The sequence below is a fragment of the Pseudomonas sp. PDM30 genome, from assembly GCF_019218985.1.
GTDB classification, from domain to species: Bacteria; Pseudomonadota; Gammaproteobacteria; order Pseudomonadales; family Pseudomonadaceae; genus Aquipseudomonas; species Aquipseudomonas jessenii.
In genome coordinates this window covers 113,329-170,999 of record NZ_JAHUWM010000009.1, presented here as the reverse complement: position 1 = coordinate 170,999, position 57,671 = coordinate 113,329, and the positions used below count along the sequence as shown (strand labels likewise).

At 61.0% G+C, this 57,671-nt stretch carries 45 protein-coding genes and 1 pseudogene (2 of these 46 only partly in view); 16 read left to right on the top strand and 30 right to left on the bottom strand.

The window, feature by feature from the left end; all coding sequences use genetic code 11:
* Positions 1-813: the 5' portion of an NAD(P)-dependent alcohol dehydrogenase gene (locus tag KW840_RS21225; protein WP_218497591.1), read on the bottom strand. Its footprint begins 219 nt before the window's first position; 813 of the gene's 1,032 nt are visible here — the first part of the coding sequence; its start codon is at positions 811-813; its stop codon lies off the left edge, out of view.
* A 199-nt stretch (positions 814-1,012) separates the two neighbouring features.
* Here KW840_RS21225 and KW840_RS21220 point away from each other — a divergent pair, with 199 nt between their 5' ends.
* Complete coding sequence (locus tag KW840_RS21220; protein WP_090456099.1) at positions 1,013-1,213, top strand: YbdD/YjiX family protein; 201 nt, start codon at positions 1,013-1,015, stop codon at positions 1,211-1,213.
* 64 nt (positions 1,214-1,277) lie between these two features.
* On the opposite strand, the gene KW840_RS21215 is transcribed toward KW840_RS21220, so the two are convergent.
* Both KW840_RS21215 and KW840_RS21210 read right to left on the bottom strand, forming a co-directional pair.
* The gene (locus tag KW840_RS21215; RefSeq protein ID WP_256353530.1) at positions 1,278-2,576 is read right to left on the bottom strand and encodes an MFS transporter; all 1,299 of its coding nucleotides are present in this window, start codon (positions 2,574-2,576) and stop codon (positions 1,278-1,280) included.
* Between the two features lie 38 nt (positions 2,577-2,614).
* Complete coding sequence (locus tag KW840_RS21210; protein ID WP_154908537.1) at positions 2,615-3,793, bottom strand: M20 aminoacylase family protein; 1,179 nt, start codon at positions 3,791-3,793, stop codon at positions 2,615-2,617.
* Between the two features lie 143 nt (positions 3,794-3,936).
* On the opposite strand from KW840_RS21210, the pseudogene KW840_RS21205 reads away from it, so the two are divergent.
* Positions 3,937-4,890: pseudogene (locus KW840_RS21205) on the top strand (LysR family transcriptional regulator).
* Positions 4,891-4,898: 8 nt separating this feature from the next.
* Here KW840_RS21205 and KW840_RS21200 read toward each other — a convergent pair.
* The 3 genes from KW840_RS21200 to KW840_RS21190 form a co-directional block, all read right to left on the bottom strand.
* Positions 4,899-5,666 carry a metallophosphoesterase gene (locus KW840_RS21200; RefSeq protein ID WP_218497589.1) on the bottom strand — a complete coding sequence of 256 codons (768 nt, stop codon included), beginning with the start codon at positions 5,664-5,666 and terminating at the stop codon, positions 4,899-4,901.
* Positions 5,667-5,865: 199 nt separating this feature from the next.
* Positions 5,866-7,038 carry a DUF1624 domain-containing protein gene (locus tag KW840_RS21195; protein ID WP_218497587.1) on the bottom strand — a complete coding sequence of 391 codons (1,173 nt, stop codon included), beginning with the start codon at positions 7,036-7,038 and terminating at the stop codon, positions 5,866-5,868.
* A gap of 332 nt (positions 7,039-7,370) precedes the next feature.
* The gene (locus KW840_RS21190) at positions 7,371-7,769 is read right to left on the bottom strand and encodes a hypothetical protein (RefSeq protein ID WP_218497584.1); all 399 of its coding nucleotides are present in this window, start codon (positions 7,767-7,769) and stop codon (positions 7,371-7,373) included.
* Positions 7,770-8,250: 481 nt separating this feature from the next.
* Here KW840_RS21190 and KW840_RS21185 point away from each other — a divergent pair, with 481 nt between their 5' ends.
* Complete coding sequence (locus tag KW840_RS21185; RefSeq protein ID WP_090456087.1) at positions 8,251-9,153, top strand: universal stress protein; 903 nt, start codon at positions 8,251-8,253, stop codon at positions 9,151-9,153.
* 245 nt (positions 9,154-9,398) lie between these two features.
* Here KW840_RS21185 and KW840_RS21180 read toward each other — a convergent pair whose 3' ends face one another.
* From KW840_RS21180 to KW840_RS21160, 5 genes are all read right to left on the bottom strand, one after another.
* Entirely contained in the window at positions 9,399-10,826 is a 1,428-nt protein-coding gene (locus KW840_RS21180) for a GGDEF domain-containing protein (RefSeq protein ID WP_090456086.1), read from the bottom strand.
* A gap of 24 nt (positions 10,827-10,850) precedes the next feature.
* Entirely contained in the window at positions 10,851-11,810 is a 960-nt protein-coding gene (locus KW840_RS21175; protein ID WP_218497583.1) for an alpha/beta fold hydrolase, read from the bottom strand.
* Between the two features lie 16 nt (positions 11,811-11,826).
* Positions 11,827-13,239 (bottom strand): FAD/NAD(P)-binding protein, encoded by a 1,413-nt coding sequence (locus KW840_RS21170; protein WP_218497581.1) that lies wholly within the window; start codon positions 13,237-13,239, stop codon positions 11,827-11,829.
* A 266-nt stretch (positions 13,240-13,505) separates the two neighbouring features.
* Positions 13,506-13,940, bottom strand: coding sequence for a GFA family protein (locus KW840_RS21165; RefSeq protein ID WP_218497579.1), 435 nt, complete (start codon positions 13,938-13,940; stop codon positions 13,506-13,508).
* A 71-nt stretch (positions 13,941-14,011) separates the two neighbouring features.
* Positions 14,012-14,953, bottom strand: coding sequence for a carbon-nitrogen hydrolase family protein (locus tag KW840_RS21160; protein ID WP_218497577.1), 942 nt, complete (start codon positions 14,951-14,953; stop codon positions 14,012-14,014).
* Between the two features lie 103 nt (positions 14,954-15,056).
* Between KW840_RS21160 and KW840_RS21155 the strand changes: the two genes are divergently transcribed.
* The 6 genes from KW840_RS21155 to KW840_RS21130 all read left to right on the top strand — a co-directional run bounded on the left by KW840_RS21155 (position 15,057) and on the right by KW840_RS21130 (position 22,399).
* A complete protein-coding gene (locus KW840_RS21155) occupies positions 15,057-15,752 on the top strand; it encodes a helix-turn-helix domain-containing protein (protein WP_218497575.1) in 696 nt (231 codons plus the stop codon).
* 631 nt (positions 15,753-16,383) lie between these two features.
* Entirely contained in the window at positions 16,384-17,634 is a 1,251-nt protein-coding gene (locus KW840_RS21150; RefSeq protein ID WP_159390165.1) for an OprD family outer membrane porin, read from the top strand.
* 148 nt (positions 17,635-17,782) lie between these two features.
* Positions 17,783-19,138 carry an MFS transporter gene (locus tag KW840_RS21145; protein ID WP_218497573.1) on the top strand — a complete coding sequence of 452 codons (1,356 nt, stop codon included), beginning with the start codon at positions 17,783-17,785 and terminating at the stop codon, positions 19,136-19,138.
* An 85-nt stretch (positions 19,139-19,223) separates the two neighbouring features.
* Positions 19,224-20,198: an AraC family transcriptional regulator gene (locus tag KW840_RS21140; RefSeq protein WP_154908522.1), complete on the top strand. Its 975-nt coding sequence runs from the start codon at positions 19,224-19,226 to the stop codon at positions 20,196-20,198.
* Positions 20,199-20,294: 96 nt separating this feature from the next.
* On the top strand, positions 20,295-21,401 hold the full coding sequence (locus KW840_RS21135; protein ID WP_218497571.1) for an NAD/NADP-dependent octopine/nopaline dehydrogenase family protein: 1,107 nt from the start codon (positions 20,295-20,297) through the stop codon (positions 21,399-21,401).
* Positions 21,401-22,399, top strand: coding sequence for a 3-hydroxybutyryl-CoA dehydrogenase (locus tag KW840_RS21130; RefSeq protein WP_218497568.1), 999 nt, complete (start codon positions 21,401-21,403; stop codon positions 22,397-22,399). Before KW840_RS21135 ends, KW840_RS21130 begins: the two co-directional genes overlap by 1 nt.
* A gap of 50 nt (positions 22,400-22,449) precedes the next feature.
* Here KW840_RS21130 and KW840_RS21125 read toward each other — a convergent pair whose 3' ends face one another.
* On the bottom strand, positions 22,450-23,151 hold the full coding sequence (locus KW840_RS21125) for an EthD domain-containing protein (RefSeq protein ID WP_218497566.1): 702 nt from the start codon (positions 23,149-23,151) through the stop codon (positions 22,450-22,452).
* Between the two features lie 281 nt (positions 23,152-23,432).
* Between KW840_RS21125 and KW840_RS21120 the strand changes: the two genes are divergently transcribed.
* Positions 23,433-24,590, top strand: a complete 1,158-nt coding sequence (locus tag KW840_RS21120) for an HD-GYP domain-containing protein (RefSeq protein WP_218497564.1) — start codon at positions 23,433-23,435, stop codon at positions 24,588-24,590.
* Between the two features lie 51 nt (positions 24,591-24,641).
* Positions 24,642-29,051: a response regulator gene (locus KW840_RS21115; RefSeq protein ID WP_218497562.1), complete on the top strand. Its 4,410-nt coding sequence runs from the start codon at positions 24,642-24,644 to the stop codon at positions 29,049-29,051.
* Positions 29,052-29,055: 4 nt separating this feature from the next.
* On the opposite strand, the gene KW840_RS21110 is transcribed toward KW840_RS21115, so the two are convergent.
* Entirely contained in the window at positions 29,056-29,691 is a 636-nt protein-coding gene (locus tag KW840_RS21110; RefSeq protein ID WP_218497561.1) for a response regulator transcription factor, read from the bottom strand.
* A gap of 10 nt (positions 29,692-29,701) precedes the next feature.
* Positions 29,702-31,972 (bottom strand): PAS domain-containing sensor histidine kinase, encoded by a 2,271-nt coding sequence (locus KW840_RS21105; RefSeq protein ID WP_218497549.1) that lies wholly within the window; start codon positions 31,970-31,972, stop codon positions 29,702-29,704.
* A 230-nt stretch (positions 31,973-32,202) separates the two neighbouring features.
* On the opposite strand from KW840_RS21105, the gene KW840_RS21100 reads away from it, so the two are divergent.
* The 4 genes from KW840_RS21100 (at position 32,203) to KW840_RS21085 (ending at position 37,842) form a co-directional block, all read left to right on the top strand.
* Positions 32,203-33,825 (top strand): acyl-CoA synthetase, encoded by a 1,623-nt coding sequence (locus tag KW840_RS21100; protein WP_154908512.1) that lies wholly within the window; start codon positions 32,203-32,205, stop codon positions 33,823-33,825.
* Positions 33,826-33,943: 118 nt separating this feature from the next.
* Positions 33,944-35,716, top strand: a complete 1,773-nt coding sequence (locus tag KW840_RS21095; protein WP_218497546.1) for an acyl-CoA dehydrogenase C-terminal domain-containing protein — start codon at positions 33,944-33,946, stop codon at positions 35,714-35,716.
* Positions 35,717-35,802: 86 nt separating this feature from the next.
* On the top strand, positions 35,803-36,759 hold the full coding sequence (locus tag KW840_RS21090; RefSeq protein WP_090456048.1) for a LysR family transcriptional regulator: 957 nt from the start codon (positions 35,803-35,805) through the stop codon (positions 36,757-36,759).
* Positions 36,760-36,813: 54 nt separating this feature from the next.
* Positions 36,814-37,842, top strand: coding sequence for a helix-turn-helix transcriptional regulator (locus KW840_RS21085; RefSeq protein ID WP_090456047.1), 1,029 nt, complete (start codon positions 36,814-36,816; stop codon positions 37,840-37,842).
* A gap of 67 nt (positions 37,843-37,909) precedes the next feature.
* On the opposite strand, the gene KW840_RS21080 is transcribed toward KW840_RS21085, so the two are convergent.
* From KW840_RS21080 to KW840_RS21025, 12 genes are all read right to left on the bottom strand, one after another.
* Positions 37,910-38,833 carry a transporter gene (locus tag KW840_RS21080; RefSeq protein ID WP_154908504.1) on the bottom strand — a complete coding sequence of 308 codons (924 nt, stop codon included), beginning with the start codon at positions 38,831-38,833 and terminating at the stop codon, positions 37,910-37,912.
* Between the two features lie 107 nt (positions 38,834-38,940).
* Positions 38,941-40,125, bottom strand: coding sequence for a serine hydrolase (locus KW840_RS21075; RefSeq protein ID WP_218497537.1), 1,185 nt, complete (start codon positions 40,123-40,125; stop codon positions 38,941-38,943).
* A 177-nt stretch (positions 40,126-40,302) separates the two neighbouring features.
* Entirely contained in the window at positions 40,303-40,983 is a 681-nt protein-coding gene (locus tag KW840_RS21070; protein WP_218497536.1) for a TetR/AcrR family transcriptional regulator, read from the bottom strand.
* Positions 40,980-42,608, bottom strand: coding sequence for a methyl-accepting chemotaxis protein (locus KW840_RS21065; protein ID WP_218497535.1), 1,629 nt, complete (start codon positions 42,606-42,608; stop codon positions 40,980-40,982). Before KW840_RS21065 ends, KW840_RS21070 begins: the two co-directional genes overlap by 4 nt.
* 66 nt (positions 42,609-42,674) lie before the next feature.
* Entirely contained in the window at positions 42,675-43,826 is a 1,152-nt protein-coding gene (locus KW840_RS21060; RefSeq protein WP_154861920.1) for an acyl-CoA dehydrogenase family protein, read from the bottom strand.
* A gap of 18 nt (positions 43,827-43,844) precedes the next feature.
* Positions 43,845-44,933, bottom strand: coding sequence for an enoyl-CoA hydratase/isomerase family protein (locus tag KW840_RS21055; protein WP_218497533.1), 1,089 nt, complete (start codon positions 44,931-44,933; stop codon positions 43,845-43,847).
* A gap of 2 nt (positions 44,934-44,935) precedes the next feature.
* Positions 44,936-45,826 (bottom strand): 3-hydroxyisobutyrate dehydrogenase, encoded by an 891-nt coding sequence (gene mmsB, locus KW840_RS21050; RefSeq protein WP_218497531.1) that lies wholly within the window; start codon positions 45,824-45,826, stop codon positions 44,936-44,938.
* 89 nt (positions 45,827-45,915) lie between these two features.
* Positions 45,916-47,424, bottom strand: coding sequence for a CoA-acylating methylmalonate-semialdehyde dehydrogenase (locus KW840_RS21045; RefSeq protein WP_150813951.1), 1,509 nt, complete (start codon positions 47,422-47,424; stop codon positions 45,916-45,918).
* A gap of 101 nt (positions 47,425-47,525) precedes the next feature.
* Positions 47,526-49,229 (bottom strand): AMP-binding protein, encoded by a 1,704-nt coding sequence (locus KW840_RS21040; RefSeq protein ID WP_218497529.1) that lies wholly within the window; start codon positions 49,227-49,229, stop codon positions 47,526-47,528.
* 288 nt (positions 49,230-49,517) lie between these two features.
* Complete coding sequence (locus tag KW840_RS21035; RefSeq protein ID WP_218497526.1) at positions 49,518-50,768, bottom strand: OprD family porin; 1,251 nt, start codon at positions 50,766-50,768, stop codon at positions 49,518-49,520.
* A gap of 173 nt (positions 50,769-50,941) precedes the next feature.
* Entirely contained in the window at positions 50,942-52,591 is a 1,650-nt protein-coding gene (locus KW840_RS21030; RefSeq protein WP_090456028.1) for a cation acetate symporter, read from the bottom strand.
* On the bottom strand, positions 52,588-52,917 hold the full coding sequence (locus KW840_RS21025; RefSeq protein WP_090456027.1) for a DUF485 domain-containing protein: 330 nt from the start codon (positions 52,915-52,917) through the stop codon (positions 52,588-52,590). Before KW840_RS21025 ends, KW840_RS21030 begins: the two co-directional genes overlap by 4 nt.
* A 394-nt stretch (positions 52,918-53,311) precedes the next feature.
* Here KW840_RS21025 and KW840_RS21020 point away from each other — a divergent pair, with 394 nt between their 5' ends.
* A complete protein-coding gene (locus KW840_RS21020; RefSeq protein ID WP_090456025.1) occupies positions 53,312-54,289 on the top strand; it encodes a LysR family transcriptional regulator in 978 nt (325 codons plus the stop codon).
* A 104-nt stretch (positions 54,290-54,393) separates the two neighbouring features.
* Here KW840_RS21020 and KW840_RS21015 read toward each other — a convergent pair whose 3' ends face one another.
* The 4 genes from KW840_RS21015 to KW840_RS21000 all read right to left on the bottom strand — a co-directional run.
* Entirely contained in the window at positions 54,394-54,879 is a 486-nt protein-coding gene (locus KW840_RS21015) for a DUF6130 family protein (RefSeq protein WP_218497524.1), read from the bottom strand.
* Positions 54,880-55,003: 124 nt separating this feature from the next.
* Entirely contained in the window at positions 55,004-55,897 is an 894-nt protein-coding gene (locus KW840_RS21010; RefSeq protein WP_218497522.1) for a LysR family transcriptional regulator, read from the bottom strand.
* Between the two features lie 80 nt (positions 55,898-55,977).
* Complete coding sequence (locus KW840_RS21005) at positions 55,978-57,033, bottom strand: alpha/beta hydrolase (RefSeq protein WP_218497520.1); 1,056 nt, start codon at positions 57,031-57,033, stop codon at positions 55,978-55,980.
* 48 nt (positions 57,034-57,081) lie between these two features.
* On the bottom strand, positions 57,082-57,671 hold the 3' portion of the coding sequence (locus KW840_RS21000; RefSeq protein WP_218497519.1) for an alpha/beta fold hydrolase. Its footprint extends 481 nt past the window's final position; only the last 590 of its 1,071 coding nucleotides appear in the window; the start codon falls outside the window, past its right edge; it ends in the stop codon at positions 57,082-57,084.

Here is a 57,671-nt window from a genome sequence, read left to right as displayed (position 1 = left end):
GGCATCGGGCACGACGCCGACAAAGTGCAGGCGACCCTTGCCGCGCAGGGTGGCGAGCATGGCGCTCCAGTCGAGGTTGGCGTTGGCGGTGACCAGCAGAAAATCCAGGGTGCCGGCAATGGCATTGAGCGCATTGGTATCGGTCGAGGCGACCACCTTGTGTGCGCCCAGGCGCCTGGCTTCGTCCTGCTTGCTAAGCGATGAGGTGAACGCCGTGACTTCGCAGCCCCAGGCGTTGAGAAAACGTAGCGCCAGGTGACCGAGACCGCCAATACCCACCACGCCGACCCGGTCAGTGGGCTTGATGCCGAATTCCAACAGCGGGTTGAACACGGTCGAACCGGCACAGAACAGCGGCCCGGCCATAGCCGGATCGAGTCCGGTCGGGATCGGCAGGGCCCAGGCCCAGTGCGAACGAATGCGGTCGGCAAAGCCGCCGTTGCTGCCGATGATGGTCGGTTGCACGGTGCGGCACAGGTTATGGGAACCTTCGATGCACGACGTGCAATGCATGCAACTGCCCTTGTACCAACCGATGCCCACCCGTTGCCCCATTTCCAGACCGCGAACCTGATCGCCCAGCCGCACGATACGGCCGACCACCTCATGGCCGGGGATAAACGGGTAGTGGCTGATACCCCAATCGTTGTCGATCAACGACTGGTCGGAGTGGCAGACGCCGCAATATTCCACGGCGGCTTCCACCTCGTCGTTGCCCAACGGACCGGGATCGTAGCTGTAGCGTTCCAGTGGCGCGCCCGCTGCGGTGGCGGCCCAGCCGGTAAAGGTGGTGAGTTCGCTGCTGTCGCTCATGGGATACCTCCAGATCAGAAGTCAGGGGTCTTGACCGCTTTGGTGCCGCGGCGGAGCGAGGAAAGTGTAGCGGGTTGCCGGCGTTCCATCGGGTGCGAGCCTGGATACATGAAAATACAAAGGCGCCCGATGTGGACACAGTGCAGATACATGAACGCGGTTTCATGGGCCAGGTCCCACGCATACAGAGAGATCAGTCATGTTCAGCAAACTGCAGCAGATCGCCAGATTGTTCAGCCAGAGCGCCCGATTGATGGTGGGCGTTCCCGAGTACGACAACTACGTGGCACAAATGGCCCGCAACCGTCCGGGCGAGCCAGTCATGAGCTATGAGATGTTTTTCCGCGAACGCCAGGAAGCGCGTTTTGGCCGGGGCAAATGCAATACGCGGTGTTGTTGAAGGCGTTGGGCGTATACGCGGTTTGAAAGAATCCGACGCATACGCCCGTCATGGTCACAACGGCCTAATCGAGTGGCTTGCCGGCCGTTTCCTTGACCATCGCCAGCCCGATCAAGGTCAGGCACAGGCACGCCATGACATACAGCGCCGGGGCGTTGTTATTGCCGGTCAGGCCGATCAAACCGGTGGCGAAAAACTGCGCGAAGCCGCCGAACACCGAGACACCCAGGCAATAGATGATCGATAACCCGGTGGCGCGAATCGCCCTTGGGAACAGTTCAGTGACCAACACCAGGGTCGGCACGGTGATCAACACCAGCAACAGGGTGGTGACCAACGAGACGGCCAGCAGCATGCCGAGCGTCGGGAACTGGTTCATCAGCATGAACGCCGGATAGATCAGCAACAGCATCGGGATACTGCCCAGAGCGATGGTGCGGCGCCGGCCGATACGGTCGCTGAGCCGGCCGGCCCAGATCGACAGGCTGATCTGCACCAGCGCGCCGAGGCAGGCGGCGGTGGTGCCCATGGTCATCGGCAGGTGCAGCACCGTGACCGTGTAGTTGGTCATGTAATCGAGCACGATGTAGCTGGACGCGGTGCTACCGATCACCAACAGCACCCCGGTCACGATCAGGCGACGGTAGCCGGTGAAGATCACCCGCACGCTGGAGAACGCTTCATGACCTTGTTCGGCGGCGGTTTCCTTGAGGTGACGACGGATATAAATGCCGACCGGGATCACCAGCATCCCGAGGGCAAACGGCACCCGCCAACCCCAGCTCTCCAGCGCCTCGGGCGGCAGGGACGAGCTCAGTGCCAGGGCCACCAGTGCGCCGAGCAGAAAGCTCAAGCCCTGGCTGAACAGCTGCCAACTGCCGTAGAACCCGCGGCTTCTGTCATCGGCGTGTTCCATCAGCATTGCCGTAGAGGCTCCGACCTCACCGCCGATGGCGAAGCCCTGGATCAGGCGTGCCAGCACAATGATCAACGGTGCGAAGGCGCCGATCTGCGCATAGGTGGGGGCGATGGTGAACAACAGAGAACCCAGCGCCATCAGCCACAGGGTGAGCATCATCGCCGGTTTGCGCCCGACCCGGTCGGCATAGGCGCCGAGTACCAGGCCACCGATGGGGCGCATGCCGAAACCGACACCAAAGGTCGCCAGGGACAGCAGCAATTGCCCGAGCGTGCTCTCGACCGGGAAAAACTGGCGACCGATCAGTGTGGCGAAGAAGCTGTAGACGGAAAAATCGTAGAACTCGAGACCGGAGCCGATGGTGATGGCGGCGATGGCTTTCGCACCAATCGGCTGCCGGGTCGCAGCGGTATCAGGCATGGCGGTAGAGACGGGAGTGGACATTTGACGAACTCCAGAAGACGAGGGCGATAGGGATGAGGTCAGGCCAGGAAGGTCTCGACCAGCCGCACCCAGTAGCTCGCACCTGTCGGCAGGCAGTCATCGTTGAAGTCGTAGCCGGGGTTATGCACCATGCAGCCGCCTTCGCCATCACCGTTGCCGATCAGCAAATAACAACCGGGGCAACGCTCCAGCATCACGGCGAAATCCTCACTCCCGGTCAGCGGTTGCATGTTCGCGATCAAGCCGTCTTCGCCCACCCAATCAAGCGCTACTTGCCGGGCGAACTCGGTGCTTTCGGGATGATTCAACAGAGCCGGGAAGCGTTGCGCCTCGTCGACCGTCACCGTGGCGCGGGCGCCGAAACTCGTAGCCTGGGCCTCGGCCACGGCGGTGATCCGTACAATCAGCTCGTCACGCACCTGCGCCTTGAGCGCACGCACGCTCAACTGCAACTCGGCGTGATCGGGAATCACGTTGGCGGCAATCCCGGCGTGGAACGCGCCGACGGTCACAACCGCTGTGTCGAGCGGCGCGACATTGCGCGAGACAATGCTTTGTAGTGCCATGACGATGGCCGAGCCGGCCAGTACCGGGTCAACGGCCTTGTGCGGCATGGCGCCGTGACCGCCAACGCCGTCGACCCGAATGGTCACGGTGTCGGTCGAGGCCATGAACGGGCCAGCGAGGAAGCCCAGTTTGCCCACCGGCAGTCCTGGCATGTTGTGCATCGCGAACACCGCGTCGCAGGGGAACAGCTCGAACAGACCGTCATCGAGCATGCGCCGAGCGCCGCCGTCGCCTTCCTCGGCCGGCTGGAAAATCACCACCAGCGAGCCGTCGAACTCTCGGCTCTCGGCCAGGTAACGGGCGGCCGCCAGCAGCATCGCCGTGTGCCCGTCGTGACCGCAGGCGTGCATCACGCCTTCGTGGCGGCTGGAGTAGGGCAACCCGGTCTGCTCGATGATCGGCAGCGCATCCATGTCGGCGCGCAGGCCGATCGTTTTGCCGCTGGAGCCTTGGCGCAACAGCCCGACCACACCGGTGCCGCCCAGGCCGCGATGTACCTGGTAACCCCAGGCCTGGAGCTTGCTCGCCACCAGGTCAGCGGTGGCGAACTCTTCAAAGCTCAATTCCGGATGGGCGTGGATGTGTCGGCGCAGGGCGATCATCTCTTCTTCGAGTGCACGAATGCCGGGCAGGGCGGGCAAATCGGTCATCAGATTCTCCTCGTTTTTATTGGTCGTTTTCGGCTGTTGGACTGATACCCTGTGATGCTAATGAGTTGGCGAATGTCGCGGCAGTCGCAAAAAAGGTGGGCTGAAAACCGCTGGTTTACACCCTGGTGCATCAGGAGGAAGGGATGAAGCTGCATCAATTGCGGGCGCTGGTGATGATTGCCGACTGCGGCAGCATTCGTGCGGCGGCGCGGCAACTGGGGGGGTCGCAGACGGCAGTGGCCAAGGCGTTGCGCGAGCTGGAGGAACACTTGAACCTGCCACTGCTGTTGCGCAATGCCAGCGGTGTGGTGCTGACCACCTACGGTCAGTCACTGTTGCAGCATGCGCGGCAGATGCTCAGCCAACTCGAACGCGCGCAACTGGAACTGGCACACCTGAGCGACCAGGCCGAAGGGCAGTTGCGCCTCGGCATTTCGCCGTGGATGGGCATGACCTTGTTACCCGAGGTCGTGACGCTATTCCGCCAGCGCATGCCACGGGTACGCCTGGAGATTTTCGAAGGCTTGATGGCGGTGACGTTGCCGCGATTGCGCGACGGCACCATGGAGTTTGCAGTGGGGTTGGTGTCATCACTGCTGCCGCGCCCGGAGTTCGTCAGCGAGCAGATTCTGTCTTACCGCATGGCCGTGGTGGCCCGCCATGAGCATCCACGGCGCGACAGCCGCTCGATCCACGATTTGCTGGATCAGGATTGGGTGGTCAACTACCCGGATGCCAGCCATGAAGGTTTGATGACCGAGTTGTTTTGGCAACACGGTGCGCAGATCGATATGCAACACATCCACCGCGCGCATTCACCGCAGTTGACGCTTTCATTGGTGGAGCAGACAGACATGCTCAGTTACTTCCCGGAGCCGATGCTCACCATCCCGGGCTACCGCGAACGGGTGGGGCGCCTGGCGCTGGCGGAAACCTTCGCCACCGACACCATCGGCATCGTCACCCCGCGCAATGCCCAGTTGGGGGTCGCCGGGCAATGCTTCGTCGACTGCCTGTTCTAGGTCATCCGCCGCCGCGCCCGGTCGACACGGCCGGAAGATGTCGAACTGTTCGATACGCTGGAACTGTTGATTTGAGGGTCGCTTCACAGATCCAGATCGATCACGAAGGCATCATCGAAATCAGGATTTTCATTGATGCCATTCTTGGCATAGCCCCGGGGGTTGCAGATCACGCGGGTGTTACCCACTCGATAATCAAAGCTGCCATGGGTATGGCCATGCAGCCACAGTGCCGGCTGCCAGTCCTTGATCCGCGCTTCGAGGTCCGAGACAAAGCTTGAGTTGATCGGCGAACCGGCAAAGGTCGGGCTGATGCTCGATTTTGTCGGGGCGAAATGAGAGACCACCACCGTGGGTGTGCTGCTGTCGCGGGTGAAGCAGTCTTCCAGCCAGGCGACCGTCTGCAGAAACACCAGCTGGGAAATGGCCGGCGTGAACAGGTCAGGGAAATCGGGGGCGATCTTGATGTGGCTGAAGTCACGAATCAGCCGGGTCGCCAGATCGATGCCCAGCGCCCGGTCCTCGGGGCCGTCGAGAAGGCGATAGTCAGACCACAAGGTGCAGCCGAGAAAACGCACGCCGTCGTGGACGTACTCCGAACGTTCCAGAACGTGGATCTGCGTACCTTGCGTCAGGCTGTTCAACTGTTCGTAGGTGGAGACCAGGTCACTGCCATAAAACTCGTGATTGCCTGCCACGTACAGCAGTGGAACCGGGCAGGCTCTGGCCCACTCGATAGCCTTGGCCGGCCGGGCGATGTCCCCGGCGAGCACGACAATATCGGCATCCACGACGGGAAACGGGATCGTATTGACGGACAGGTGCATGTCGGACAGCAAGGCGATGCGCATGGATCAACTCCGGCGTGTCGTTAAGGGCAGGTCATCAACTTACGCGTTGATAACCCGTTGCCACAAGTCTGCCGCCCACGGTTTTGATCTTCAGTGAACGCTAATCCAACGACCGGCCACCGTCCCTCTGGAAGGTGTTCAAACGCTTACCTGACTGGCATTGCTCTCCAGGGGCCACTTTTGTGAGCAAATGTCCTGATCAGAAATATTTGAGCCATCCGATATCGCGACGGCGTGCCTTCAATGCCGCGAACCAGCGCACGGGTAAATACAGGGATAAAGCCAGGAGCACCGCCGTCAGCCACACAGCCCAAATGCTGTCGAAACCGAAAAAATTTCCCTGGTTCAATCCGTACAACGCCACGCTGACCAGATACAGCGCCTTGAGTACGTAAAGGTGGAGCAAGTAGAAGAACATCGGCGCCGCGCCAAAGACTGCCAATGCAGTGACCCACTTGCGTTGTTGAGCCTGTTCCAAGGCACGAAGCAGTAACAGGCCAATGCCCGACGTCAGCAAAAGGAACAACAGGGAGGGCGGGTATTTTGTAATGTTGAAGAAGCTCATGAGGGTTTGCGTGATGCCTTCATGAGCGACCCAATGCACCTCGCCATAACCATTGACTGCTCGCAGTGCGACAAATCCGACCAATGTTCCGGCCCCGGCAAGCAGCAGAATACGTTGACGCTCCGCGGCCAAAACCTGGCCAGAAAACCAGGGGCCGATACTGTATCCAAGGGCGATCACACCGATCCAGGGAAGCACAGGATAAGAGGTGCGCAGACGTAAGCTGTCGCAGACATCGATCCAGCCGCGATCATGCAGAATGGCCCAGGGTATATGCATGGGCAAGCCTGTCGCGAAGTGCAGATTATCCAGCAGATTGTGCCCGGCCACGATCACCAGGCCCAGGCAGCACAGCATGGGCCTGGGTAACCAAATCAGTCCGGCCAGGGCAATCATGCAGATGCCAATGGCCCAAATCACTTGCATGTAGATCGCCGTAGGTGGGAGCTGAAATGTCCAGGCGAAATTCACCAGGGTGAACTCCAGCATTACCAGCAATAGACCGCGCTTGAACAAAAAGGCTGACACATCGCCCTTGCCCTGGTGCTTTTGGTCATACAGGTAAGCGGAAAGTCCAGTGAGCAGTATGAACACCGGCGCACACAAATGAGCAAGTGTGCGGCTGAAAAACAGCGCCGGCTCAGTGGATTCGATGTCCATGGGGTCTGCTACTTGACGGTGCAAAAAGAACGTTTCGCGCACGTGATCCAGCAGCATAAGGAGGATTACCAATCCCCTCAGGGCATCAATGGACAGCAGGCGTTGGTTCAAGCTTGTGATGGGGGGGATGTGAGTAGAAGTTGTCATCGAATGTCGCAAGCAGGGGGTGGACGGCTCTGCCAGTGGCGACTGACAGTTCATGGTTATATAAGATATAACATAACATGTATGCCTGCCGCGTGTGTATTCGCATGGGGTGGCTCGGCGTCATCGGAACTGGAGGAGGGCGGCAGCATAGCCATGATCGTTTGCATATTGCCTTCAACGCCGGCGAGGAGGGCGATAGGGAGTCGCTCGTACCTCGTCGACGTTTCTAGCCAGCTTCTACAACCCGATGAGCGAGTACAGCTGTTTCGGGCCGGTTTCGCAGGTTGGCGGTGCATCGCCGGTGTTGCAGGCGAATTGCCCTTGGCGTCGCACTAGCGACGATAGTAGCGGCGATCGTCCTCATAGCGGTGCCGCATGGCCCGATCATGGTGGCGTTCCCAATAACGTTGGCGTTCTGCTTCGCGGCGGGCCTGCTCTCTGCGCCAGTTATCTCTACGCCAGTCGTCACGGCGCCAATCGTCTCTACGAGAGTGCCAGCGGCCGTCATGCCAGTATCGGTCGTCATGGGCAAGCAACGGCCCTGGTTGCTTGCCGGCCATGCTGGCCAAGGTCGGCCAAGGATTGCCGGCAGTCTGGGCCGGCACCTGAACGACTGCGACTTCAGGTGCGAAAACAGGGGTTGAGGTCTTCATCTGTGTTGCTGATGCCGAGCCCACTGCCGCGAACGCGAACAGGCCGAAGAGCACCATCCGTGGGTCATGGAATTTCATGAGCGAAGACAACCTCTGGTTGATTTGTGGGGGAGCCTGCGGGTTCGCGTTTACCGAACGGATGTGGCTATCCACATAGACCGATAAATAGAGAAAAGTTCTAGGGGCCGCTGCTTAAATAGCTAACGGCGCCAGTGTGCGGCCCCTTTTAGGTTCGCTATCTCGATAACCGTTCCTGGCGGTTTACTGCCTTTAGTGAACGCCAGTAAACGACTGTGGATTCAACTGGTCATGCGTCCAGTAAATCGGGGCGACTCAAATACAACGCGCTGACAGTGGGCTTTCGGTCGAACATCGGCAACGGCGACCGGCAGCAGTCGGTCGATTCTGTTGAAAAAGTTGACTCGGCCAAGTAGGGGATAGATGGCATCCAGGCGTATATTGATAGTTCCAGATAGTTGAGGCGATAGTAAATCGTCGGTGGTGTGACAGGCGACAACGCTGGGGGGGCTAGATATCCCGAAGCATTTGGAGGTGTTACATGAGCCAATATCAACGACTCTTTCTGATAGCCGGTCCAGTCATGCGTCACACCCCGGCGTTGGAGCGAGCTGTCGCCATTGCCGAAGCCACGGGCGCAGCGCTGCATATCACGGTGTTTATCGAAGACTCCAACCTCTTGGGTTTGATGAGCGCCGGTGCGCGTTTTCGTGAGGCCTGTCAGCAAGAAAACGAAAAGTGGCTGAAGGATGAGGCCGGTCTAATCCGCGGACGCGGAGTTGCAGTGAGCACCGAAGTGCTTGTTACGCGCACCGCGCTGCAAGAAATACTTCGACATGTGGCAGAAATGCAACCGGATCTGGTTATCAAGGACGTGCAACACGAGTCAGCGCTCAAACGCGTTTTCATTACGCCTCTGGATTGGCACTTGTTGCGCGAATGTCCGGTGGCTGTGCATCTGGTCAGCGAACTCAGGTGTCCACTTCCACGGGTGGTAGTGGCGGCAGTCGATCCGTCACAACCCGAGACTCAGATCACTGGCATCAACGACCGCATCATCCAGGCGGCGAACGGGTTGTCGATGCAATGCAATGCGGAGTTGCATCTGCTGTATGCCTACGATCTATCGCTGACACATATATCCGACGCAGGCGCTGGTGCAGTGACGATGCCAGGCTTCAGCAGCGATGTACGCAAGTCACTGCAAAAGACATTTATCGCATTGGCCGACCACTATGGCGTACCCACTGAGCGGCAACACTTCGTTGCAGGCCCCCCTGGCAAAGCGCTGGCCGACTTTGCAGCGCATCACCGGGCCGATGTGATCGTCATGGGAAATGCGCATCGCAAGGGACTGGGCAAATGGGTGGGCAGTACGACGGAGCATGTTCTGTATCAAGTGCCCTGCAACATTTTCGCCGTTACGGGTTCTGCGGATCAGTGATCGAGAAGACACCGCAAGGCGTAGGTGACTGGATTATTCCCACTGACGCATGGTTATGACGGAGCTTGGTTGATTGCAGCCAGTGACCATGGGAAAGGCTCGGGCAAAGCGCATGACAATGCCAAATGAGTCGCAAGCCCCGAAGCGAAGTGGGGCTTGCGACTTTTTTTCGAAATCTGTTGCACAGTCCGAAACACTGACACGGGGTATCGGTGCCGACGCTTTCAGCGACTTCGAGACGATGGTCAAGGCATAGGTTGGAGGCTGGTTTTGAAGGTAGTGACCACACGGTTACGGCCTTCGTGTTTAGCGTGATACAGGCGTTGATCGGCTGTACGCAGAATTGCCTCGATCGTGTCGCCATCGCGACCGGATTGCGATACGCCGATGCTCACTGTGACCACGGTTGACCGCTGCTGGCCATGAAAAGAACTATTTGCAACGGTGCTTCGCAGACGCTCAGCGATTTCGTGCGCGCCTTCAAGTGAAGTCTGAGGTAGCAGTATCATGAATTCCTCCCCGCCCACTCGGGCGACACCGTCATACGGGCGGATCGAATCGAGGCATTTCTCCACGAAACTCTTCAGGATGTCATCGCCAACCTGATGCCCGAAGCGATCGTTGATGGACTTGAAATTATCCAGATCGAGTGCCAACACGGAGAACGGCGCACCGCCGCGTTTGGTCCGGCCAATTTCGACTTCGACCCGCTCCATGAACCGACGACGATTATCAGCGCCTGTCAGTGGATCGGTCGCCGCAAGGTGCCCGAGTTCTTGATTGGTGCGCTGGAGTTCCTGCAGGGCGCTCTCGGCATACGCCATCGCTTCGGCAAGACGCACCATCAATTCCTCTTGGCTGTAAATCTTCGAAAACGACCGCGTGGTGAGGAACGCTTGCACTACCCCATAGCTCAACATGAAGAATCCACCGGCGAAGATCGCATGAGCGAGCCACCACATATGGTTCCACGGACGTGCAAGGATGAAGGCAAGAGATGACAGCGCGAACGCGGTGACCGAGATGATAAAAATGGTCATCAGCGGCGAACGGATACGGCGCAGCAGGAGTATTGTCACGGTCAATGTGGAAAGAACGAGGGCACCACCTTCCATCGATAGGCGCACCGCGAGATTGCTGGCGATCGGCGAATTCGCGACGTACGCCACTGCCACGTCGACCAGCAGGAACAGTCCTATCCAGGTCAACCACGGGCGGGCCTTCATTCGTTGGTCCGCGGCAACAGGTGGGCGGTGGTACGACAGCAGTCCGACTAACAGCAGAATCGACATGACCAGGCGAGAGGCGGGTCCATAAAGCAGGAAGAGCCAGATATTGTGGTGTGCTTGCCCGGTGAACGCACCATGCAACGCATAGATCAGTACAAAGCCGAGAAAACCAAGCGTCATCCATCGCAGCAGCGGATCTCCCGATGACTGATAGCAGCGCCACGTTACGTACGTAACAAACGAGCCGGCCAGGGTGGCTGTCGTGATCGCAACTATATGGAACAGGTGATTCTCGAATATAAGCGTGGGGTCCTGAAAAAAGTACAAGTACCCAATCAGATAGGCCGGAACAAACGCAAATCCTGCGAGCAGCAAGTAGGCGTAAACCCTGACCATGAGGCGAACGGCTTCAGGTGACTCGTCGGTGGCGATGAGATTGTTCATGGTTCCCTCCAGTTTTAAATCAATTCAGAGTTCTTTCAGGAAGCCCAACAGCAGCTCATTGACCTCTGTCGCGCGCTCTTGCTGTATCCAGTGGCCGGCACCTTCGAGGATATGACACCCGCGCAGTCCCGGCAGTGTCTGCGCGAAGGCTTCGATCTGCCGCGGGGAACTCGGAAACTTCAGCACGCCGTCGCGGCTCCCGGCAATGAACATCGACGGCTGCCGGATAATGCAACCGCGCCAAGGTGCCAGAAGTGCCCATGAGCGCGTCATGTTGCGGTACCAGTTCAAGCCGCCGCGAAATCCGCTGCGGGTGAATTCGCGGGTGTAATAGGCAATGTCCTCAAGGCTTAGCCAGACTGGCAGTGTTTCGGGCTCGACCATCGCGCCGAGGAAGCCCTGGCCCGGCTGCAGCCGGCCGAACACCGGCCAATCGGGTCCGTCACCCGAGCCACTGAAGTAGATGCGCCGGATCGACGACTCGACGTCCCTTTCCAACTCGGCCTCGGCCACACCCGGCGTCTGGAAATACTGGATGTAGAAGTCGCTGATACCCCGCGAGGCAAGCGCGCTGAGGAGCTCCACGCGCGTCGGTGGCGAGAAGGGAACGCTCATGCCGACCACCGCGCGGAACAGATCGGGTCGCATCAAAGCTGCGCCCCAGGCTACCTGCGCGCCCCAGTCATGGCCGACGATCACGGCTTGCTGTTCGCCGAGTGCGTTGACCAACTCGACCATGTCGCCTACCAGGTGGAGCGTGGTGTAGGCGTCGGGTTCGGCCGGGGCATCTGTGCCGCCATAGCCGCGCATGTCGGGCGCTACCGCTCTGTAGCCGGCGGCCGCCAGCGCAGCAAGCTGGTTGCGCCACGAGTACCCCAGCTCCGGGAATCCGTGGCATAGCAAGACCAAGGGACCGGAGCCCTGGATGGCGACCTGCATGCGGATGCCATTGATGTCGAGCAGTTCGAGGTGTGGCTCGTTCATGTGCTCTTCCTGCGATTCAAGCGATGGCCTCCAGCAAACGCGGCAGATTCGTCAGAGCCTGTTGCCTGCTGACAGAGAGCCGACGCAGCTGTGCCAGTTTCTCGGTGTCGGTTTCTTGCAAGCCCCTGACCACCGCCGTCATGAAGTACAAACGCGACTGCCTGATCCAGCGGGACAGACCTTCATGTTCTCCCCAGCGTAGCTGGTTACCCAGGTAGACGGCCCAGATTCTGATCCAGTCCGTGGGGACGTGAGGCGGGGGGACCATTGTGCAAAACGCGTTCATTTGCGCTTGATCGTCCAGGTGGCTTTCCACATAAGCGATCAAGGCCGCGCTGAACAAGGGTTGGCAGCTGCTTACCATCACCAGGTTGATCTTGCCGCCGTCGAACACCTGCATTTCAGGGAGTGTCGGGATGGCACTGGCGCTGCAATCAATGTGCAGAGCATTTGGGCTCGTGGCGATGCTGCCCTGCTCGAGCACGATGCGCGTTGGCTCGATAACGCTCACTCTCCCCAGGCGCACAATGTTGTCGATGCGTCGAAGCTCGCGTAATTCCGCTTGAGTGACGGTGGCGCAGCGGTAAGCAGTGGGTTCGACGGACGTATCCAGGCGCAAGAGCTGGCCCGCCGCCTCAAGCCTGGAGAACAGGTCCGGGATCGAGTCCGCGGCTGCGATAGCCTCTAGCTGTGCCGTGAGGCCGCCGATTGTTCGTTCGAAGCTGTCGAGGCCGGGTTGCAAGTTGGCCCGGTCGATCAACCACGGATCGTTTGGCATGATCCAGCAGATTTTTTCGGGCGCAACACCGTTTTGCAGGCACCACAGGCAGGCGTCGATCCCGGTCTTGCCCGATCCCACCACTACGTAGCCAGTGTGTGGGTGCTGGATCTTCGGCAGGTCGTTCAGTGGCACGCATTGCACGCCGGGTTCCACCTTGTATCTGGGTGGGTGGGTCGAGGGCACCGCCGTCTGGGCATGGGTGGCGTCCACGACCTTTTTGTGCACCCGCACCTGATGGCTTACGCCGCTGATCAGCGAGGTAAACCGGTGGTCGTCAATGCGGTCGCCGGTGTAGTCGCACATGGGGAAGTACCGGACCCGACCTGACGGCAGAAACTGCTGATTCATCACCTGGTCGAAGTAGCTCATCACCTCGGCGCCGGAGGCCAGCTCATACAAGCCCTCGTTCAGTGCCGTTGTGTCTTTCGTTGCGCTGCCCAGTTCCCGTGAGTTGACGCCATAGAAGGCCGAGGGCTGGTGCAATCGGACAAAGGGGTAGGCATCATTCCAGTGCCCGCCAGGTCGACCGTGCCGATCCACCATCACGATACGTGCATTCGTTTCCTTGAGTAGCGTATCGACGAAGGCCATGGCGGTCGCGCCAGCCCCGATGATCAGATAGTCGGTTTCGATCGGATTTGCGTCCATATGGTTGCACCTTCCTGACGGTTGCCCCCCTCAACCTCCGTAGATTAGCCACCCATGCCGCGCGCAATAGAACGAATGCTCCTCACCCACATAACCAATGGAATTAATGGCTGCAGCCTGAATGTCCATACTCAAGCCGGCATGCGCGAAGAAACATCCAACTACGCGGCCTGGATTTCAGTTAACTGGTAGTCATGACATTGCCGAACAGATGGCAACTGGCGTAATCAGGCAAGGTCGGATCGCCGCACGCTATCGTGCTAGCGCTATTCGTCCACGCTGACGCCCGATCCCCCTAATTCGCTGGGGACATCCTTCAGCTTGGGCAACCCGTCTTTGATGCGCAGCCTGGCCTCCTGATAGTGCACGTGAACTCCTGGCGAATACGCGAGATCCGGGATGACAGCGGCATACACGTCGATGAGCCCCATCCCTGGGTGTTCGGTGAAGAGGTGTCCGCCGCAACTCTTGCACCATTTGCGATAACTCTGCGGTGTCTTGTTGTAGGTGCCAATGTTGTCAGCCCCCCGAGTCACTTGCACCGCCTCGGGTTTCCACAGCGTGAAGGCATTGACCGGCGCTGCTGACCAATGTCGACACGACTCGCAATGGCAATAGCCCATTGCGGTCGGCTCACCGCTGACGGTGAACTCGACTGCGCCGCAAAAACAACTGCCTTTGTAAGACCTTTGAATGCTCATGGAATGACTCCTTCATCAGTTATTACACATACCGTCGAAGTTGGGATGGATTGCCTGAGCGTTGGTTAGCGTCACTCGTCGATGAAGCGCACCGCTGTCGCCGGCGTGCGTCGCACCTGCAGTTCGAAAATGTCAGGGCGCGCATAGTGCCCGGTGACGTCGAGCGTCCGTCGCGCTGGCGCCACGAGTGAGGTGTCGATGTCCGCATACAGAATGCCTGCCTCACGGTGTAATGGACCGGCTGTGATCCGGCCTTGAGGGTTGACCACCACCGAGTCGCCATCGTTGATCCACTCTTGCGGATCGGGAAACAGTTGCATGCGAGCCGGAAAGTCATCGGGAATGTCACTGCCGCGCAACGAGGTGCCACTGCCGATCACCCAGCACCGACCTTCGAGTGCAATGTGACGCATCGTGCTGATCCAGCCTTCGCCGGTGTCGTACGTGGGGGCGACATAGATTTCCACTCCCTGGGCATACAATGAATAGCGCGCCAGGGGCATGTAGTTTTCCCAGCAGATGAGCGCACCAATGCGGCCGACGGGTGTATCGACCGTACGCAACCCTGACGCATCACCGAAACCATGGACCATGCGCTCGGGGTTCGTTGGCATCAGCTTGCGATGCCGGTTGAGCACTTCGCCGTTCGTACCGATAACGACTACGCTGTTGTAGAGCGTGCCGCCTCCTTTACGCCGCTCGCATTCATTTATGCCGCATACGATTGTCACGGCATGAGTGCTGGCGGCCTCGCACAATTCGTTCAGGTCACCGTTCGCGATATCAACGGCGTTGGCCAGCAGACGCGTGTGTAACTGGCCCATTAAAGCCCCGTCTTTTCCCGCCGCCAGCCGCCAGATCCACGACGGGTAACCTGGAATGAACGATTCGGGTAAAACAATCAACGAGGCTTCAGCCGCCGCAGCCTCAGCGACCGATTGCACGGCTCGGGCGATTGTCGCGCTGCGATCGAGCAGCACTGGCGGCCGCTGAATGATGGCTATCTTGGTCATGGCGTTCTCCTGAGACGGTGGCTTTCGCAGGTTTCAGCGTGCACGTGGCGAAACCGCGAGGCTAGTTCAGAATCTGAAGCGTTGTATGTGCGGAGTACAGGCGATGGATGAAAGCTACGGTCAGTTCTGTACGGTCGCGCGCGGTGCTGAAGCACTGTGCGAGCGCTGGACGCCTTTGGTCGTGCGCGAACTGCTGTGCGGCAGTAAGCGCTTCAATGAACTGCACCGCGGCGTACCACGGATGTCCACCAGCTTGCTGGCACAGCGGTTGCGCCACCTGGAAGATATCGGTGTCGTACATCGCACGGCCACGGGCAAAGTCTGGGAGTACAGCCTGACCGAGGCAGGCGAGGAACTGCGCCCCATCATCATGGCGCTAGGGCATTGGGGCGCGCGTTGGATAGGTAGTCGCCTTCGCGATAGCGAACTCGACGCGGGCCTGCTCATGTGGGACGTGCGCCGATTCGCGCGCATCGAGATGTTCCCGTCCCGGGCGGTGGTCATTCACTTCAGGTTCCGCGACGCGCGGTCCGGCGAGCAAGAGTGGTGGCTCGTGGTCGAACATGGTGTGGCAGATCTGTGCCGCGACGACCCCGGACGCGAACTCACGCTCGTCGTGGACTCCAGCGTGCGTGCGTTGACCGAGGTGTGGACTGGCGACCGCACACCAAGGGAGGTTCTTCAGTCGCGAGAGCTGCGTGTGGACGGCGCTGTGCAGGATGCGGAAAACCTGTGGCGCTGGCTTGGCACGAGTGCATTCGCCGGTACCCGGAGCGCTGCAATCCAGCCTTTGCAATAGCCATCTCGAGATTGCGATAGAGCATCAGCAGCTTGTCCGCCATCCGAATGGCTCGGCGACAGGGGATGGGCTTCCAGTTCGCCGAATGGCGCGGCGAAGTGCTGTTGCTGCAGGGGGCTCGCAGGCTGCAGTGCTCAGGCAGTCTGCATCAGGCTGCGCAATTGGAGAATCGCCTGCGCAATCGGGGAGGTTGGCAGGCAGGGCAATCGCTAGCTTAGGGCCCATCCAACAACAAGACCTCGCTTAAGGAAGGCTTATGCAATTCAGGCTTGCCATCTCCCATCGTGTGCCCTGCGCCTTTGAGTCGACTAAGGGAAACCTTTAGCCGGGTTGAAGTTTTCCCCCCAACGGATGCTGTTCATCTCGATATCGGCGCGGCGCCTACTCACTTACCTTGGGTAGACAAGAGGCGTGTCGTCTTGGCTGGCTGTTCCACTGAGCCCGCCTGGCGCTTTACCCCATAACAACAATAGGTCTGACAATGCTCGAACCCATCGTTCTTTATATCCCTGATGCAATCCGCCTTCCTGTGCAAGAAGGCTCGGTGTTCGGCTGCCGGCATTTTTAGTTTTTAGTTCGAATCTGCTCCTATAAATACAGTGCCCAGCACATACAGATGTGGAGAAGTTAGATGTATCAGGTAAAGCAATGTTGCCGTGGGCTCGGTATTGCCGGCGTGTTGGGAATTATCTGTTCGCCATTGACAGCCTATGCCGATGTTGTTGATGACAGTCACTTGAAAGTGGATACGCGAAACTTCTACTTGCATCGTAACTACACCAATACCAATGCGCCGGTTTCTGAAGTGCATAGTTGGTCCCAGGGTTTCGATGCGCAGTTTACCTCCGGTTACACCGACACGGCCCTGGCAATCGGCCTTGATGTGGATGCGCAGTACGCCGTGCGCCTGGATTCGTCGGGCAATGACGGTTCGCTGCCGTACAGCGTCCGCGACCAGCAGACGGCCGATGACTACAGTCGCGCCGGTGCAACTTTCAAGATGCGCTACAGCAAGACCGAGTTGAAGGTCGGTGACCTTCGTCCACAACTGCCGGTGGCGTCCGATGACCCCAGTCGGCAACTGGATACGATCTATCAAGGGGCCGTGGTCGAGTCCAGGGAAGTCGATGGGTTGACGATGACCGGTGGCCGGTTCTGGTCCGCCGTGACACGGGAATCTTCCAACCACGAGAAGCTATACAAGTTTGGTTCCACCGATAATCTCGACAGTGACGGCCTGGACTTCGGCGGCGCAACTTACGACATTACCAAAAACTTGCAAGCCAGTTATTTCTACGGCGTGTTGCACGATATTTATCAGCAACACTATTTCGGCCTGATGCATATGGCTGACCTGGGTAGTGGCTACAAACTTAAAACCGACTTGCGCTACTTCAATAACAATGAAGATGGCAATGCGTTGAACGGTGAGATCGACAACCGTTCCTACGGTGCCTTGTTCACCTTGCTCAAAGGCGCCCACATGTTTGGCCTCAGTTACCAGCGCATGCTCGGTGACAGCGTGTTCCCAACGATGAACGGTTTTATCCCGCAACCTTACCTGGTGCACTGGTCGTCCCTGGGGTTTGTCCGCCCGGATGAAAAGTCCTGGGGGGCGCGCTACAGCTATGACTTTGCCGGAATGGGCGTGCCGGGGCTGAAGCTCTACACCCGCTATATCAAGGGTACCAACTGGGACCGTGGCAACAACCTGAGCGACAACCAGGAAAGCGAACGCTTTCTGGGGCTCAGCTACGTGGTCCAGAGCGGGGCGCTGCAAGGCCTGGGGCTGGACCTGCGCAACATCGACGTGAAACAGAAGTACGGCTACGACTACAACGAATTCCGTGTCGCCACGACCTACACCTGGAAGTTCTGGTAAGCCGCGTCCACCCGGGATTTGCCCCCATAACAATAAGAGGCCTGACCATGTTCGAACCCTTTGTCCTTTGCATCTGCCCCGCAACTTTCCAGTCGTTGTTCTGCGCACCGCTGCGCGCATGAGCGGATTCCAAGAGGAGCAAACACTAGTGAATATCCAGGTCGATAACGCGGTCCTGCAGAAGAAGAAAACCTACATTTACGAGTGGTATGTGGTCGGCCTGTGCATGATCGCCTACATCTTTTCATTTGTGGATCGGCAGATCCTGGCGCTGATGATCGAGCCGATCAAAGCCGACCTGCAGATCAGCGACACCCAGTTCAGCCTGCTGCACGGGCTGGCCTTTTCGTTGTTCTACGCGTTCATGGGCATGCCCATCGCCTATCTGGCCGACCGCTTCTCGCGACCGAAGATCATCGCCGTCGGCGTGGTGTTCTGGAGCCTGGCGACGGCGGCCTGCGGTCTGAGCAAGAACTTCCTGCACATGTTCCTCGCCCGCATTGGCGTCGGTGTCGGCGAGGCAGCCCTGTCGCCCTCGGCCTACTCGATGTTCAGCGACATGTTCCCCAAGGAGAAACTCGGCCGCGCGGTGGGCATCTACTCGATCGGCTCGTTCGTCGGTGGTGGTCTGGCCTTCCTGGTGGGCGGCTATGTGATCGCGATGCTCAAGGACATGAACACCATCGAGGTCGCCTTTCTCGGTGCGATGAAGGCCTGGCAGCTGGCGTTCTTCATTGTCGGCCTGCCCGGCATCGTGGTCGGCCTGTTGATCTGGCTTACCGTGCGCGATCCGGCGCGCAAAGGCCTGCAGGTGGATGCGCAGGGTCGGGCCAGGAAGGTCGGGATGGGTGATGGCTTGCGCTTCCTCGGCCGCCATCGCGCCACCTTCACCTGTCATTACCTGGGCTTTTCATTTTACGCCATGGCCCTGTTCTGCTTGATGAGCTGGAGCCCGGCGCTGTACATCCGCAAGTTCGGCCTGTCGCCGATGGAGGCGGGCTACATGCTTGGCACCGTGCTGTTGGTGGCCAACACAGGCGGGGTGCTGTTCGGTGGATGGCTCACCGATTATCTGGCCAAGAAAGGTCATCAGGACGCTGCCATGCGCACTGGCGTCATCGGTGCCCTCGGCATGGCGGTGCCGGCCGTGCTGTTCTCTCAAGTCGATCAACTGTGGCTGTCGGTGACCCTGTTGGTGCCAGCGATGTTCTTCGCCTCGTTCCCGATGCCGGCGTCCACGGCGGCGATGCAGATCCTCGCACCGAACCAGGTGCGCGCACAGGTCTCGGCCGTGTTCCTGCTGATCAGCAATCTGCTGGGGTTGGGCCTGGGCACCACGCTGGTGGCGCTGTTGACCGACCGCTATTTCGGATCGCCCGCGGCGGTAGGGTCGTCGATGTCGCTGGTGATCGCCGGTGCATCGGCGTTGACCGTGCTGCTGCTCTGGCGTGGTTGCCGTCGTTTTCGCGAAAGTTATGCCCGGGAGTATCCGACCCGGGCTTGATTGGTCATAGTCCACGATCGGCGCCCCGGCCTCGCTCCTGTCAAAGGGAGCGGGGCCGAGACGCTCCACGTCAGGAGAACCCTTGATGTTGAATGACGTACACCTGCTGGAACGGCATAGCCTGCTCAGTTCGGCCGACTACCGCGAGATCAAGGACAAGGTCAGCCAATACCTGTGCCCCCACAGTTTCAATGTGCTGCGTGACGAGCCGATCTACACCCGGCTCAATGGCGTATTCTTCGGCGATTCGGCGCTGCTCGACCTGCGTTATGGCGCGCCGGTGGAGATCACCATCGGCGACATCGCCGATCAGTACCTGTTTCGCATCACCTTGCAGGGACATTGCGAAGTGGCCCACGGGCGGCGCAGCGCGGCGATGCAGTCGGGCTACCTGAGCGTTTCCTCGCCGTTCGCGCAAAGCCGCATCGTCACCGATGGCGAGTGCCGCAACCTGATCCTGCGTGTCGACCGTGATGCCCTGGAGACGCAGCTGCAACGCCTGCTCGGCCGCAGCCTGCGCCAGTCGGTGATCTTTGATGTCAGCGTCGACCACCTGGGCGCCGGCGTCGTCAGCCTCTATCACACCCTGGACTACATCTGCCGGCTCTACGGCAGCGGCGTTGACGGTTCGCGCCTCGCCAGCGGCCTGTCCGAATACCTGATGCAGTTGCTGCTCACGCAGCTGCCGCATAACTACTCCGCGGATCTGTTGATCGATTCGCGCGTGCCGCTGCCACACCACGTGAAAAAGGCCCGTGACTACATCGAGGAACACCTCGACGAACCGATCAGCCTGACGACCCTGAGCGAACTGTGTGGTGTCTCGGTGCGCACCTTGCAGAACGGTTTCAACCAGTTCCTCCGGCAGGCGCCGGTCGAGTACATCCGCGACCGTCGCCTGGCGGTCATCCACGAGTCGCTCAAGCAGGGCAGGGCCGGCGAAACCGTCACCGATATCCTGTTGCGTCATGGCATCAACAGCTTCGGGCATTTCTCCAGCGCTTATCGGCAACGCTATGGTTGCCTGCCGTCGGACACCCTGCGGCGGCAGAAGCATTGAGACACCTGCGCAATCGGTCATTCGGCTGCGCAATCGGAGGAGTCTGTGGCGGTGCGGCTCGATAGGATCGAGTCTCTGACAAAAAGGAGTATCTGCATGAATATTACCGTGCTGGGTGGTGGTCACGGCTGTTACGCCGCTGCTGTCGAAATGGCTGAAAAGGGGCACCAGACCCGCCTGTGGCGTCGAGACTGCGCCGCGCTCAAGGAACTGCTGGCCATCGGCAGCCTGACCATCAAGGACTACCGGGGCACTCGCCAGTTGTCAGTCGGCCAGAAGGGCGACAAGTTGTCGTTCACCGACGACCTGGCCGAAGCCCTGGGCGACGCGCAACTGGTGATCATCCCGCTGCCGTCGACCTCCCACGAAGACCTGGCCAGACATGTTGCGCCGCACCTGCACGACGGTCAGGTGGTGTTCCTGCCGCCGGGCACCTTTGGCAGTTTCGTGTTTGCCAAGGCCATGGCCGATGCGGGCAACCGGAGCAAGGTCGCCTTCGCTGAAACCGGTACGCTGCCGTACCTGGTACGCAAGCATGGCGCCAGCGACCTGGTGATCAGCGGCTATGCCACCCGCCTGCCGACCGGTGTATTCCCCAGCAACCTGTCCGAGCATGCTTTTGCGGTGCTGCGTGAAGCCTACCCGAGCGTCGAACCGATTGAAGACGCCCTGAGCGGTGCGTTGATGAACGCAGGCCCTATCATCCATCCGCCGCTGATCATGATGAACGCGGGGCCGCTGGAGCATTTCGAGGCCTGGGACATTCACAACGAAGGCACCCAACCGTCGATTCGTCGCGTGACCAACCAGCTTGATGCCGAACGCATGGCCGTGCGCGAAGCACTGACCTACGGCGCGCCGCACTTTCCTCTCGCCGACCACTACAACACCACCGAAGGTGATGAGTGGATGTACGGTCGCGGTGCCCATGGCAAGTTGACCGACAGCGGTGACTGGCGCGAGGACATCGACCTGCAGAAGCATCGCTACATGCTCGAAGACACCCGCCTGGGCCTGTCCTTCCTGGTGTCCGTCGGCCGCTGGGCCGGTGTGCCGACGCCGGTCGCGCAGGGCCTGCTGAGCATTGCCTCGGTCGTCGCTGCACGGGATCTCTACGCCGAAGGCCGCACCCTGGAAAACCTCGGTCTGGCCAGGCTGAGTCGGGTGCAGATGACCGAACTGCTGACCAGGGGCTACAACTGATGAGCGCCGCGCTGCCCCAAGTCAGCGTGGTCGGCGCCGGCCGGATGGGCGAGGGCATTGCCCTGGCGTTCATCCATGCGGGCCTGCCGGTCACCCTCATCGATATCAAGGATCGCGCCGAGGATGAGCGGCACGGCTACTTCGAACGTGTGCGCAACAACATCCGCAGCGAATTGCAGATGCTGGTACGCCTCGGCATGCTCCGGCTGGAACAGGCCGACATCGCGATAGCCCGGTTGACACTGCAATCCAGATCCCAGGCCGTAGAGGCATTGCGCAGGTGCGACCTGGTGTTCGAAGCGGTGCCGGAAGTCATCGCGGTCAAGCAGGAGACCTTCGCCTGGGTCAGCGAGCATGTGCCGGCGTCGACCATCATCGCGTCGACCACCTCGACTTTCCTGGTCACGGAACTAAGCGAAATGGTCAGTACGCCTGCGCGCTTCGTGAACGCGCACTGGCTCAATCCCGCGTACCTGATGCCGCTGGTGGAAGTCAGCCGCAGCGAAGCGACCTGCCCGCAGGTGGTCGAACGGCTGCTGCAACTGCTCAAGCGCATCGGCAAGGTGCCCGTGGTATGCAACCCGGTGGCTGGCTACATCGTGCCGCGCATTCAGGCATTGGTGATGAACGAAGCGGCACGGATGGTGGAAGAGGGCGTGGCCAGCGCAGAAGATATCGACACGGCGGTACGCGTCGGCTTTGGTTTGCGCTTCTCGGTGCTGGGCCTGCTTGAGTTCATCGACTGGGGCGGCGGCGACATTTTGTACTACGCCTCGCGTTACCTGAGTGGAGCGCTGTCACCGCGTTTCGAGTCACCACAAGTGATCGCCGACAACATGCAAAACGGCCGCAATGGCTTGCGCGATGGCCAGGGTTTCTACGACTACCGTGACATGGACGTGGACGCCTACAAGCAGCAGCGTCTGGGCGACTTTGTCCGCAAGCTGGAGTTGTCGGGGCTGACGCCTGCGTTCGATGGCGCCTTGAAGCAGGCCTGAGCATCAGGGCCCGGATGCCGGGCCCTGACACGCTTGACGATTTTCCGGTCCTACAGGCAGTACTGGCTGGTGGGCAGCACGTCGATCTTGTCGAAATCGATGAAGCGGCTGCAACTGTCCATCATCGCCGCCAGGTTGCGCTGGAATTTCGCTTCGTCGCCCGCCGCATCGAAAAAGGCCATGGGATCGCTCATGGCCGCTGGCGGAAAACATTCTTCGACGATGGCATCGATCCGTGGCGCGCCGTGGGTCAGTGCCGACACCACCAGGTTTTGCACGTACTGGAAGTTGGCTTGGGTGTCCACGGCCACCGCCGTGTGATGGTTGCGCCAGATGTCCAGCCAGGCCTCGGGAGTGAGGCGTGGAGGGCGGGTCAGCAGGGCCAGTTGGGCAAACCCGTGGGTACGCTCACCGGGTGTTGCAGGGAAGCGGGTATTGGCGATGGCGACCGACTCGCAGACCAGGTAGGCGGCCATGCGCGCCGTTGCCGCGCTGATCAGGTTATCGAAAGGGCGACGAGCCGGCCCGTTGGCACTGTCCAGCCACAGCGACAGGCTGCCATCGGGCAATGGTCGGTTGTTTTCCTGACGCAGGCCGGCGGCGGGTTGCACATCGGCATCGGCCAGGTTCAATTGCACACCACGGGCGCCGAGTGCCTGCAACTGCCCGGCGACCTCACTGCGCAGGCGATGGGCGAAGGTTTCAGGACTGACTTGGGTATCACGCCACAGCAGATAGATGACTTTTTCCATAGCTATCAAGCTCCTCGTTGCGGTTGATGGATGGAGCGACGGTCGTGCTGCCTGGTCCATCCGGATGACCGAGAATCCCTGGCGTCATAGTCAATCAAGGTCAGCTTTGGGTAATACCTCAAACAGACTACTGACCCACACTATGAGGGCAACGGCTGATGCTTCTGGTTCGGGCTCGGCGCCGGGCAGCCCTGGAGAACAGCAGCTAAGCTTTCTTGCGCCGGGGCGGCAGTGGAAGTGTTGCCTCGGGATGTCAAAGTCTGGCATGGGAGCCACCCGCCATGAGTGCCGAACAGAGTCATTACAGTCCGCCGACCCTGCTGGTGGTCGATGACACGCCCGACAACCTGATGCTGATGACGGATCTGCTCAAGGATCGCTACCGGGTCAAGGCTGCCAATAGCGGTGAAAAGGCTTTGCGCGTACTACAGGGCGACTCACTCCCTGACCTGATCCTGCTGGACGTGATGATGCCCGGGCTGTCCGGCCATGAAGTGGCGCAGCGGCTCAAGCGCGACCCGCGTACCCGTGACATTCCCATCATCTTTCTGACGGCCATGGCCGACACCGAAGACGAGATCCATGGCCTGGAACTGGGGGCTGTCGACTACATCACCAAACCGATCAGGCCGGCGCTGGTCCTGGCGCGGGTGGATACCCAGCTCAAGCTCAAGGCGGCGGCAGACTTCCTGCGCGATCACAACGACTATCTGGAGAAGGAAGTGGCGCGCCGGACCCGCGAGGTGATTGCGATCCAGGATGTGGCCATCCAGGCCATGGCTTCACTGGCCGAGACTCGCGATAACGAAACGGGCAACCATATCCGGCGGACCCAGCATTACATCAAGGTGCTGGCCGAGCATCTGCGTGCTCATCCGCGCTTCAGTCACTTTCTCACCGAGGACACCATCGAATTATTGTTCAAGTCGGCGCCGCTGCACGACATCGGCAAGATCGGCATCCCCGACCATATTCTCCTCAAGCCGGGACGCTATACCGAGGAAGAATTCGAGATCATGAAGACTCATACAACGCTGGGACGTGACGCCATCCAGCATGCCGAGGATCAGCTCGGCATTCGCGCCGAGTTCCTCAGCCTGGCCAAGGAAATTGCCTACAGTCACCAGGAAAAATGGGATGGAAGTGGGTATCCGCAAGGGCTGGCGGGTGACGACATCCCCGTCAGCGCCCGGTTGATGGCGGTGGCGGACGTCTATGACGCATTGATCAGCCGTCGGGTCTATAAAGCGGGGATGCCCCACGCGCAGGCCGTCGAGATTATTCGTCAGGGGCGAGGTACGCACTTCGATCCCGATATCTGCGATGCCTTCCTCGATTGCCTCGAACAGTTCCAGACCATTGCCGAGCGCTTCGCCGATACCGACCAGGATATGGCCGGCAAGCGGGCTGCCCTGGAGCGTATCGGCCAGGCTCCGTGAACCCGCAATTGCCCCTTCGTCAGTGTTTTCATCAGGTCCACGAGGATAGTCATGGCCGGATTGCGTACCCTGCTCGAGCGCCTCGCGCTGCTTCACAAACTGATCCTGGGGTTCTCGGCGCTGCTGCTGTTGGTGCTGGTGCTCGGCGTGCAAAGCCTGCGCACCCAGCAATCGCTGAAGCAGGACATGCAGAACCTCTATCTGCAGGAACTGGTCGGCATGGAGCACCTGCAGGAAGCGCGTGTGCAATTGCCCCATATGATGCAAGCACTGCAGCGTGCGGTGGGCACCGACAGCGCGCAGATTCGCGTCGAATCCCTGCAGCAACTGCATGATATCCGCGAAGGCCTGCAGCAGGCCGTGGCCCGCGCCAAAGTGACCTTAAGGCGAGCGGACAATCTGGCGCGCCTCGCCGAGCTCGACCTGCTGCTGCAACAGTTGCAGCGCCATAGCGACCAGGCCTTTCTATCGATCGACCAGGGCCAGCAGAACAAGGCGTTGGTGCTGCTCAATAGCAGTGAATTCCAGCAACTTGCCCGGCAGGCCGACGGCCTTTTGTACGCGATCGTCCAGATCAAGGAAGCCTCGATTCGCGACACGGCCAAGGACATTGCCGAGTTTGCCGAACACAGCACCAGGCTGACCTACGTACTGTTGTTCGGTGGTTTGTCGCTGGCGTTGCTGTTGTCCTGGGTCGTCAGCCAGTCGATCCGCAATCCACTGAACCGGGTGCGGGTGGCGGTAGACCAATTGGCCGCGGGGCAGCTCGATCAACCGATTCCCCACACCGACCTGAACAACGAAACCGGCGATCTGGCGCGGGCCATCGCCAAACTGCAGACCGAATCCCAACAACTTGAGCGTCAGCGCTGGATCAAGGCGCATACCGCCCAATTGCAGGTCGATCTGCAGCAGGCAGAAACCCCGGCCGAACTGGCGCAGGTGTTCCTGCAATGCATGGCCAGCCTGCACGGAATCTGCCAGGGGGTGCTGTACAGCGCGCAGGAGGATTCCGGCACGCTGCTGTTGATGGGTCGTTATGCCACCGATTCCGAGCGTCCACCCGAGGCGCAAGTCATGTTCGGCGATGGCCTGTTGGGGCAGTGCGCGGTGGATCGCGTGCCGCGTCAGTTTCAGGCGATGCCGGAGCAATACTGGCGTTTGCGCTCGCCCCTTGGCGAGGTCCCGGCCCGTTGCCTGCTGCTGCAACCCATTGTCCGTGGCGAGCGGTTGCTGGGGGTGCTCGAACTGGCCGGGCTGGAGCCCCTGGGCGAGCGTGAACTGCTGCTGTTGCAGGAAGCCACCCCACGTTTGGCCGCAGCCATGGCGATTCTGGAGCGCAATCAGGCGGTCAAGACCCTGTTGGCGGAAACCCGTCGCCAGGCCAATGAAATGGCGGAACAGGCGCTGCAACTGGAGCAGCAGGCGCAGGCACTGGAAACCCAGCAATCGGCGTTGCGCGCCACCGAGGCCTGGTATCGCGGGATTATCGAAGCGGCGCCGGACGGCATGCTGGTGGTCGATGCCCAAGGACAGATCCTGCGCACCAATCGCCAACTGGATCAGCTGTTCGGCTATAGCGCCGGTGAGCTGCTCGGCGAGTCCATCGATCGTTTGGTGCCGTTGGCCAGCAGAGGGCGCCACGAGGCGCTGCGCAAGGGCTTCATGGCCCACGGCGCCACTCGCCAGATGGGGGCCAACCTGGACGACCTGCAAGGCGTGCGCAAAGACGGAAGTCTGTTCTCGGCGGAGATCAGCCTGTCGCATCTGCCGAGCCTGGAAGGGGACGGCGTATGCGTGTGCGCTTCGGTGCGCGACGTGAGCGAACGGCGTCATCTGCAGGCGGCACTCAAGACCAGCGAGGCACAGTTGCGCGCAGTACTCGACAGCAGCCCGGTGGCCATGGTGATCAGGGACGTCGATGGCCGTCCGACCTACTGCAATCCGCAGTTCGACAGTCTGTTCGGGACTCGTCTGGCTGAACTCGAAGGTGCGGATCCGGCGCAGTTCTGGGTCGACCCGCAGGCACACCAGCGCTTTCTCGAAGCGGCAGCGCAAGGTGCAGTGCTGAACTTCGAGACCACCCTGCAGCGCGCTGGAGGCGAGCGCTTCGACGTACTGGTTTCGGCCGTCACGATGACGCTGGGGGAGCGGGGCATGGGGGCCAACTGGTACTTTGACATCACCGACCGCAAGACCGCCGAGGCCGAGGTGCAGCGCGCGCGGGAGGCCGCAGAAGAGGCGACCCGGGCCAAGAGCAACTTCCTGGCCACCATGAGCCACGAGATCCGCACACCGATGAACGCCATCATCGGCATGAGCTACCTGGCATTGCGAACCGAGCTCGACCACCGCCAGCGCAACTACATCGAAAAGGTCCATCGCTCGGCGGAATACCTGTTGGTGATCATCAACGACATCCTCGACTTCTCCAGGATCGAGGCCGGGAAAATGCACCTGGAGCACATTCCCTTCCACCTCGAGGCCGTGCTCGACGGCTTTGCCAGCATGATCGGCCTCAAAGCCGAGGACAAAGGCCTGGAATTGCTGTTCAACACCGATGCCGAGCTGCCGACCGCCTTGATCGGCGACCCGTTGCGTCTTGGCCAGGTGCTGATCAACCTGGGCAACAATGCGACGAAGTTCACCGAGCAGGGCGAGATCGTGCTCGGCGTAGAGCACCGGGGCGCGGCAGGAGAGCAGGCGCAGCTGCATTTCTGGGTGCGCGACACCGGGATCGGCATGAACGCCGAGCAATGCTCGCGCCTGTTTCAACCCTTCAGCCAGGCCGATAGCACCACCACCCGCAAATACGGTGGCACCGGGTTGGGCCTGGCCATCTCTCGGCATCTGGTGGAATTGATGGGCGGGCGCATTTGGGTAGAGAGCGAGCCGGGCCTTGGTTCCACTTTCCATTTCGAGGTGAGCCTGGGGGTGCAGCGCGACAGCCATTTACGGCGCATGGTGACCGCCGACGAATTGCTGGGCAACCGTGTGTTGGTGGTCGATGACAACGCCAGCGCGCGGGAGATCCTGTCCAGCATGGCGCGCAGTTTTGGCGTGGAGGTGGACGTCGCGCAAAGCGGCCGGGCCGCACTGGCCATGCTGGTGGACGCCGAAGCGAAGGTGCTGCCCTATGATCTGGTGCTGATGGATTGGCGCATGCCTGGCATGGACGGCGTGGAAACGGTGCAGCAGATGCAGGCCGCCAAACTGGCGCAAACGCCGTCGGTGATCATGGTCACGGCGTTCGGTCGCGAGGAAGCCCGCGAAGAGGCCAGTCGGTACGGCATTCATTTGCCGGTGGTACTGACCAAACCGGTGACGCCGTCCACTCTGCTTGAGGCGCTGGGCACGGTGCTCGGCAAGATCCCCCAGGCCGATACCCGGGCCAGCTCGCGACTCGGCCAGAGTGCCAGCGCCATGGCCAGCCTGTGTGGCGCGCGACTGCTGTTGGTCGAAGACAATGAGCTGAACCGCGAGCTGGCCTGTGAACTGCTGGAGAGCGCCGGGATCGAGCTGTGCCTGGCCGTTCACGGCGCAGAAGCGCTCGACCAACTGGAGCGTGACGCAGACTTCGATGGTGTGTTGATGGACTGCCAGATGCCGGTGATGGACGGTTACACCGCGACCCGCAAGATACGTGAGCAGCCACGCTGGGCGAATCTGCCGGTGATCGCCATGACTGCCGATGCCATGGCGGGGGACCGCGAGCGGGCGTTGGCCTGCGGCATGAACGACCACATCTCCAAACCCTTGAACGTCGACGACATGTTCGCCACGTTGGCCAAGTGGATACATCCGCGAGCTGACCGTGGCGCGATGTCGGCCGACGTTTCGCCGGTCACCACGGAGTCAGCGGCGAGCCTGCCAGCCAGCCTTCCCGGCATTGATTTGAAAGCGGGCCTGGGCACCTGCATGGGCAAGGTCGAGCTCTATCTGCGACTGCTGCGCAAGTTTCGCTCCAGCCACCAGGCTTTTTGCGCCGAGTTCCTGGCTGCCCGAGGCCAGGGCGATCGTTCGACGACGGTCAGGCTGGCCCATACCCTGCGCGGAACGGCGGGCAACATTGGTGCCGTTGAAGTGGCGAATGCAGCCGCCGCACTGGAGCAGGCGTGTCTGAACGATGGGACGAGCGATGGGGCGGAGCAGGACCTGGCTGACCGGCTGGTGGAGGTCGAGCGTTGCCTGACAACGGTGCTGAAAGGTTTATCGGTACTCCGCGAGCCGACATCGTGCGCAGACTCATCAAGCGTGCCACCGGGCAGCGAATGGCATGCGCAATTGGCCCACGTCCGGTCTCTGCTGGCCGAGAGCGACACCCAGGCGCTGACGGCCTTGCTCAAACTGCAGGGGCTGGCTTCAGACCCGCGGATGACCGAGCAATTGCTTCGGGTTGTGCGGCAAGCGGAGTGCTTCGATTTTGATCAGGCGCTGGAGCTGCTTGAAAACCTGTCCTGAGGCATCAACGCAACTTCAGCGGATCGACCATCTGCGCCGCGATGGCCATGCCCACCAGGTCCGGCAGCGTGTTGGCCTGCATGCGTTTCATGACGCGCGCGCGATACAGATCAACGGTTTTTGCACTTACGCCCAGTTGCTCCGCGATTTCGCGGGTGGTGTAACCCTGCACCAGTGGCAACAGGATATCGCGCTCGCGCGGGGTCAAGGTCAACAAGCGCGCCTGCAAGGCTTCGTGGCCCTGGTTGCCCGAACGGTTGGCGGCACAGTTGCTGAGCGCCTGTTGCACGCTGTCCAGCAACAGCTGTTCGTTGTAGGGCTTCTCGATAAAGTCATGGGCACCGGCCTTGAACGCGCGCACCACGATCGGCACATCCGCATGCCCGCTGACGAAGATGATGGGCAGGTTCAGTTGGCGCACACGCATTTCTTCCTGCACGTTCAACCCGCCCATACCGGGCATGCGAACGTCCAGCAGCACACAAGCATCGAGGCTTGCATCGCAGGCATCGAGGAACGCGACGCCACTGGTAAACGGCAAGGCCTTGAGCCCAACCGACTCCAGTAACCAGACCGTCGATTCGAGCATGCCCTGGTCATTATCGACCACGTACACAACGTGCTCCGTTACACCTGCCATTACCTGATTCCTATTGTTGTTTTGTTGGGCCGGCAAGCGGCAAGCGGCAACACATCAGCAGCCCGACAGGCTGGCGCCGGGCATTCAATTCGCCACCGAAACCTTCGATGATGCTGCGGCTCATGGACAGACCGAGCCCCAGGCCATCGGCCTTGCTGGTGTAAAACGGGGTAAATATCTGTTCCAGTTCCGGCTCGCTGACGCCCGGCCCCTGGTCTCGCACACTGATTTCCACGCAGGCGCCACTGCCATGCTCCACGGCCATCACGATCACAGAGGGTTGCCCGGGATGTTGCTCACGGTTGGCATCGATGGCATTGCGCAACAAATTGAGCAGCACCTGTTCCAGCAACACGCGGTCGGCATAAACGGGGGGCAGATTATCGGGCAGTCGATCCTCGATTGTCACTTGGCAATTACTCGCCTCCCAGGCACACAAACGCACGGCTTCGCGGGCGACGTCGGTCAAGTTCAGCGCCTGCATGCGACGCTGTCCCTTGCGCAAAAAGGAGCGTAACCGTCGGATCACTTCGGAGGCGTGGGTGGCGTGATGGGTAATGCGTTCCAGGCCCTGGGTCACTCTGGCAGCGGCCTGGGGATTGGAATCCAGCGTTTGTAGATAGCGCTGGCTTGCATTCGCATAGTTGACCACGGCAGCCAGCGGCTGGTTGATTTCGTGGGCGATCCCCGAGGCCAGTTCACCGAGAGTGACCAGCCGTGCGGTGTGTGCCAGTTCGTCCTGATGACGGCGCTGTTGCACTTCCCGCAGCTCGCGCTCGGTCATGTCGCGCGCGACCAATGAGTAATAACGCTCACCGCCGGCGGAACGGTGCGCCAGCAGTACCAGCGACACCGGCACCGATGTGCCCCCGCCCGGTGGTTGCAAACGCGCATCGGTGCTCCAGACACCGTCGCGCTCGGCGCGCCTCCAGCCATCGCGTTGCAGGCGCGCAAGGTCGCCGCTTGTGAACAACGTGGCCAGGGCCGGCATGGGTTGTTGCTCATCAATCCCGAGGATGCGTCGCGCGGCTGGATTGAGGTAAGTGACCTGGCCCTCGGGAGCGATGAACAACACCGGGTCAATGTTGGCCTCGACCACTTCGGCCAGGCGTCGCTTGTTCTCCTCGGCCTGCACCCGGGCCGTGATGTCCCGGGATATGCTGACGATTTCGACCACCGCCCCGGTGTAGGTTTCGCGGATCGCCCGGCTGGCGGTTTCGAACCACAGGTAGTGGCCGTCGCGATGGCGAATGCGATAGGTCATGGTGTGATAGCCATCCTGCTCCAGCGCATCGCGCGCGCGCTGCACCAGAGCGGCCAGGTCCTGGCTATGAAACAGGCCCTGGGCCATTTGCCCGCGCAACTCTTCAGGCCAGTAACCGAGCAGGGTCCAGGACGCCGGTGATGCATCGATAACGCGACCTTCGGGGGTGTGACGGGATATCAGGTCAGTCGTGTTTTCGATGATCAGCCGGTACAGCCGTCGTGCGGTGGACGCTTCACGCTCCGCCAGCACTTGCGCCGTGGCGTCGCGGCAACGGGCGAGCACTCGGTTGTCCTGGGGATCGGGAATGAACGTCCAGATCAGGATCTGCGTTTCAAACTGAGCCTCGACACCTTCGACGGCGCGTTGCTGGTCCAGGCAGGCACGCACCAGCACCCGATGATTGACCGGTAAAAAGCCCAACACATCGGTCAGTGACTTCTCGGCGAGCAGCGCCATCAGTGCCGCGTTGAACTCCAGCGGTCGACCTTGCGCATCGAGCAACAGGCTCGGTTGCGGATCGTGCCCCAACAGTGGCGAACCACGCAGCAGGCCGTTGACGCTGCTCAGCAGCGTCGTCAGCAAATCCTGCACCCAGCCCAGCCAATCGAGGCTCACGCCCTCGCGCACTTCCACCAGCAACAAGCCCGGCCGCCCCGGCTGCAAGGCCAGATCAAATACCTGGCCATGGCTGATCGCGGCCCGGCGCAACCGGCCGGACAACCAGCAATCGAGTTGACGAACTTGAGCCAGGTCCAGGCGGCCTGCCTCGACCAGATGCTCGAAGAGCAACTGGTCGCTGGCCAGCGCCGGGTCGCCAAGTCCCGGCGGTAAATGCTGGGCGGCGCCCTCATGGCTGTAGATCCGCGCATTGGGCTGCCAGCTCAGGTAAACCGCCCGCTGCACCTCAGGGCAATCCTGCAGCGCCCGACACAGCGCATCGGCCCGGGCGGCCAGAGACACACCCTCGCGCTGCAGGCGCAACCAACTGTGCAATCGAACGGGCGTCAGGGTCATTGCGGGTCCACTTTCTCAGGGAAACCAAGCATATACCAGCCTTGGAGCGTTGGCGGCATTGATTCGGAGTTAACAGAAATCGATATAGTACTAATACTATACGACGTAGGTTCTACTTCCATATCGATGACGCGGTGTTATATAAAGTCATCCGGACTTTGAAGGTGACTGCGGCGACTACGCTGCAAGGTCAACCATAGAGCTAACAATCAGCCATCGAGTACCCGCACATGTCTATCTATGACCAAGGCCTAGGCCCTTCGGCTGTCAACCACATTGCCTTGTCTCCCCTGAGTTTCATCGAGCGCACCGCCAGCACTTATCCCGATCACCTCGCCGTAATCCACGGTTCGATTCGCCGCACCTGGGCGCAGACCTACACCCGTTGCCGACGCCTGGCCTCGGCGCTGGCCGGTCGCGGTATCGGCAAGGACGACACGGTGGCGGTGATGCTGCCCAACATTCCCGAGATGCTTGAAGTGCATTTCGGTGTGCCGATGATCGGCGCCGTGCTCAACCCGCTCAACGTGCGCCTCGATGCCGAGGCGATCGCATTCATGCTGCAGCATGGCGAAGCCAAGGTTTTGATTACCGACCGCGAGTTCCATGATGTGATCCAGGCGGCGCTTGGCATGCTGGATCACCCGCCTTTGGTGATCGACGTCAATGACCCGGAATACGGTGAAGGTCAGGCCGCGAGCGACCTTGACTACGAAGCGCTGTTGGCCGAAGGCGACCCGGCATTCGACTGGCAATGGCCGGGCGACGAGTGGCAGGCCATTTCGCTGAATTACACTTCAGGCACCACCGGCAACCCCAAGGGCGTGGTCTACCACCATCGCGGCGCTTACCTGAGCGCATTGGGCAACCAGATGACCTGGGCCATAGGCAACCATCCGGTGTACCTCTGGACCCTGCCGATGTTCCATTGCAATGGCTGGTGCTATCCATGGACCATCACCGCCCTGGCGGGTGTGCACGTTTTCCTGCGCCGGGTCGACCCACAGAAAATCCTCACGCTGATCCGCGAGCATCAGGTCACTCACCTGTGCGGTGCGCCGATCGTGCTCAATGCACTGGTGAACATGCCCGAATCAGCGAAAGCGGCCATCGATCACCCGGTCAATGCCTTGGTCGCGGGCGCTGCGCCACCGGCCAAAGTCATCGGTGCCGTCGAAGAGATGGGCATCAAGGTCACCCATGTGTTTGGCCTGACCGAAACCTATGGTCCAGTGACGGTCTGCGCCTGGCACGCCGAATGGGATGAGTTTTCCCTGGAGGAGAGGGCGCAGATCAAGTCGCGACAGGGCGTGCGCTACCCGACGCTGGAAGGCTTGATGGTCGGCGATAGCACAACGCTGGAGCCAACCCCGCGTGACGGCCAGACGATCGGTGAGATCTTCATACGCGGTAACACCGTCATGAAGGGCTACCTGAAGAACCCGAGCGCCACTGCCGAAGCGTTCGAAGGCGGCTGGTTCCACACCGGTGACCTGGCCGTCTGGCATCCTGACGGTTACGTCGAAATCAAGGACCGGCTCAAGGACATCATCATCTCGGGCGGCGAGAACATTTCCACCATCGAACTCGAAGGCGTGCTCTATCGCCACCCGGGCGTGATGGAAGCCGCCGTGGTCGCCCGTCCCGATGAGAAATGGGGCGAAACGCCCTGCGCCTTCGTCACCTTGAAGGCTGATCACCAGGACGTTCGCGAGGCTGACATCATCAGTTTCTGTCGTGAGCATCTGGCCGGATTCAAAGTACCGCGCACAGTGATCTTCACGCTCCTGCCAAAGACTTCCACAGGCAAGATCCAGAAGTATGTGTTGCGCGAGCGGGCCAAGGCGCTCTGACCCGATCCGACATTGCATCCATCTGGCAGCAGGTGTTTGACCTGCTGCTGCGGGTTCGTGCAGGCCGAATTCGGCTGTGCCCTGCCCATGACACAACCGTGCCAACGAGGTTTACGTTATGCCCGAATTCAAAGTCCCGCTGCGCGACATGCGCTTTGTGCTGCACGAAGTGTTCGATGCTCCGGCCATGTGGGCGCGCCTGCCGGCCTTGACCGACAGCATCGACACCGATACGGCAGACGCCATTCTTGAGGAGGCGGCAAAAGTCACCTCGCACCTGATTGCGCCCCTCAATCGCAGTGGCGACGAAGAAGGCGCGCAGTGGCATGAAGGCCGGGTCACCACCCCCATCGGTTTCAAACAGGCTTACGCAACCTACATCGAAGGCGGTTGGGTGGGACTGTCCGGCAACCCCGGGTTTGGTGGCATGGGCATGCCGAAAATGCTGGCCGTGCAGTTCGAAGAGATGCTCTACGGCGCCAACTCAAGTTTTGCGCTGTATTCCGCATTGAGTTCCGGTGCCTGCCTGGCGCTGGACGCCCACGCCAGCGACGCCCTGAAAAACCTCTATCTGCCGCCGATGTATGAAGGCCGCTGGGCCGGCTCCATGTGCCTCACCGAGGCCCATGCCGGTACCGACCTGGGGCTGATCCGCACCCGCGCCGAACCTCAGACTGACGGCAGCTACAGGATCACCGGCAGCAAGATTTTCATCACCGGGGGCGATCAGGACCTGACTGAAAACATCGTTCATCTGGTACTGGCCAAACTGCCGAACGCCCCTGCTGGCCCGAAAGGCATTTCGCTGTTTGTCGTACCTAAAGTCCTGGTCAATGCCGACGGTTCCCTCGGCGCGGCCAACGCCGTGAGTTGCGGTTCGATCGAACACAAGATGGGCATCAAGGCCTCGGCCACCTGCGTGATGAACTTCGACGGCGCCAGTGGCTGGCTGGTCGGTGAAGAGAACAAAGGCTTGGCGGCGATGTTCACCATGATGAATTACGAACGCCTGTCGATTGGCATTCAGGGCATCGGCTGCGCCGAGGCGTCCTACCAGAGCGCCGTCACCTATGCTCGCGAACGCGTTCAAGGTCGGGCGCCCACCGGTGTCTTGGCCCCGGACAAACCGGCCGACCCGATCATCGCTCACCCGGATGTGCGGCGCATGCTGCTGGGCATGAAAGCCATGACCGAAGGCGGTCGCGCATTCGCCTGCTATGTCGGGCAACAGCTGGATCTGTCGAAGTTTTCCGACGATGCCAGCGAGCGCGATTGCGCGCAGATCCTGGTTGCGCTGCTGACGCCAGTGGCCAAGGCGTTTTTTACCGACACCGGCCTGGAAAGCTGCATCAACGGCCAGCAGGTTTTCGGCGGCCATGGCTACATCCGCGAATGGGGTCAGGAACAATTGGTCCGTGATGTGCGCATTGCACAGATCTACGAAGGCACCAATGGCATCCAGGCATTGGACCTGCTCGGACGCAAAGTGCTGGCCAATGATGGCGTCGCGCTACGCCTGTTCGCTCGGGAAGTCCGCCACTTCGCGCTGCACCACGAAAGCGCGTATGGCAGCGAACTGCTGAAGGCCCTGGAGCGCCTGGAGGGCCTCAGCAACTGGCTGCTGGAGCAGGCCAAAGCCAACGCCAATGAAGTCGGCGCAGCCTCCGTGGAGTACCTGCACCTGTTCGGCTATGTCGCCTACGCCTACATGTGGTCGCGCATGGCCGCCGTGGCCCGGTCCAGACTTGACCGGGACCCGCCGTTCTACGCTGCCAAACTGGCCACTGCCGAGTTCTACTTCGCCCGCTTGCTGCCACGGACGCTGAGCCTGGAAGCCAGCATCCGCGCCGGCAGTGCGCCACTGTACGGCCTTGCTGACGAACAGTTCTGACGATTGAGCGTTGCGCGGTGCCTTGCCACTCCCCGGGCCCGCGCTTTTTATTCACTGGCCCTCTCAAAGTACGGCAGGAAAGCCTGATGAATATGCAAACAAGTACAACGCAAGGTCACTTGAACTGGGACGACATGCGCTTCTTTCTCGAGGTTGCTCGTGCCCGCACCGCAAGCGGTGCAGCCCGCCGCCTGGGGGTGGACTACACCACGGTAGCGCGACGCATCCGCGCCCTGGAGCAGAGCCTGGGCGCCATGTTGTTCGAGAAATCGCGAACCGCAGGCTTCGTGCTGACCGTAGAGGGGCAGCGCCTGGTCTGCCACGCCGAAACCCTGGAAAGTACACTGCTGGTAGCCTGCGAGCAGGTTTTCGGCACCACCGGAGGGCTTGCCGGGCACCTGCGCATCGGCTGTACCGAAGCCTTCGGGTCCTGTTTCATCGCAGCGCAGATGAGCCACTTCCTCGAGCACTACCCGAATATCTCGGCGGATATTTTGCCAGTCCCGCACTTCGTCAACCTGTCACGGCGCGAGGCGGACATCGCCATCACCCTGGAACGGCCCGAGCGCGGTCCGTACGTGTGCTCGCGGCTGTGCGATTACCGCCTGCGTGTGTATGCGACGCCGGAGTACCTGGCCAGTCATCCGCCGATTGGCTGTCGCGAGGATCTGGCCGGTCACCCGTTCGTGACCTACGTCGATGATCTGGCCTTCAGCTTCAAGCTGCTCTACCTGAACGACCTGATGCTCGGCGCGCGCAGCCGCCTGCGCAGCACCAGCGTGGTCGCCCAGTACCATGCGGCTCTGGAAGGGCGCGCACTGGCGATCCTGCCTTGCTTCCTCGCCGGTCCCGACCCGCGCCTGTGCGAGGTGCTGCCGGATCAGGTGGAGGTCACGCGACAGTTCTGGATGTACTACTGTGAGGACCTGCGCAACCTCAAGAGGATTACCCTGGTGGCCGACTACCTGCGCACTTGCGCGAAGCTCAATCGTCCGCTGCTGATGGGCGAATCACACCAGATGGTCTACCCGCCGTTGCTCTGAGTTGCAGGTCTGGCCATCGATTGGACCCTAAAAAAATAAAAATCAGGTGTCTCTATGCTTCTTGAACATGCGTTGTTAACCGATGCCAGCGGCAAGCCGATTCACCAGCATCACAAAAGTTTTTCAACCGAGTGGGATGAAATCAGCGACTGGTCGGATCGCATGTATATGCCCTACCGTGTGGCACCCAAAGGGCAGGCCATCAAGCCGCACGCCACCATGCATTCGTCCAGGATTGGCGAGTTGACGCTGACTCGTTTTGCCTATGGCGTGCCGGTGAGCGTCGATGAATTTTCGCCCGAAGCCGGGAATGCGCTACTGCTTACCACTATTCGCGGCAATGCCCGGCACTGGACCCGGCGTTCCGTCACTGAGGATACGGCAATGGGTGAATCATTCGTTGCCGATTGCAGTCGTGTCGATTACCGGATCGACCTCGACCCTGATCACCTGCAACTGAATCTGACCATTCCTCATGCCGTATTGGAGCGGATGGCGCAGCAGTGGTTTGGGTTCGTGCCCGATGATCAGTTCTGGAGACACAAGTGCGTCATCGGCGGAGTCGGGTCGAGCTGGCTGAGTTTGCTGGAGTACACGGTTCGTTGTATTGCCGAAGCTCCCGCACACATGGCTGAAGGGCGAATGGGTACTCACCTGGAGCAAAGTCTTTGCGTTCATATGCTGCAAGAATGGGCTGGCCGCGCCGGGCGGGCAGGGCTTGATTTGAATAGTCCACTGAACCGGATTGCACCCCGTTATGTCAGGGCTGCCGAAGAGTTCATGAGTGCCAATGCTGCGAGCCTGCCGACGATGGGTGAGATTGCCAGTGCGGTAGGGACCAGTGTACGGACATTGAGTGGTGCCTTCGCGCGTTTTCGCGGCATGACGCCCGGTGCGTTCTTGCGTGAGCAGCGATTGCAGGGGGCGCACCGCGATTTGCTGGCGGCGGACCCGCAATCGGGAACCACCGTTTCGGCCATCGCCTTTCGCTGGGGTTATCTGAACCTGGGTGAATTTGCGGGGATCTATCGCAAGCGTTTCAGTGAATTACCCTCCCAGACCTTGCAGCGCCGGCTGCGCTAGCGATTGGAGGCGCTACGAGGGCACCGAGAGCGGTGTCCAGCCCGCTCTCGGTGCCATTCACTGTGGGTCAGAACACCCACAACAGCCTTAGGTTAACCCGCTGGTTTTCCTTGAAACCGTTGTCGACCGAGACGTCCTGGCCGTAGTTGAGCAGGGCCTGGAAGGAGGGGGTTATCCAGTATGACGAGCCGACACGGTATTTACTGGTGTCGGGTTCATCGTTCTGATCCTGACCGTCAATGCGCGTCTCACCGCCCCAGAGTCGAGACGCACCGACATGCACCGAAAGTTTTGGTGTCACGGCGTACCTCAGGTAGGTCTGGGTTTGCCACTGCGGCTTCTGGCGCAACGTCAGGTCTTGACTCGTGAGGTCGTCATTTTTGCCAAAGAAGGTCACATCCGCGGTGAGGTCCAGGGAAAGTTTTTCAGTGAGACCGGTCACATAGCCTGTCTGCAATGTCATCTTCCAACGGTTTTCGCCAAGGTTGAGTGCATCGTTGCGGTCATAGTTTCCGGTCGGCACGTACAGGTAGGGTGCAATACCCCAGTAACGATTTTTCGCCGGGTCATTCACGAGCCATAGAGTGGACGCCAGAATCAGATCGCCCATGCCACTGGTTTGTCCCAGCGAGTCGTTATCGCGTGTTCCTTCCAGGCGGCCGAAGGGCAACAGGAACTGTGTATTGATCGTGTAGTCGCCCAACTGCTGGTAATGCGCGGCGCGCAGTATGCCGATATCCGAGTCGAGCCCCGCTTTGATCGCAACCTTGTGACCATCACTGTAAAGCGAGCGCCGCTGCGCATGCTGCAGGTAAAGCAAACCGATATTGCTGCCGGCTGGAAGCGCAGCGGTGTATTCGCCGGCGTCCACATCGATGGCCTGGGCGTTGCCCGCCAGAATCGCCAGCACGAGGCCGGCACCGATCGTTGAAGTGTCAAGTGCGCGCACCAAGGGCCGAACGCGCGCAGGGGTACGTGTGGAGATCTCCATGAGTCACCTGTTTTGTTTTTGTTGGTTTTTGGAGAGGAATTTTTTCGTGCAGCATCGCCTGGAGCCCCGGGGGGCTCTCATGCGATCTGCATCGAATCAGTGCCGGGTCAGCGGGTCAGATAGCGGTAGGCCGCCGTTTCGAAATCCAGATAGGCATTGACCGAAACGGAATCGGCGAACGGCAATATCTGAGTGGCCCAAAAACCGCCGATGCCGTTCTTGCGGTCGATCCAATAGAAAAGATTGGCCAATCCGGCCCACGCCAAAGAACCCGCAGGGCGACCGGTGGGGGCATCTTGATCGTTGATCATGAAACTCATCGCCCACGACTTGGGCATGCCCGGGAAGAACTCTGCGGTATTGGTGAGACTGGGGATAACGCCGGGGAGGGCTTTTACTTTCAGGTTTTCGAGACCATTTTTTTCAGCGAAACGAATCGTTTCCGGTTTGAGAATCCGTCCGTGATCCCCCTGTCCATCGTTAAGCCAGGCACGGATAAACTGACAGTAATCCTTCACGGTCGAATACAGGCCATGGCCTCCCATGTGCACTTCGGGAGCCTGTGGCAGGATGAAATCCTCGAGTGCGCAAAGCGATCCATCCTCTGCGCGTTGGTGCATGCTGGCTCGCCGCTGGAGCATCGACGGGGTCATGGTAAAGGCGGTATCGGTCATGCCCAGCGGCTCGAAAATACGCTGCTGCATGACTTCACCCAGACGCTTGCCGGTGATGGCCTCGACCACCAGACCGGCCCAATCCATGTTGGAGCCGTATTCCCACTGTTCACCCGGCTCAAACAGCAAGGGTGTTTGAAGCGCCGCCAACGACCCGCTGATGATGCTGGGTTGTCCTTGTTCCTGGGCTAGTCGGTTGTAGTTTTCGTTGAAGAACTCATAACCCAGACCTGCCGTATGAAGCAGAAGCATTCGAGTGGTGATGTGTTTTCTGGGGGCGCGAAGGCGAGGCGTTCCGTCGCTATCAAACCCCTCGAGCACCTTCAGTTCGCCGATCATCGGCACATAGTTCCTGGCAGGCGCATCGAGATCCAGTCGGCCCTGTTCGAACAACTGCAGCACCGCCGTGGCGGTTATCGCTTTGGTCGTGGAAAACATGGCGAAAACGCTGTCGGTCGTCATGGCAGGGGCTTGACCCTGCGTCCGTTGACCTGATGCACCCTCATAGACCAGACCGTCACGCCCGACTATTGCCGCGACTACGCCTGGGACGCGCTGCGATCCAGCCGTGGCAGCATCGAGCAAGTGGTTGAGTGATGATGTAAAACCTGGATTCATTATTTTTATTCTCCTTACACCCGACCCATAGCCCGCTGGGCTGGAGCTTATGGTGGGTGTGCAGTGGCAGGACTGATTGGCCCGACGTGAAGCGATGAACATCGGGGCCAGTGGAGAGTAAGAAAATAAAATCCGAGGGTTTGTCGGCTGCCGGCAGAGGGTGTCGGAATCAGGTACTTATTTAAGTGCTTGGGAGGAGGGCGATGCGTGAACGACTGCCGTCTCAGTTGCCCGCAATGCACCCTGCAGGGTACTCATCACCATCTCATGCAGCAGCTTGCGGCGTGCTCCAATGCCGGCCTTGGGCTGCCCAACCCAGGCCGGTAGTTGATTGAGCAAGGACACGATGCCGCTTACGGTCGCGCGCCGGGTGACGCTAGCCGGTTTACCGGTGAGTTGGTCTATGGTCTCCACCAGATGCTGCTCGTAGCGTCGGCGCAGGGTCAGAATCGAGGCTTGCTGTTCGCAGCTCAAACAATGGAGGTCGTACTCAGCCAGGCGGAAATGTGCGGCCATACGCTCGTGGAGCCGCAGGTGCGCCTCAAGCAGGCCGTGCAGTCGTACGGTGGGGGCGGATTTGCGATGGGTCACCAGGCTGGCGCCGTCAAGCAACGCTTCGTAGAGCTCCTCGATCAGTTCAAACAGCAGTTCCTCTTTGCTATCGATGTGGTTGTAGAGGGAGCCGGCGGTGATCCCCAGGCAAGTGGCCAGATCGCGCATGCTGACTCGGCTGAAACCATGCGTGGCGAACAGCTCGACAGCCTTGTGCCGGGTTTCCAGGTAACGCGTGTTGCGTTCTTCGTCGACAGGCACGGCAAAAAGGGTTTTGGAGGGCTGCATGTGACTCATCGACCTCATACGCGAAACTGTCCCAATAGCCGATTGAGCTGACCCGCAAGTTGGCCCAGTTCCTGGCTCGCCTCGTTGGACCGGTCTGCTGCCTGGGCACTTTCGTGGGCCAGGGAGGCTGCGCGGGTCACGTTCTGGTTGATGTCCTCGACCACGTGTGACTGCTCCAGGGTGGCGCTGGCGATCGAGGCGTTCAGTTCAGTGACATTGCGCAGTGCGCCGAGTACCTGGTGCAGGCTTTCAGCCGTTTGGTGAGCCTGTTCCACGGTTTGTCGAGCGGCTTGGCTGCTGGCATTGATGACATCTACTGCAGCTTCCGAATTGCCGTGCAGACGCTCGATCATGTCCTGTATTTGCGCGGTGGACTGCTGGGTGCGCTGGGCCAGCAGGCGCACTTCGTCTGCTACTACCGCGAAGCCGCGACCCTGTTCGCCAGCGCGCGCCGCCTCGGTGGCGGCGTTCAGCGCGAGCAGATTGGTCTGCTCGGCGATGGCGCGGATCACTTCCAGCACGCTGCCGATCTGGGTGCTTTCCCGGGCCAGGCTCTGGATCACCTCGACGGCCTGGCCGATGGTATCGGACAACTGGTCGATCTGGAGCAGGCTGATGTCGATGTTGTGCTGGCCCCGACGCGCCTGTTCTTCGGCTTGGCGAACTTCATTGGCAGCGTGCTCGGCGTTCTTCGCCACTTCCTGCACGGCGTAGGAGACCTCGTGGATGGCGGCGGCCACCAGTTCCATCTGCTGCGATTGCTGCTGGCTGTGGTTCTGGCTATCGGCGGCGATTTCGCCGAGCGACTTCGAAGCCTGGTCCAGGCTGTCAGCGGACTGTATGGACTGACCGATCACGCCACGCAGCTTGTTGGTGAACACGTTGAAATGGCCGCTCAAGTCTGTCAGTTCATCGCGCCAGCGGTTATCCAGATTGCGGGTCAGGTCGGCTTCGCCGCTGGCGATGTTCTCCATCGCATCGACCACCCGCGCCAGTGGCGAGGCGATACTGCGGGCGATCAGCAGGATCAGCGCACTGAGCAGCAGGGCGATCGTCAGCAATATGACGCAGGCCTGAATCAGCTGGCGGCGGAACTCGACTTGCACGTCGTCTATGTAGATGCCCGAGCCGACAATCCAGCCCCAGGGCTTGAACAATTCGACGTAGGAAACCTTCTCCACCGGCGTGTCAGAACCCGGTTTGGGCCAGCGGTAGTGCACCAGGCCGGCGCCATCGCGTTTGGCCGTGGCGACCATTTCGTCGAACAGCGCCTTGCCGTCCGGATCGAGTGTACCGGCCATGCGCTTGCCCTCGAGCCCGGCATTGGGGTGCATGACCATTCGCGTGTCGAGGTCTTCGAGCCAGAAGTAATCCTCGCGGTCGTAGCGCAAGTCGCGCATGACCGCGATGGCCTGCTGCTGCGCCTGCTCACGACTGAGGCCCTGGCCTTCCAGGCTTTGGAAGTGACGCAGGATGCCGCTGGCGGTCTCGACCACGTGGCGGGTTTTCAGCGCCTTGGCGGTATAAAGGTCGTTATAGCTCTGCTTGAGCATCAGGCCGGCGAGTATCAGCAGCATCAGGATGGATGTCAGCAAAATCAGCCACAGACGGCGGCTAATGGAAATATTGCGCAAGCCGGGCATGGGCAGCTCCACAAGGGGCAAGACAGGGAAAAGCCGGACGCGGCAGTCGCGTCCGGCTGGAGGAGCTCAGAGCGCGTAGTGGCTCAGTTCGCGGGCGATCAGCAGGCGCTGGACTTCGCTGGTGCCTTCGTAGATCTGGGTGATGCGCGCGTCGCGGTAGTAGCGCTCTACCGGGTAGTCTTCCAGGTAACCGTAGCCGCCATGGATCTGCATGGCGCTGGAGCACACGCGCTCGGCCATTTCCGAGGCGAACAGCTTGGCCTGGGAGGCTTCGGAAAGGCACGGTTGCCCGGCGCTTTTCAGGCGCGCCGCATGCAGTACCAGCAGGCGGGTGGCGTTGAGCCGGGTGTGCATGTCGGCGAGCAGGTTGGACACGCTCTGGTGCTCGATGATCGGCTTGCCGAACTGGACGCGTTCGCGGGCATAGCCCAGGGCTGCCTCGAAGGCGGCGCGGGCGATGCCCAAGGCCTGGGCGGCGATGCCGATGCGGCCGCCTTCCAGGTTGGACAGGGCAATGGCCAGGCCCTTGCCGCGTTCTCCCAGCAGGTTGGCCTCGGGGATGGTGCAGTTGTTCAGGGTCACCGCGCAGGTATCGGAGGCCTTGATGCCCATCTTGTGTTCGCTGCGGTCGACCACGAAGCCGGGGTTGTCGGTCGGTACCAGGAAGGCCGACAGCCCCTTCTTGCCCAGTTGCGCATCGGTCACGGCGAAGACGATGGCCAGCCTGGCGCGCTTGCCGTTGCTGACGAACTGCTTGGCGCCATTGAGTACCCATTGACCGTCGCGCAGTTCGGCACGAGTGCGCAGGTTGTGCGCCTCGGAGCCAGCCTGTGGCTCGGTCAGGCAGAAGCAGCCGATCGCTTGACCACTGACCAGCAGCGGCAGCCAACTGTCCTGCTGCGCGGGGGTGCCGTATTTCAGCAGGGGGCCGCAGCCTACCGAGTTGTGGATGCTCATCAGCGCGCCGAGGGCACCGTCGCCGGCCGAGATTTCTTCCACGGCCAGGGCGTAGGCCACATAGTCGGTGTAGCTGCCGCCCCAGGTGTCCGGCACGACCATGCCCAGCAGGCCCAACTCGCCCATCTGCGCCACCACGGCGTCATCGATCCAGCCGGCCTTCTCCCAGGCCTGGGCATGCGGCGCGACTTCGCTGCGGGCGAAGTCGCGCGCCATGTCGCGGATCATGCGTTGTTCTTCGGTCAATTCGATATCGTGCATTGCAAAGTCTCCTGCCGATCAGGCGGTGCGTACGGGCTTGCCGCAGGCGCGTTGAAACTCGTTGAAGAAGGCCTGCACCCGGGCAGGTTCCAGCTCTGCCAGGGTTGGCGGGTTCCAGCGTGGGCGCTTGTCCTTGTCGATGATCAGGGCGCGCACACCCTCCATCAGGTCGCCCTTGTCGAACCACTGGTAGTCCAGGTGCAACTCCAGAGCGAAGCACTCGGCCAGGCTCAGGTAACGACCACGGCGCAACAACTCAAGCGTCGTGGCCATCGCCAGTGGCGAGCGGCTGTCGAGCAGTTTCACCGTCTGTTCGGCCCAGTCTTGCAGCTCAGGGCGTTGTTCTCGCTGCAGCGCGGTACGAATGGCCGGGACATCGGGCAAGGCGAAGTACTCGTCGATCGCCTGGCGACAGGCCTTGAGCTCGGACCCGGCAAGACGCTCTGTAGCCATGTCGGCAAGCAGGTCCTGCAAGTCTTCGTCGGGCGCAGCGGTCCAGTTCAGGTGGTCGAGACAGGCATCCAGCTCGGCCAGCCGTTCGCTGGGCAGGTAGTAGTCGGCAAGGTTCGCATAGAGGGTATCGGCGGCACGCACCTGGCAGCCGGTGATGCCCAGATAGGTTCCCAGTTCCCCCGGCAGGCGCGGCAGGAAATAGCTGCCACCGACATCGGGGAAAAAGCCGATGCCGACTTCCGGCATGCCCATCCGCGTGCGCTCGGTGATCACCCGTAGCGAGGCGGCCTGGGCCAGGCCCATGCCGCCGCCGAGGACGAAACCATCGAGCAGCGCCAGCACGGGCTTGGTGTAACCATGCAGGTATTCGTCGAGGGCATACTCTTCCTCGAGGAACAGCTCGTGCTGGTTGTCGCCGGCAATGTAGCTGTCGTACAGCATGCGAATGTCGCCACCGGCGCAGAAGGCCTTTTCACCGGCGCCGCGAATGGTCACGGCGACGATCTGCGGGTCCTGTTCCCAAGCCCACAGGTGCCGGCATAGCAGGCGCACCATGGGCAGGTCCAGGGTGTTCAACGCGCTTGGCCGATTCAGTGTCAGGTGGCCGACGCGGTTGCGTACGCTGGCCAGCACCGGGGCTTGCTGCTCGCTCATGCTCAGGCTTCTCCGCGGAACAGTTGGATGATGGCGGAGAAGTCCAGGCCGCCATTACCTTGCAGGCTGAAGGTCTGGTACAGCTGCTGGGCTACAGCACCGAGCGCGACCGGTTGACGCGCGTGTCTGGCCGCTTCGGTGGCCAGGCCCAGATCCTTGAGCATCAGGTCGCTGCCAAAGCCGCCGCTGTAGCCGCGTGAGGCCGGCGCGTTTTCCAGTACACCCGGGAACGGATTGTTGACCTCCGAGCTCCAGCAGCGACCGCTGGAGGTATTGATGATCCCGGCCAGCACCTTGGCTTCCATGCCCAGGGCCACACCCAGGGCCATGGCTTCGGCGACGCCGACCATGGAGATGCCGAGCAGCATGTTGTTGGCGATCTTGGCCACTTGGCCGTTGCCGGCTGCGCCGCAGTGCACGATGTTCTTGCCCATGACCGAGAGGATCGGCAGGGCCTGGTCGAACACACTGTCCGGGCCACCGACCATAAAGGTCAGGGTGCCTGCCGCCGCGCCGCCGGTGCCGCCGGATACCGGCGCGTCAAGCATTGGGTTGCCTTGGGCAAGGGCGTACTTGGCCACCTCGCGGGTGCTCAGCGGGTCGATGGTCGAACTGTCGATAAGCAACACGCCTGGGCCGATATTGGCCAGCAGGCCGTCCTTGCCGCGATAGACCTGCTTCACGTGTTCGGCGGTCGGCAGCATGGTGATGATCACCTCGACCCTGGCCTTGGCCACGGCGGCGGGCGAGTCGGCGGCGCTGGCGCCGGCCTCCACCAGGGCGGCGACCGCCTGGGGGAAGGGATCAAAGACGGTCAGGCTGTGGCCAGCCTTGAGCAGGTTACGGGCCATTGGGCCGCCCATGTTGCCGAGGCCGAGAAATCCGATATGCATGTTGGCTACCTTTTACGATAGGGGGCAGTGGCGCAGGAAATCCTGCGCGCGCTTGTCGTCGGCCGACGCAAGGCGCCGGCCGGCAAAGGTCATTTCAGGGTGATGGTGGTGTTCACCGCGCCGCTGGTGTCGTCCTCGTCGAACCAGCGCTGGGTGATCGTCTTGGTCTGGGTGTAGAAGGTCACCACTTGCTTGCCGTAGGGACCCAGGTCGCCCAGCTTGGAGGCGCGCGAACCGGAGAAGGAGAACAGCGGGACCGGTACCGGGATTGGCACGTTGATGCCGACCTGGCCGACGTCGATCTCTTCCTGGAAGTGACGCGCCGCAGCGCCGGAACGGGTGAACAGGGCAGTGCCGTTGCCGTTCGGGTTGGCGTTGATGATCTCGATTGCCTCATCCAGGTTGGCGGCGTGCATGACGCACAGTACCGGGCCGAAGATCTCTTCGCGGTACACGGACATTTGCGCCGTGACGCCGGAGAAAATGGTCGGGCCGACGAAGTTACCGTCCTGGTAGCCCGGCACGCTCGGGTTGCGCCCATCCAGTTCAAGCTTTGCACCTTCTTCGATGCCGCTGGCGATCAGGCCGTTGACGCGGTCCAGGGCGGCGCAGGAAATCACCGGGCCGATGTCGGTGCCCGGCTCGGTGCCACCGTTGATCTTGAGGGTCTTGGTTCGCTCAATCAGGTCCGGTAGCCAAGCCTGCGCTTCACCGACCAGGATCACCACGGGCAGAGCCATGCAGCGCTGGCCGGCGGCGCCGAAGGAGGCGCCCAGCAGGTTGTTCAGGGTCTGCTGCCGGTTGGCATCGGGCAGGACGATGGCATGGTTTTTCGCGCCCATCATGCATTGCGCGCGCTTGCCGTTCTGGGTGGCGCGGTTGTAGACGTGGGTGCCGACCTTGGTCGAGCCGACGAAGGACACGGCCTTGATATCCGGGTGGTCGCAGATCAGGTTCACCGCGTCGACGCCACCGTGGATGACGTTGAGTACACCCTTGGGTACACCGGCCTCCAGCGCCAGTTCCACCAGGCGCATGGTCACCAGCGGGTCCTGCTCGGACGGCTTGAGGACGAAGGTGTTGCCGGTGGCAATGGCCATCGGGAACATCCAAAGCGGGATCATCGCCGGGAAGTTGAACGGGGTGATGCCGGCGCACACGCCCAGCGGTTGCAGCAGGGTGTAGGTGTCGACGCCGTTGGCCACGTTGTTGGCCAACTCGCCCATCTGCAGGTTGCCGATGCTGGCGGCGTGCTCGACCACTTCCAGGCCGCGGAACACGTCACCTTCGGCATCCGGCAGGGTCTTGCCTTGCTCGGCGGTCAGCAGGGCGGCCAGTTCCTTGATGTTCTCGCGGATCAGCTGCTGGTACTTGAGGAAGACACGGGAACGGGTACCGATCGGGGTCTTGCGCCAGGTCTTGAAGGCTTGCTTGGCGCTGGCAACGGCGGCGTTCATTTCCTCGGCGGTGGCGAAGGGGACGCGGGCCAGGACTTCCTGGGTGGCCGGGTTGACTACGTCGCGCCACTGAGTGCTGCGCGATTCGACGAATTCGCCGTTGATGAGAAGCTTGACGCTTGGAATGCTGGAAGAGGTCATTTTTAGTTCTGCCTACTTTCTTTGGGTCGAGTTAAGCCACTCGGCCTGGATGGCCGAGCGGTCGGATTTGGATTCAGAAGGGCCGGCGTACCAGCCTGGGTTCAGCCCTTGAGTTGCGGGAAGTCTTCTTCGAAGTATTCCTGCGGGCCACGTGCGTCGCCCTGACGGCGCTGCGTTTCCATTTGCCGCAGTTCCACCCGGCGGATCTTCCCGGAGATGGTCTTGGGCAGCTCGCTGACAAATTCGATGCGCCGCACCCGCTTGTAGGGCGCCAGGTGCTCGCGGGCGAAAGCGAAGATGCTGCCGGCCAGTTCGAGGCTGCCCTGGGCTTCATGGGCCAGGATCAGATAGGCCTTGGGCACTGCCAGGCGCACCGGGTCGGGGCTTGGGACCACGGCCACTTCCATCACCGCCGGGTGCTCGATCAGCGCGCTTTCCAGCTCGAAGGGGCTGATGCGGTAGTCGGAAGCCTTGAACACGTCGTCGGCGCGGCCGACGAAGGTGATGTAGCCCTCTTCGTCGATCTGCGCGGTGTCGCCGGTGCGGTAGTAGCCGTCGCGCATCACTTCGGCGGTCTTTTCCGGGCTGTCCTCGTAGCACAGCATCAGGCCGAGCGGGCGCACATCCAGCGGCAGGGCCACTTCGCCTTCGTTACCCGGCACGCCATCAGGGTCGAGCATGGTCACCCGGTAGCCCGGCAGCGGACGGCCCATGGACCCCGGCTTGAGCCGCTGGCCAGGCGTGTTGCCGACCAGGGCGGTGGTTTCCGACTGGCCGAAACCGTCGCGCAGCAACAGGCCCCAGGCGTGCAGGATCTGCTCGATGATCTCCGGGTTGAGCGGCTCACCGGCGCCCACCAGTTCGCGCAGGCGCAGGCGTGTCTTGTAGCTGGCCAGGTCTTCCTGGATCAGCATGCGCCACACGGTAGGCGGCGCGCACAGGCTGGTGACGCCGTAGCGTTCCAGCACGCCGAGCAGGGCTTGCGCGCTGAAGCGTGCGGTGTTGTGGATAAAGATGCAGGCGCCGGCATTCCATGGTGCGAAGAGGCAACTCCAGGCGTGCTTGGCCCAGCCCGGGGACGAAATGTTCAGGTGCAGGTCGCCCGGCTGCAGGCCGATCCAGTACATGGTCGATAGGTGGCCGACCGGGTAACTCTGGTGACTGTGCAGCACCATCTTCGGCTTGGAGGTGGTGCCGGAGGTGAAGTACAGCAGCATCGGGTCGGTGGCCAGCGTGCGGCCCTCGGTTTCGAACTGCTCAGAATGTTCGCTGGCGGCGCTGTGCGGGGTCCAGCCGGCGGGGGACGGACCAACGCAGATGCGGCTGCAGTCTTCACCCAGCCCGACGAACTTGTCGACATGGGCGCTACCGACTACCAGGTGGCGAACCTGGCCACGCTCGATGCGGTCGCGCAGGTCATCGGGGGTCAGCAGGGCGGTGGCGGGAATGACCACGGCGCCGAGTTTGAAGGCGGCCAGCATGGTTTCCCACAGGGCGACGTCGTTACCGAGCATCAGCAGGATGCGTTCGCCACGGCGCACGCCGAGGGCACGCAGGTGATTGGCCACCTGGTTGGAACGCGCGGCCAGTTGCTGGAAGCTGTAGCGTTGTTCGCTGCCGTCCTCTTCGACGATCCACAGGGCATTGGCCTGATTGCCCTCGGCCATGGCGTCAAAGTAATCCAGCGCCCAGTTGAATTCGCTCAGCTGCGGCCAGCGGAAGTCACGCACGGCGGTGGCGTAGTCGGTACGGTGGGCCAGCAGGAAGTCACGAGCGGCCAGGAAGGGTTGGCAGTTGTTGTTCATTGGAGTCTCCCGAGACGCGCGCGGGTACCTGAAAGTGGGGAGACGACGGCAAGCAAAGATAGCTTCACGGTGGGTGCCCTGTTTATTTTTATTGGGACTGACCTGGTTCATGGCCAGGCGGTTGAATCGAGTATAGGCAGGCATAAATCAAATAAGAATGCTCAAAAAGTCCCGTGCGTTGTGCAAAAAAGCACAGGCTTGCGGCATCCCTGATACGCCAGAAATGCACAAGGCGGGCGCTGCCCGCACCGTCAAACGATGCAAACAGCGCCCGCCTTGTGCGGGTACTTACCAGAGCGCCAGGGTATAGCTGAGGATCAGGCGGTTCTCGTTGAGATCGTTACCGAAGTGGGCGGTGCGCACCGTAGCGTTGCGCCACTTGAGACCGAGGTTTTTCAGCGAGCCGCTCTGCACCACGTAGCCGATGTCGGTGTCGCGCTCCCATTCGCGACCCTCAGGCCTGCGGGCGCCCAGATCGATGCTGTCGCCGGCCAGGTAGCGGGTCATGAAGGTCAGGCCGGGAATGCCGAGCGCCGCGAAGTTGTAGTCGTAGCGCGCCTGCCAGGAACGCTCGTCCTTGTTGGCGAAGTCGTTGATCTGCACGAAGTTGACCAGGTAGGCGTCGCTGCCATTGACGTAGGCAAAGCCGGTGTCGCCACTCATGCGTTGGTAGCCCAGACCGAAGGCATGGCCGCCGAGGGCATAGGTGAACATGGCGCCGAAGGCGTTGTTGTCGATGTTGCTGTTGCCGTCGTCGGTGGAGCGGGCGTAGCGCAGGTCGCTCTTGAGCGTCTGGCCTGCGCCCAGCGGCAGCACGTGGACCAGACTGAACTGGTGTTGGTGGTAGAAGTCGTCCAGGCCGCCGTAGTTGTAGCCCGTGTTCAGCCGGTCGTTCCACTGGTAGGCAAGGCCGGCGAAATTGAAGGCGTCACTGCGGGCCTGGCCACTGACAATGCCCTTGGCGCCGGTGGTGGTGATCGCCATTTTCTCGTAGTCCGAGGAGTCGCGCTGGTTGACCCGATCCACGCGCCCGGCATCAACGCTCAGGCCTTTGATCTCCTGGACGTTCAACTGCCCACCGCGAAATGTTTGCGGCAACAGGCGCGAGTCATTGGCCAACAGCACCGGCAACTTCGGGGTCAGGGTGCCAAGCTTGAGCACGCTGTTGGACGCTTTGAACTTGGCCGTCAGGCCCAGTTCGCCATACTCGTCCTTGGCGCGTTTGGGCGGCTCGTTATCGCGCTTGAGCAGGCCAGAGCCGGAGCGATCGGGACTGGAATCGAGCTTGACGCCGAGCTGGCCAAGAGCGTCGATACCGACGCCAATCATGCCGTCGGTATAGCCGGATTCGTAGCGCAGAAGGAAACCCTGGGCCCATTCTTCTTGCTTGGACTGGGCGGCATTGGCCTGGCGGAAGTCGCGGTTGAAATAGAAGTTGCGCGTTTCCAGCCTGGCCGTGCTGTCTGCGAAGAAATCGGCGTGAGCCTGTGCGGCGAGGCCGGTGCCGGCCAGGAACAGAGTGAGGGTGGTGGGTTTCATTGGTTGCCTTTTGTTGTTTTTGTTGTCGACGAGCCGCTCCCGCGCCGCTTGGCGTTGGCGAGGGAGGGGCGCCTCTGGGGTGTCCTGCGCCGAGCGGCGCAGGTCGGGCGTAAAAAAGCGCGAAGCAAAGGAGCGGACTCGCGCTCGGGGCGTCAACCCCGGAAAAAGCAGCGTCAGTGACTGCTGGCCATGGCAGCTCCAAGGCCGGTCTGGGCACGAACGAACTGGTCGGCATAGGCGGCGCGCTCGCGGTCGGCGCGTTCGCTGCGGTCAAGCCTGGAAGCGACCACTATGACCAGGAAGGCCAGTGGCATGGAGAACAGCGCCGGCTGGTCGTAAGGGAAGAGCGCCTGGGCATGCCCCAGTACGCCGACCCACACCGACGGCGAGCCGATCACCAGGGCCAGCGCGCTGACCAGGCCGGTCAGGCCGCCATAGAGGGCGCCGCGGGTGGTCAGGCCGCCCCAGTACATGGCCATGATCAGTACCGGGAAATTCGCCGAAGCGGCGATGCCGAACGTCAGGCCGACCAGGAAGGCGATGTTCTGCCCCTCGAACAGAATGCCGAGGGCGATCGCAACGATGCCCAGGCAGATGGTGGCGATACGCGACACGCGCATTTCCTGTTTCTCGTCGGCGCAGCCCTTCTTCAATACCGAAGCGTAAAGGTCATGGGAGATGGCCGAGGCACCGGCCAGGGCCAGGCCAGCCACCACTGCGAGAATGGTGGCGAAAGCCACGGCGGAGAGGAAACCGAGAAACAGGTTGCCACCCACTGCCTTTGCCAGGTGCATGGCTACCATATTGCTGCCGCCAATCATGGCCCCTCCGAGCTTGCCATCGACGTAGTACTGAGGATCGGTGCCGACGATGACGATGGCGGTATAGCCCAGGACGCAGACCACCAGGAAGAAGAAACCGATAAACACCGTGGCGAACAGTACGGATTTACGCGCTTCCTTGGCATTGGGCACCGTGAAGAAGCGCATCAGGATGTGCGGCAGGCCGGCAATGCCGAAGACCAGCCCAAGGGATAAGGACACCGCGTTGATCGGGTCGGCCAGCAAGGTGCCCGGGCCCATGATCTGCACGCCGCTGGCATGCACGGCCACAGCCTGGGCGGCCAGCGTCTCGAAGCTGAAATCGAAGCGACTCAGGGCCATCAGCACCAGGGTCGTGCCGCCCGCCAGGAGCAGGACCGCCTTGGTGATCTGTACCCATGTGGTGGCGAGCATGCCGCCGAAGATGACATAGACCAGCATCAGCAGTCCGACTACCACCACCGCCGTGCGGTAATCGAGACCGAACAGCAGTTTGATCAGTTGACCGGCACCGACCATCTGCACCACCAGATAGCAGCACACCACGGTCAGCGATCCGAGGGCGGCGAAGCTGCGCACGCGGGTTTGATCGAGGCGGTAGGAGACGATGTCGGCGAAAGTGTAGCGCCCCAGGTTGCGCAAGCGTTCGGCCATCAGGAAGGTGACGATGGGCCAGCCGACGAAGAAGCCGATGATGTAGACGAAGCCGTCGTAGCCCTTGGCGAAGACCAGGCTCGACAGGCCCAGCAGAGTTGCCGCCGACATGTAGTCACCGGCGATTGCCAGGCCATTCTGGAAGCCGGTGATGCCGCCACCGGCGCTGTAGAAGTCGGCGGCGGAGCGGGTGCGTCGTGCCGCCCACCAGGTGATCAGCAGGGTGGCGAGGACGAAGACGAAAAACATGCCGATGGCGTGCAGGTTGAGCGGTTGCTTCTGCGCAATGATGGGCTCGGCATGGGCCAGCACAGGGCTGAGGGCGAGAAGGGCGAACAGGCGTTTCATGCGCGGGACTCCTGCAGGATCTGCGAGCTGAGTACGTCGAAGCGGGTGTTGGCGCTGTGCACGTACCAGGCGGTGAGTAGCCAGGACAACAGGATGATCGTCACGCCGATTGGCATGCCGAGGCTGAGGTGGCTGCCGTCGTAGAGCGGCAGGTGCAGCCAGGCAGGGGCGAAAGCCACCACCATGATGAAGCTGTAATAGATAGCCAGGACCGCGCCGCTCAGCGTCCAGGCCAGCAGTGCACGCTGGCGCGCGAGGCGGTGGAACTTGGGGTTGGCCCTGACCAGTGCACAGGTCTGGACGTGGTTCGGATGGTCGGTCGTCATGGTGCGGCTCCGCATTTCTAGTTGTTTTTGTTGTTCGGCCTTTTGAGGGGCGTACGGGTACCCGGGCAGCGACCCCATGCGGGACGCCACCTGAATGCTGATGTGCTGGAGTTATTGCCGCCCGGATGACCTTGCGGTGGAGAGAGGGCGGTGCAGGAGGGCGAGCCCGATCCTCTGCGCGGCGAGCAGCGGATCGGGCCAACGGCAGACGAGAACCGTGGCCGCGATTGCGCTGTTGCGCAGCTGTTTGAGTCCGGCGTGCAAGCCGGTGTTTATCCATGCGCTCATGCTGTCAGCCCTCGGTATTTATTATTGGGGTGGGGGGCTTTCCTGGCCTGAAAACGACGCTGGCCAAGTTGGGTGAGATGCGAGTATATAAGTGCATATTTCCCATATGTATTGGCAGAAAAGCCCGATGGATATGCAAAAAAGCACAACGCAGAACCCACTGAACTGGGACGACATGCGTTTCTTCCTCGAGGTCGCCCGTGCCCGCACCGCCAGCGGTGCAGCTCGCCGCCTGGGGGTGGACTACACCACGGTGTCGCGGCGCATCCGCGCCCTGGAGCAGTGCCTGGGTGCTCTGCTGTTCGAGAAGTCGCGAACCGCAGGTTTTGTCCTGACCGTGGAGGGGCAGCGCCTGGTCAGCCATGCCGAATCCCTGGAAAGTACGCTGCTGGTAGCCTGCGAGCAGGTTTTCGGCACCACCGGGGGGCTCGCCGGGCACCTGCGCATCGGCTGTACCGAAGCCTTCGGGACCTGTTTCATCACTGCGCAGATGAGCCACTTCCTTGAGCACTACCCGCATATCTCGGCGGACATTTTGCCGGTCCCGCATTTCATCAACCTGTCACGGCGCGAGGCGGACATCGCCATCACCCTGGAACGGCCCGAGCGCGGTCCCTATGTGTGCTCGCGATTGTGCGACTACCGCCTGCGTCTGTATGCGACGCCGGAGTACCTGGCCAGTCATCCGACGATCGGCTGTCGCGAGGACCTGGCCGTTCACCCGTTCGTGACCTACGTCGAGGATCTGGCCTTCAGCTTCAAGCTGCTCTACCTGAACGACCTGATGCCCGGCGCCAACAGTCGCCTGCGCAGCACCAGCGTGGTGGCTCATTACCACGCAGCCCTGGAGGGGCGGGCGCTGGCGATCCTGCCTTGCTTCCTCGCCGGCCCCGATCCCCGCCTGTGCGAAGTGCTGCCCGGTGAAGTGGAGATCACGCGGCAGTTCTGGATGTATTACAGCGAGGACCTGCGCAAGCTGAAGCGGGTCACTCTGGTGGCCGAGTACTTGCGTGCTTGTGCGGAACTGAATCGCCCGCTGCTGATGGGCGAGTCACGTGTGATGGGCTATCTACCGTCACCCTGAGGGTGGAGTTGTGCAGCCAGAAGTAAAGCGAAGTAGTTGGTCAGATGTGTTTTCGAAATCAGAGGCTACTCACACCACCGCAGTCAGCTATGAACACTCAATCGTCATGGTTTTACTGCGTGATCACTGTCAATGTGGGGAGCGTCCGCCGGTTTCTTCTGCGGAACGATAAAACTCACTGTCGTACTGGTGAGGATTTTGTGAGTCGGGTCGGCCACTTCAAGAAGAACCTTGTGAGTGCCGGGCGGCAGTCCAACCAGGATGATCGGGTCTTCGCTGGTGTGCGCCCATGTGCCTTTCCAGTCGTCGACGGTCACGTGGAGGTGACCGAGACGTGGTGATACTTCAACAGCTGCCTTGCCAAATACCGGCATGATCCTGGCGTGTTCTGTTCGATACTGGATAATGACAACACCGCGGGCGAGTGGCTCGGCAAGCGGCGGGTAGGCAATGAGTTTTGGCGCAGTCTCGGATGCCAATGGAAGTATTGCCGGTGGGGAATCGGTGTCTGCTACCCCTTGTCCGTACACGGCTGTGCAAAAGAAGACACCCAAAGCCAGGGCCAATAGATTTCCGGGGGCGAGGGACATGGTTTTTTTCCCGCGTGATTTCATTCAAGCCTAGATCAACCCGAGTATCTCCCAGTGTTTATTTGAAACTGGAACCACTCACGTATCTCATCCGTGCCATCCAGGCATGTTGACCATGGACGACTCAGCGCTTGTAACGCAGCGCGTCCACCACTACGCCGAACGCTGACGAATGCTCACGGCGATTGGGGTAGTAAAGGTGGTAACCGGCAAAAGGCTGGCACCAGTCTTCGAGTACCCGCACAAGGCTTCCGTCGGCAAGCTCCCTGGCTACCATATCTTCTGGCAGGAACCCCAGCCCGCATCCGGCGACAGCAGCGCGCAGGATCGGCACGCTGCTGTTGAACGTCCATTGTCCTTCGACACGTGCCTTGAGTTCGTGACCGTCCTTCTCAAAATCCCATTGCATCAGGTTCCCGTGGGTGGGCAGGCGCAAATTGATGCAATTATGTGCGGCCAAATCCCTTGGCTCTTTCGGATACGGCCGCTGTTTGAAGTAGTCGGCAGACCCCACTACGGCGATGCGCAACGGGGGGCCGATCGGGACGGCGATCATGTCCTTGGCCACCTGATCGCCCAGACGCACGCCCGCGTCGTAGCGCTGCGCGACGATGTCGCAGAGGGCGTAGTCGACGGTGATTTCGACCTTGATGTCCGGGTAGTCGGGAAGCACCTTCAACAGCTTGGGCCAAAGGATGTTGTTCGCCGCATGTTCGGAGGCTGAAATCCGCACGTTGCCTGCCGGGGTATCGCGAAACTCGCTGACCGCAGCCAGTTCAAGTTCAATTTCGTCGAAGCGCGGCGCCATGGACTGATACAGCCGCTGGCCAGCCTCTGTGGGGGATACGCTGCGCGTGGTTCGGGTCAGCAGGCGAACGCCGAGCCTGGTTTCGAGAGCGCGCATGGTGTGGCTCAGCGCGGACTGCGAGACGCCCAGCTGTGCGGCGGCGCGAGTGAAGCTGCCTTCGCGGGTAATGACCACGAAGGCTTGCAGATCGTTGAGATTGGCGCGGGACATTGATGAGAGCCTCTCATGCGGAGCGCGGGATTATTCCATGTAATCAGGTTCCGCATGGATGCGCGACCCCAACGAGCCAGTCACAAGGTTCTTGCGTAGAACGGCGTCAACTTGTCGAGTGCAGCGTCCACATACTTGGGAACCCAGTAGGTTTCGATGTGCGTTGCGCCGTCGATGATGAACAACTCTTTGTCTTTCGTACCGGTGGCCTTGGGGAACGCATCCTGGGTCATGTACAGGCTGTCGGCCTTGCTACCGGCGATCATCAGCAATGGCTGATTGATCAGTTCGATCTGGTTGGTGGCGTCGAAGCGCATCAGGTCCAGCAAGCTGCTCGTGGTGTACTTGAAGGTCGAGTCTGGGTGGGCATGGGTCTTCCAGTAGTACTCATAACCCTGGCGATACAGCTCGAACGGCAGTTTGGCGATCTGCTCATCGGTGAGGTTGGCATCGCCCGAATAGAGCACTTCACCTCCGGCCGCTTCCTGGGCGCGGGCAGCGGAAGCCTGTTGCAGGCGTTGCTCGATGGTGCCCAGTTGCGAGTCGTTGTAGCCATTGCGACGCACCCGGCCAGAGTTGAACATGCTCACGGTCGCCACCGACTTGAATCGCTTGTCGGTTTGCGCGGCGGCCAACGAGTAGCCACCGCCACCGCAGATGCCGAGCAGGCCCAGACGCTTGCCGTCGACGCCAGCATACTGGGTGATGAAGTCCGCCATGCCGTGGATATCCTCGATGCGGTACGCGGGCTTGTCGATGCTGCGCGGTTGTCCGCCACTTGCGCCCTGATACGCGGCATCGGCGGTAATCGTGATGTAGCCTTGTTCAGCCAGTCGCTGGGCATACAAACCGGCGACTTGCTCTTTCACGCCGCCATTGGGGTGCGCCACCACCACCGTCGGATAAGCCTTCTTCGCATCGTAGTTGGCAGGGGTGTAGACGTTGGCAGCGATGTCCAGGCCATTGAGCTTGTAGGTGACCGGATGGATGTTGACCTTGCCGGGTTCATTCTTGGTAATTGCACCGTCGTAAGCCAGGGTGAATGGGTTCTTTTTGTAGTCGGCGGCGCCGGCTTCGCCAGCAGAAATACCGACCATGGCGGCCATCAGCGAGGCTTTCAAAATTGTGTTTCTCATAAGTGTCTCCGGAGCATTAAAAGGCGCGTTAAAAATGTGCTGAAGTCGTCAATCCAGATGCTTTTCTGTCAGAAACCCGGACACCAGGTCCGCGATCTGCACGTTGTTCAGATCCGACATGGGGAAGTGGGTATTGCCCTTGATGCCAATATCCGGCAAGTGGATCAGCCTCACGTCACCGCCGTGTTTGTTGACGGCATCGCGCCAAAGTCGGGCCATGGTGAGTCGGGCGCGCCAGCTGTCCTGAGCGGGCAGGTCGACGGCTTGCTCCGGGATGTTGTCGCCGTAGAGGATCAGGACCGGAATGCGCGTGAGCGCCATGAACTGATCCATCGGCACCGCTGCGCCTTGTACCGTGTCGAACGCGCTGGGAATCGGCGCGGGTACTTCACCCTGCGCGAAGACGAAGCTGCTGCCTGGCTCGAAAGCCACGATGGCCTTGACCTTGTTGTTCTTGATCGCCGTCAACCAACCAGGCCCGCCACCCTGAGAGTGCGTGAACAGGATGCCGGGGCCGATTTTGTCGAAGACCGCCGACACGCCATTGGAGGCCACGCCCATGTCGAACGGACCGGTATTCGGCGTCATCGCGCGGAAAAACTGATCGCGCGTTTGCGCATCCCGGGCAACCTGCACAC

Coding starts and splice junctions, on each gene's coding strand:
- KW840_RS21025 (WP_090456027.1), bottom strand. CDS start 52,917: ATGACGACCGACCATCCGAACCACGTCCAGACCTGTGCACTGGTCAGG.
- KW840_RS21180 (WP_090456086.1), bottom strand. CDS start 10,826: ATGAACAATCTCATCGCCACCGACGAGTCACCTGAAGCCGTTCGCCTC.
- KW840_RS21175 (WP_218497583.1), bottom strand. CDS start 11,810: ATGAACGAGCCACACCTCGAACTGCTCGACATCAATGGCATCCGCATG.
- KW840_RS21020 (WP_090456025.1), top strand. CDS start 53,312: ATGTATTGGCAGAAAAGCCCGATGGATATGCAAAAAAGCACAACGCAG.
- KW840_RS21165 (WP_218497579.1), bottom strand. CDS start 13,940: ATGAGCATTCAAAGGTCTTACAAAGGCAGTTGTTTTTGCGGCGCAGTC.
- KW840_RS21130 (WP_218497568.1), top strand. CDS start 21,401: ATGAGCGCCGCGCTGCCCCAAGTCAGCGTGGTCGGCGCCGGCCGGATG.
- KW840_RS21220 (WP_090456099.1), top strand. CDS start 1,013: ATGTTCAGCAAACTGCAGCAGATCGCCAGATTGTTCAGCCAGAGCGCC.
- KW840_RS21120 (WP_218497564.1), top strand. CDS start 23,433: ATGAGTGCCGAACAGAGTCATTACAGTCCGCCGACCCTGCTGGTGGTC.
- KW840_RS21150 (WP_159390165.1), top strand. CDS start 16,384: ATGTATCAGGTAAAGCAATGTTGCCGTGGGCTCGGTATTGCCGGCGTG.
- KW840_RS21195 (WP_218497587.1), bottom strand. CDS start 7,038: ATGACAACTTCTACTCACATCCCCCCCATCACAAGCTTGAACCAACGC.
- KW840_RS21075 (WP_218497537.1), bottom strand. CDS start 40,125: ATGAATCCAGGTTTTACATCATCACTCAACCACTTGCTCGATGCTGCC.
- KW840_RS21110 (WP_218497561.1), bottom strand. CDS start 29,691: ATGGCAGGTGTAACGGAGCACGTTGTGTACGTGGTCGATAATGACCAG.
- KW840_RS21215 (WP_256353530.1), bottom strand. CDS start 2,576: ATGTCCACTCCCGTCTCTACCGCCATGCCTGATACCGCTGCGACCCGG.
- KW840_RS21085 (WP_090456047.1), top strand. CDS start 36,814: ATGCTTCTTGAACATGCGTTGTTAACCGATGCCAGCGGCAAGCCGATT.
- KW840_RS21190 (WP_218497584.1), bottom strand. CDS start 7,769: ATGAAATTCCATGACCCACGGATGGTGCTCTTCGGCCTGTTCGCGTTC.
- KW840_RS21100 (WP_154908512.1), top strand. CDS start 32,203: ATGTCTATCTATGACCAAGGCCTAGGCCCTTCGGCTGTCAACCACATT.
- mmsB (WP_218497531.1), bottom strand. CDS start 45,826: ATGCATATCGGATTTCTCGGCCTCGGCAACATGGGCGGCCCAATGGCC.
- KW840_RS21045 (WP_150813951.1), bottom strand. CDS start 47,424: ATGACCTCTTCCAGCATTCCAAGCGTCAAGCTTCTCATCAACGGCGAA.
- KW840_RS21015 (WP_218497524.1), bottom strand. CDS start 54,879: ATGTCCCTCGCCCCCGGAAATCTATTGGCCCTGGCTTTGGGTGTCTTC.
- KW840_RS21040 (WP_218497529.1), bottom strand. CDS start 49,229: ATGAACAACAACTGCCAACCCTTCCTGGCCGCTCGTGACTTCCTGCTG.
- KW840_RS21090 (WP_090456048.1), top strand. CDS start 35,803: ATGAATATGCAAACAAGTACAACGCAAGGTCACTTGAACTGGGACGAC.
- KW840_RS21125 (WP_218497566.1), bottom strand. CDS start 23,151: ATGGAAAAAGTCATCTATCTGCTGTGGCGTGATACCCAAGTCAGTCCT.
- KW840_RS21170 (WP_218497581.1), bottom strand. CDS start 13,239: ATGGACGCAAATCCGATCGAAACCGACTATCTGATCATCGGGGCTGGC.
- KW840_RS21140 (WP_154908522.1), top strand. CDS start 19,224: ATGTTGAATGACGTACACCTGCTGGAACGGCATAGCCTGCTCAGTTCG.
- KW840_RS21030 (WP_090456028.1), bottom strand. CDS start 52,591: ATGAAACGCCTGTTCGCCCTTCTCGCCCTCAGCCCTGTGCTGGCCCAT.
- KW840_RS21105 (WP_218497549.1), bottom strand. CDS start 31,972: ATGACCCTGACGCCCGTTCGATTGCACAGTTGGTTGCGCCTGCAGCGC.
- KW840_RS21070 (WP_218497536.1), bottom strand. CDS start 40,983: ATGAGGTCGATGAGTCACATGCAGCCCTCCAAAACCCTTTTTGCCGTG.
- KW840_RS21035 (WP_218497526.1), bottom strand. CDS start 50,768: ATGAAACCCACCACCCTCACTCTGTTCCTGGCCGGCACCGGCCTCGCC.
- KW840_RS21005 (WP_218497520.1), bottom strand. CDS start 57,033: ATGAGAAACACAATTTTGAAAGCCTCGCTGATGGCCGCCATGGTCGGT.
- KW840_RS21060 (WP_154861920.1), bottom strand. CDS start 43,826: ATGCACGATATCGAATTGACCGAAGAACAACGCATGATCCGCGACATG.
- KW840_RS21135 (WP_218497571.1), top strand. CDS start 20,295: ATGAATATTACCGTGCTGGGTGGTGGTCACGGCTGTTACGCCGCTGCT.
- KW840_RS21065 (WP_218497535.1), bottom strand. CDS start 42,608: ATGCCCGGCTTGCGCAATATTTCCATTAGCCGCCGTCTGTGGCTGATT.
- KW840_RS21115 (WP_218497562.1), top strand. CDS start 24,642: ATGGCCGGATTGCGTACCCTGCTCGAGCGCCTCGCGCTGCTTCACAAA.
- KW840_RS21080 (WP_154908504.1), bottom strand. CDS start 38,833: ATGGAGATCTCCACACGTACCCCTGCGCGCGTTCGGCCCTTGGTGCGC.
- KW840_RS21210 (WP_154908537.1), bottom strand. CDS start 3,793: ATGACCGATTTGCCCGCCCTGCCCGGCATTCGTGCACTCGAAGAAGAG.
- KW840_RS21095 (WP_218497546.1), top strand. CDS start 33,944: ATGCCCGAATTCAAAGTCCCGCTGCGCGACATGCGCTTTGTGCTGCAC.
- KW840_RS21200 (WP_218497589.1), bottom strand. CDS start 5,666: ATGCGCATCGCCTTGCTGTCCGACATGCACCTGTCCGTCAATACGATC.
- KW840_RS21055 (WP_218497533.1), bottom strand. CDS start 44,933: ATGAGCGAGCAGCAAGCCCCGGTGCTGGCCAGCGTACGCAACCGCGTC.
- KW840_RS21010 (WP_218497522.1), bottom strand. CDS start 55,897: ATGTCCCGCGCCAATCTCAACGATCTGCAAGCCTTCGTGGTCATTACC.
- KW840_RS21160 (WP_218497577.1), bottom strand. CDS start 14,953: ATGACCAAGATAGCCATCATTCAGCGGCCGCCAGTGCTGCTCGATCGC.
- KW840_RS21185 (WP_090456087.1), top strand. CDS start 8,251: ATGAGCCAATATCAACGACTCTTTCTGATAGCCGGTCCAGTCATGCGT.
- KW840_RS21155 (WP_218497575.1), top strand. CDS start 15,057: ATGGATGAAAGCTACGGTCAGTTCTGTACGGTCGCGCGCGGTGCTGAA.